We start from the raw sequence: 57,671 nt of genomic DNA, 5'->3' as shown, positions 1-57,671 counted from the left end.
GTATTCAGTTTATATTTATCTACCAAAGTACGTAGTTCGCGGTAATTTTTACCGGTGGGCAATTTTACGCGGATCCACTTTGGTTTTTGAACGGTTGTATCTACCATGTTCGTGTTCATCTTGTTTTACAATCTACAAAAATACGGAATTAGAAATAGTTTTCATCAATCATCGAATTCATTGGTTTTTAACAATGCAGACAGCAGCTTTTTGGCCCTCATAATCCGCACTTTGGTATTGGCCACCGTGAGATTCTGCTCGGCGGCAATTTCCTTGATGCTTTTTTCCTCAAAAAATCTGAGGCGAATGATGTCCTGATAGTGGTGATCAAGGCTTTCAATCATTGTCTGAATCTGATCCTGATCTTCCTGTGAAATCAGCAACTCCTCCGGGGAACTGGCATACTGATCCCTGATGGATTCCAGACTTTCAGAAGAATCCATATTTTCGCGTTTGCGGCGGCGCCAGAAATCGATTACCGTATTTTGTGCAATGGTCAGAATCCATGTTTTAAACTGAAAATTGGGATCATACAAATCCAGTTTGGCCAGCACTTTAGAAAAAACAGACACCGTAATTTCATCGGCATCATTTTCGTCCTGTACTTTTTTCATGACAAAAGAGAACACATCTACCCAAAATATATTGATGAGCCGTGTCTGCGCCTTCTGATCCTTATGCCGGGCCTGATATATCAGTTCTAAAAGTTGTTCGTCTTTCATTTCTGAAGGTAAAAGTACGAAATATAACCCTACTGCAGCATAAAAACAAACCGCCAATGAGGGTTTACCAAAAGTACAGTCTGTACAGTCTGTCATTTTCCGTATGCTTACTTTCTAAAATATGGTTAATTTTGAAGCAAATTTCTGATATGAAGCAATGGTTTTTTAGCGCATTAATGATTTCAGCCTTAGGATCTGCACAGGAGTTCAGCCGTGTGGATACCCTGAAAGGCAGTGACACCCGATTCCGGGACTTCTGGGATGTACGCAAATACGAAATTTCTGTGGAGCCGGATGCTACCCGCCGGCAAGTAAGCGGCAGCAATACCATTCATTTCCTCATCGTAAAAGATACCGAAAAACCGGTGTTTCAAATTGATATACAGCAACCTATGAAAACCCGCTTAGTTAAGGCTGACTTTACTGTCCTGAAAACAGAACGCGAGGGGGATTTTTTATGGGTTTATGCAGCAGAACCCATGAAAAAATCTGACCGGAAAACGCTGACAATCGCTTACGAAGGAAATCCGGTAATTGCCAAAAATGCCCCCTGGGACGGTGGCTGGGTTTTCTCGGAAGATTCTGCAGGGATGCCCTTCGTGAGTGTGGCTCAGGAGGGAATCGGCACATCGGTATGGCTGCCGCTGAAAGACAGCTGGAGTGACGAACCCGATGAGGGAATCACCATGAAAATCACCACGCCCGAAAATCTGGTCGGGGTTGGCAACGGGCGCTTGATTCAGACCACCGCATCTGCCGGAAAAAAGCATTATACCTGGGAAGTGAAAAACCCCATTAACGGATATTCGATTGTTCCGAATATGGCCAATTATGTCAACTTTAAAGACACCTATACCGGCGAAAACGGCATTCTGGATCTGGACTACTGGGTACTGCCGGAAAACCTGGACAAAGCCCGAACACAGTTTAAACAAGTGAATGCCATGCTGAAAGCACTGGAATACTGGTTTGGCCCATACCCTTTTTATGAAGACAGCTTCAAAGTGGTGGACGCACCGTACCTGGGCATGGAACACCAGAGCAATATTGCATATGGCAACCGTTATGAAAACGGCTATCTAGGCCGGGATATTTCGGGGAGTGGTGTAGGTTTAAAATGGGATTTCATCATCGTTCATGAAAGTGGCCACGAATGGTTTGCCAATAATATCACCGCTGCGGATAAAGCTGATATGTGGATTCACGAGGCTTTTACCTCTTATTCCGAAACCCTGTTTACGGAACAATATCTGAACAAAGAAGCCGCCGAAAAATATGTGCAAGGAACCCGGCATAATATTGTGAATGACGAACCCATCATCGGGAAATACGGTGTGCGCTACTCCGGTACCGGCGATATGTATTACAAAGGTGCCAATATGCTGCATACCATACGCCACATCATTCACAATGACCAGAAATTCCGTGAAATTCTGCGGGGTCTGAACCGCGATTTCCGTCTGCAGACGGTGAGCACCCGCCAGATTGAGCAGTACTTCTCGGAAAAATCGGGAATAGATTTATCCACCGTCTTTGACCAGTATCTCAGAACTACTGATGTGCCGGTGCTGGAGTATCAACAAAATGGAAAAACCCTGAAATTCCGCTATCGGAATACCGTCAAAGATCTGAAGATGCCCCTGAGAATCAACGGTACACAGGTCATCCACCCCGCTGCTGAATGGCAAAAAGTCCGGCTGAAAAATGCTTTGGATGTACAGTTTGACCCTAATTATTTCGTGGAGTACCGCAAAGTATAAAACCTTAGAATGAGTTCGTAATGCTCCGGTTATTTCCGTTTTAAAATCACCCGGAAGGTAGAGCCGCTACCCGGTTCACTCTGTGCCACGCGGATATCACCACGGTGGTATTCATTGACCACGCGTTTGGCAAGACTCAGTCCCAGACCCCAGCCCCGTTTCTTGGTAGAATATCCGGGTTTGAAAACGCTGGCAATCTGCCGGGAAGACAGACCGCAACCCGTATCTTTAAAGTCGATGAGAATATTTTTCCCTTTTTCGTAGAGGGTAACGTCCAGTTTTCCCTCCCCCTTCATGGCATCTACTGCGTTTTTCACGATATTTTCTAAGACCCAGCTCATCAGGATACGGTTATGCGCAATGAGAATCTCATGCTCCGGGAGCGAAAGGCTGAAAACAATTTTGGTGGAAATGCGTTTTTTAAGATATTCAAAATTCTGCTCTACCGTTTCAGAGAGATTCAAATCATTCAGTTCTGGTACCGAGCCTATTTTGGAGAAACGTTCTGAAATGGTACGGAGGCGGTTTACATCTTTTTCAATTTCTGCAGCTTCCTGAGACTGTGGATTTTCCATTCTCATAATCTCAATCCACCCGATCATGGACGAGAGTGGCGTGCCGATCTGGTGAGCGGTTTCCTTGGCCAGTCCGGCCCACAGAAAACCTTCATCCGTTTTTTTCACCGTGCGCAGAAACCAGTAAGAAAAAATTAAATAAGAAAAGATAAACAGCCCAAGCAGATAAGGGGAATAGCGGAGATTGTTCAGCAACCGGGAATTGTCATAATAGACAAACTGATTATTATCATCCGGGAATTTCAGTTCAATGGGCGGATAGTTCCGACCCATATTCAGGGCCAGCTGGGTGAGCGCTTCTGCGTCCTTTTCAATTTCGGGTTTAATATTCCGGTGAAACATAGGCCGCTGGTCACGGTCCAGAATAATCACCGGTATGGTGGTATTGGAAGTTGTGATCATAAAGAGTAAATCCTGTACTTCCGGATCCGGAGCAGCCACATCCTGTTGAAATTTTATGGCGCTGGTCAGTAAGTCTATCCGCTTGATTTCTTCCTTTCGCAAATAATTAATCAGGATGACAAATGCCAGCACGATTGCGGTGGTCACCACGGTAAATATGGCAAATACAATCCACTGATTAAGGCGTGCAAGGAAAGCTCTTTTCAAAACATTATTTTAGATGATTCAGTACCTGATACAGGGCATCACTTACATTATTTCCCTGATAATTATTGATGATAATGGCATACACATATTTCTTGCCGGATGTGGCACTGTGGTACCCTCCAAAAGATTTGGTGTCCTTCACCGTGCCGCTTTTCATACGCATGCCATTCTGCTCTGGCAGTCCGTTATAGAACGCGCTGAACCAGGGCTGCTTCATGGTCCAGAGCAAGGATTGCACCTCTGCTTTGGCAGAAACATAATTCTGTGGCGAAAGGCCGCTTCCGTCGGCAAAATTAATCATCTTTTCATTGATGCCTTTAGATTTCCAGAAGCTTTTCAGGTACACCAGACCGGCATCAAAAGATCCGGTTCCCGTTTTTTCCATGGCCATTGTCTTCAGCAGCGTTTCACCATAGAGGTTGATGCTTCTGCGCAGAAACCAATATACAATTTTCTCCAGCGTGGGAGATTCGTAGGTGAAAAACACATGGGCGGCCGGTGCCCGCAGCAGTTCACGGCCTTCTATTTTTCGCATGCTGTTGGTGACGATTTTTCCATTGAAGTCAATTCGGTTTTCGGCAAGCCATTTTTTGATTTCATGTCCCAGTTGCAAAGGCGGATTGGGCATAGCGCCGGATACCGTAATTGGCTTTGCAGGTAAAGTGCCATTGATAACCCCTACGGTGGAATGCGGTGCTGTAAAAATAAGACTCTGATCCGAAGAGCCGCCCACTTTTACATCATTCACCCATCTTACGGACTTCATATCCACATTAAAATCCTGAATGATACCATTTTTCAGGTTCATATCGAACTGATTTTCACGCCAGTTCACACTCCATACCCCGGCGCCGTAATAATTCCCCATATCATCCCACGGCCAGCCGCCGGGCACGGTCTGAAAGTCAAAATAAACGTCATCAATGATCAGGTCACCATTGATTTTACTGATGCCTTTTTCCTTGATGGCTTTAATGAGTTTTTGCTTGAAGTTTTCCGGTTTCCAGCCGTCATACCGCCAGCTTCCTAATGTAGGATCACCATTAGAGGAAATAAACAGGTTCCCGGCAAGCACTCCTTTGGCCACTGTACCGGAGTGGCTGGCAGTGGTTTTGTAGGTGTAGTCCCGGCCCAGCGTTTCCAGTGCGGCAGCGGCTGTAAATATTTTTTGAGTAGAAGCGCTGGTGAGGCCTTTGTTCCCCTGATATTCATACACCAGATTACCGGAATCATCGGCCACATAAAACGAAAGACTGGCTGCGGTGGCAGGGTCAGAGTCCATCAGTTTTTTTACGGCTCCTTCTAATTTTGAGGATATATTCTGAGCGAAAAACAGCTGTGAGCACAAGGTTCCCAAAACCATCAATTTCTTCATACAATGCAATTTTTAATTTCAAATATAACGAAAAAAGACTGTGATTCATTTTTGCAGGTCACAGAAATAAAAATCCCTTTCGGCAATTTGCAAAAAGGGATGTGTTTCATTATTGAGGTATCAGTTAATGCTGATTACCTCCTGAATTTCCGGTGCGTGCTGTTTTATGGTATTTTCCACACCCAGTTTCATGGTAGAGAAACTCATGGGGCAGCCATTGCAGTTGCCCTGTAGTTTCACGATCACTTTTTTATCTTCCACATCTACCAGTTCTATATCGCCGCCATCTTTATTCAGAAAGGGACGAATACTCTCCAGCGCCTCCAGGACGCGGGTTACGGTAGATTCATGTTCTGTACTGTTTGTCATCATTTTAATAGAGCGTTATCATAATTTTTCATCATTACAGCCGGTTCATTATTTGCCGGAGCAGCCGGCCATGGTCGTGATTTTCACGGCTTCGGTAGGCGGCAGGTTTTTATTGCGTTCTACCAGACTTTCCACCATTCTCTGAGTGGTCAGTTTATAAATTTCTTCAATTTTGGATCCTTCCTGCAATGCTGCCGGGCGACCTACATCTCCGGCCTCGCGAATACTCTGAATGAGTGGAATCTCTCCTAAAACAGGTATCCCCAAATCTTCTGCCAGATACTGTGCGCCCTGGTTTCCGAAGATATAATATTTGTTATCCGGAAGTTCTTCCGGTGTAAAATACGCCATATTTTCAATAAGTCCCAATACCGGAATATTGATGCTGTCCATCTGGAACATGGCAATTCCTTTTCTCACATCGGCCAGAGCCACATGTTGCGGTGTACTTACAATTACAGCTCCTGTAACCGGTACTTCCTGTATGATGGACAAATGGATATCTCCTGTTCCGGGCGGAAGATCTACCAAAAGAAAATCCAGCTCACCCCAATGGGCATCACGAATCATCTGATTCAGTGCTTTAGAAGCCATAGGTCCCCGCCATACCACTGCCTGATTGGCACCGGAGAAATACCCGATTGACAGCATTTTGACGCCATAATTTTCAACAGGCTTCATCAAATTTCTGCCCTCTACCTCCACGGAAACCGGTTTCTGACCTTCGGTATCCAGCATGGTAGGCACAGACGGACCGTAAATATCTGCATCCAGCAATCCTACTTTGAAGCCCATTTTTGCCATGGTAACCGCCAGATTGGCTGCCACCGTAGATTTACCTACCCCTCCTTTACCGGAAGCTACGGCAATGATGTTTTTGATTCCGGGGATTTGCTTGCCCTTGATCTGGTTTTGCTGAACCTGGGTCGGTTCCGGAGAGATAATCTTGAGTTTCAGCACTACCTCTTCACCAAATTCTGAACTGAAAGCCTGCTTCATCGCTACTTCCAGTTTCTTCTTTTCGTGCATTGCCGGCGAGTGAGCGGTCATATCAATATACACCTCGCTGCCCATCACCTGCAGGTTATTTACCAGGTCTTCTACTTCTATTTCTTTCAGGAAATCCTGTACTTTTGCTTTCGTCAACATAATTTACTGTATTGAAAGGCAAATTTACGGAAATTCGGCCAATTCAGAGCCAATCTAAATAAGAGATTTATCAGATGACGATTATTGACAAAAGTTTCATCATTCCATTACGAATCATGTGTCAGATCTTTACCTTAATCTTCCACAAAGTTCAATGCTTTTTCCTGATCAAACTCGCCCTCCCACTTGGCGATAATCACGGATGCCAGGCAGTTACCAATTACGTTTACCGATGTTCGGCCCATATCCATCAGTTCGTCAATACCCAGAATGGCTGCAATGATGAATACCGGCAGTCCGAACTGGTCTGCCGTGGCAATGAGGATAATGAGGGATGCCCGGGGTATTGCCGCCACCCCTTTGCTGGTAATCATCAGCGTTAAGCAAATCAGCAACTGCTGACCGAACGAAAGGTCAATTCCTGCGGCCTGGGCCACGAAAATAGAGGCCAGAGAAAGGTACAATGTGGTTCCGTCCAGATTAAAGGAATATCCCGTAGGCACTACAAAAGACACTACTTTTCTGGGAACTCCGAAACGCTCCATATTTTGCATTACTACAGGCAAGGCGGCATCTGAACTGGTAGTGGCAAATGCGATGGAAACCGGTTCTTTGACGGCCTGCACAAACTTGCGTACAGGCACTTTCATGTACAGCGCAATAGGCAAGAGCACCAGTAATATAAAAGCAATCAGCGCACAGTACAGCGTGAGCAGCAGCATAAACAGATATTTCAGAATATCAATGCCCATGTGACCCACCGTATACGCCATGGCAGCGCCCACCCCAACCGGTGCAAAATACATAATGATATGGGTATATTTGAACATGGTTTCTGCCAGACTGTCCATGAAATCTACCATTGGTTTTTTCTTCCGCTCCGGCAGCTGGGCCAGGCCAATACCGAAAATCACCGCAAATACCACAATCTGAAGCACCTGGTTGTCATAGATGGATTTAATGATATTCTCTGGGAAAACATCTCTGAAAAAAGCGGTGGTTTTAAACAGCCATTGGGTTCCTTCCGGAATATTCTGCAGAGCCTGAACATCTGCGTCTTTTACGGCAGAAGTGGCAGGCAGATCATGATGGGGTATTTTACTGGCATCTATTCCCATACCGGCTTTGGTGATATTAATCGCTGCCAGACCAATAAACAATGCAATGGTGGTAGCTGTATAAAAATAGAGCAAAGACTTCCACGCCATTCTGCCTACTTGTTTCAAATCAGAATGACCGGCAATTCCATAGACCAGCGTAGCAAATAAAATAGGCCCTACAATGGTTTTCACCAGTCGGATAAATCCCTGGCTGAGGGGCTGCAGAGAGAGTGCCACACCGGGAAAATCACGTCCGATAATGACGCCCATCACAATACTGATCAGAATCCATGTGGTGAGGTTTTTTCTGCGCAGTGCAAATGTAATCATCCCCAATATAAACAACAGATGTCCGAAAACCAGATAATCTGCCGGCAGGGGATTAAAAAAATTGACGCCATGCAGCAGCACCACAATGGTCAGGGTAATGAATGGAAAGATACGAAGTAGTGTTGGACTCATACAAATTTATTTCAATCAGGTACAAATATAAAATAATCTCTGAATTAATGGCATTCAGATTGGTATCACCGGCCTTTAAATGTTCAAAAATTCTGTTTTTTCAGCGATTGGAGGTAATGGCGGTATATTTTTTGAATGAAAAAACTGTTTTCAGATAAAGTGTACATTTGAATCCGGAAATAAAGAAATTTTTAACGATTATTTACCGGATATTATCGATTTTATTTCTAAATTTGAGAACATAATTTTAACATTAAACAATTTACTATGAAAAAAACATTAGCAATGGGTGCACTGGCACTTGCGATTTCTCTTGGATCTGTTTCGTGCAAGAAAAAAATTTCTGATGCAGAACTGACCACACAAGCCACTACTGTAGTGACTACAAATCCTAATGCATCTGTTGAAGTAAAAGACGGAACTGCACACCTGAGCGGAACATTTGCAGATGAAGCTTCCAGAGACGCCATGATTGCACAGCTGAAAGGAATTAACGGGGTAAAAGATGTAATGGACATGACCACTATAGAAGCACCGGCACCGGTAGAAGTTAATTCTGTGGTAGATCCGGAAGTTCAGCAAAAAGTAGCCGATGCAGTAAAAGACTTCCCGTCTGTAAATGTAGAGGTGGTAAATGGTGAGCTTACCCTTACCGGAGACGTATCCCCGGCACAGGCCAGAAAAATTAAAGAATCTGTAGATGCTTTACAGGTAGGAAAAGTAAACTTCAACTATAACGTAAAATAACTAAACAGAATACAATGAGTGTACTACAGGAAAAATACGCCGGAGTAATTGCTGCAGCACAGTCTGCAGGAGTGAGCGGTTTACAGGTAAAAGAACAGGACGGAATACTGTATGTATCCGGAAATGCAGGTTCTACTGCTGCCAAAGACGCAGTTTGGAATGCACTGGGAGCCATAGATGCCTCCTACTCTGCTTCAGACATTAATATTGATGTACAGGTAGCAGGTGTAGCTACAGGAACAGCACTTACAGTAAATACAGAAGAATCTAATCTGAACATCAGACAGGAGCCTTCTACAGACGCTGCCATCATCGGGAAAGCCGGAAAAGGGGAAACCGTAACGCTGGTAGAGCAGTCTTCTGATGACTGGTGGAGAATCCGCACCGCATCCGGTGAAGAAGGATATGCCTATGCAAGATATCTGAAAGTGTAATTACTGAACTTTCATACTAAAGATTTCCCCGGATCTGGCGATCCGGGGAATTTTATTGGACAATGGTACGAAAGGTAAGATTAATCCGCGGCTCTGAAACCCTTTTGGAAGGCGGCAGGCGATGCAGCCAGTACTTCTGGGTTTCACCGGTCATCACCAGCAGACTGCCATGCTCCAGAAATAAATCTTTTCTTTCTTTGGTTTGCTTATGCTTAAAGGAAAATTTTCGCTCAGCACCGAAACTCAGGGAGGCAATGGCACCGTTTTCCTTTAAATCTTTCTCACCGTCACTGTGATAGGCCATGCCCTCGTCTCCATTGTGGTACAGGTTCAGCAGACAGGAATTAAACGTCTCACCGGTTTTTTGTTCACAAATGCTCTTCAGTTGGAGCAATCCGGGAGTCCACAACAGCGCTTTTTTGGTTACACCGGAATAGCCATATTCAAATTCCGCATCTCCATACCAGGCCACTTTGCGTTTGGTAATGATTTTTTTGCCAAAGATCACCGCCTCGTCATTCTTCCAGGCAATATCCCGAAGGAGTTCCGCCAAAATTCCGTCAGCCTCCTCCGCAGAGAAAATCTTTCCATAATAATAAACTTCGCCCTCGTACGGAAGCAAGTTCACGCCAGCATCAGCATCTGAATCTGAATCAAAAAGGTTACGCATCATGAGAAGGTAAAATTAAAAAAACTTCTCCGGAATTGCTTATGGGGAGGTACATTTTTCTTATCCCTTCACATGATAATACGCCAACATCTTATAGTAGAGTTTCGCTGCCAGAAATGCGGTGGGTTTGGAATATGGGGATTCCATCAGTTCCACAATATCAAAAGCAACGACATTGCACTTCTCAAACACTTTTTTCAGTAGTTCCAACGTAGGATACCACTGCAATCCTCCCGGCTCGGGCGTTCCGGTAGAAGGGGCAATAGCCGGATCAAAAGCATCCAGGTCAATGGTAATGTACACGTTGCCGGAAACTTTGCTCAGCACATCATCTATCCAACGCTCATTTTGGGCAATGTCATGCGCCCAGAAACACTGCGCTTCATTTACGTGTTCCATTTCTTCTATATCACAGGAACGAATGCCTACCTGTACCAGATTATGTTTTTTGCTGGCCTCATAGACCGCACAGGCATGATTGGAAGCAGACCCGTGAAATTCCGGTCTCAGATCTGTATGCGCATCCAGCTGGAGTACGGTAAGATTCTCGTACCTCTCGCCCACGGCGCGTATAGATCCTATGGAAACCGAATGCTCGCCACCAAAAAGTGTAAACAGCTTATCTTCGTAGTTCAGTAATTCTTTGGTTTTCTGATAAACCGCTTCAGTCATGGCTTCGGGCGAGGAGTTCTCTGAAACTTCACCAGCCATCCACACGCCTTGCAGATAAGGTTCTGTACGGGTTTCTATATCAAAAAGTTCCATATTTTCTGATGCATCCAGAAAAAGCTCCGGACCTTTGTCTGCACCTTTTCCCCAGGTGGAAGTACCGTCATAAGGCACGGTAACCAGCATGACTTTTGAATTTTCGAGCGTTGCATTTTCTTCCGGGATTCCTGCGTATGTATTCATCTTATTTTTATTTTTTAAAGCCTCAAAGATAACCATTTTCCGTCGATTTTCTTTTGCCGGATGGGTCAGTGAATTTCAGATTAAGATTGTTTAAATTTGCATCAAAAATAATTTCACATGCCATTAAAAGCAGTTCTTTTTGACATGGACGGGGTCATTGTAGATACCGAACCCCTGCACCGGAAAGCCTATTTCAAAATGTTTGAGGATTTCGGAATACAGGTGACCGAAGATTTATACAGCACCTTCACCGGTGCATCTACCAAACGGGTCTGTGAAACCCTGATCGGGCATTTCGGGCTGGATGCCACACACGAAGATCTGGCCGGCATCAAAAGACGCTATTTCAAGCATTTTTTTGATACTGATGAAGATTTCAGTCTGCTGCCCGGGGTACGGGAACTCATTGAGAATTACCATGAGAACGGCACCAAACTCGTTTTGGCCTCTTCTGCACACATGAATACCATCAACTGGGTTTTTGAAAAGTTTGATCTGGATCCATACTTCATGGCTAAAATTTCAGGAGCCGACCTGCGGGAATCCAAGCCGCACCCGGAGATTTTTGTAAAAGCCGCCGAACTGGCCGGAGAACAACATGAACACTGCATGGTCATAGAAGATTCCACCAACGGAATTGCCGCCGCCCACGCCGCCGGTATTTTCTGCGTGGCTTACCAGAGTGCCCACTCCGGCAAACAGCAATATGATCTGGCTAATCTTCTGGTGAATGATTTTGGCGATATTGAATTTGACAAAATCTCCAGATATTTTTAACCTTTAATAAGAATTACTACAAAAAAAGAGCAACTTTTCCGGTTGCTCTTTGTGGTTAATATCCTAAAATCTTCAGAACTTCTTCAGGCTTTTGCTCTTCCCGGAACAGGGTGTAGACAAATTCACCGTTTTCATCTTTGTCTATGAGAATATGTTTAGGCTGCGGCATGAGGCAATGATGCACCCCGCCATACCCACCAATGGTTTCCTGATAGGCACCGGTATGGAAAAAGCCGATATACAAAGGCTTGGTATCACTGAATACCGGCAGATAAATCGCGTTGGTATGCTGCTCGGAGTTATAATAATCATCTGAGTCACAGGTAAGTCCGCCCAGGAAAACCCGTTCGTAGGTATCGTCCCACCGGTTCAGCGGCAGCATGATAAAGTGGCGGGAAATGGCCCAGGTATCGGGCAGCGTGGTCATGAATGAAGAATCAATCATATTCCATTTTTCCCGGTCGTTCTGGCGTTTCTGCGAAATAATTTTATACAGATGTCCGCCGCTCTCGCCTACGGTAAAACTTCCGAATTCGGTATAGATATTGGGTTCTTCCACGCCTTCTTCCTCACAGAATTTTTTAATCTGCGTCACAATTTCATTGACCATATACTGATAGTCATAATCGAAATTCAGAGAAGTTTTGATGGGAAATCCGCCCCCAATGTTGAGGGAATCCACTTCCGGTGCAATTTTCTTCAGCCTGGCATATACCCGGAGGCACTTATACAGTTCATTCCAGTAATAAGCGGTATCCTTGATGCCGGTGTTGATGAAAAAATGCAGCATTTTCAGTCTTGCATTGGGATGTTCGGCAATTTTCTGGCTGTAATAAGGAATAATATCCTTGTACCCGATTCCCAGCCGGGAGGTATAAAATTCAAATTTGGGCTCTTCCTCAGACGCGATTCTGATTCCGATATTAAAGGTGGCATCTATGCTTTCCGTGAGTTTATCCAGTTCACGGTAATTATCCAGAATGGGGATGATATTTTCAAAACCAGCATTAATGAGATCTGAAATTTTGGTCAGATAATCATCGGTTTTAAATCCATTGCAGATTACCTCCACATCTTTACCATATTTTCCTTTATCGTAAAGGGATTTCACGATGTCCATATCATATGCCGAGGAAGTTTCCAGAGAAATATCATTCTTCAGGGCTTCTTCTACCACAAAGGCAAACTGACTGCTTTTGGTGCAGTAGCAGTAGCGGTACCCTTTTTTATAATCCGCACGTTCTATCGCTTCTTTAAACCAGGCCTTGGCACGCTGGATATTGGTGGATATTTTGGGCAGATAATTAAATTTCAGCGGTGTCCCAAACTTCTCCACCACCTCCATAAGCGGAATGTCGTGAAAAAGCAAATTGTTTTCGGCTACGTTAAATTCTTCCGTAGGGAAATACAAAGTCTGGTCTATCAGTTCAGAATATTTAATTTTCATGTATGCGGCTGTATTACAATTTTAAAATGCAAATGTCCTAAAAAAAGTTGATTCTTTATAATGAATTTTATGGTGGATTATTTCCCCACAAACACAATGAGGTTACCTGCAGAAAACGTAATGCTTACACAGTTCTCTGAGGCTTCATTCCGTGTACCTATACGAGTGGTCACCTCTAATGTTTCCTGGTTCAAAGGCCATTTCAGCCCGGTGGTTTTGATGTTTTCCGCCACCGGAAAAGGGTAAAGGGAAATGATTTTACCGTTCACATCATTCAGAACAACATGCTTTTCCGCAAAAAAATACCTGCCGTAGGCATCGTAAAAAGTGATGTTCAGCAAATGGCTGAACAGTTGTGCCACATGCAGATTCCCAAGGAAATGATCCATTTCACCACCGCTGCCTCCCAGTACATCTACGTGGTGTACGCCCCGCTCTGCCAGAATCTCCAAAGCCTTCTGAAAGTCGGTTTTATCCTGATCCGGCGTTTCTATAATTTCAAATGAAAAACCTTCCTGCCCTTTCACATTCCGGATCAAATCCGTACCAGCATCAAAATCTCCGGAAACAAAAGTGAGCTGATCCAAAGGAAAATTCAAATCATTCAGGTAATGAAAAGCCCCGTCTGTACAGCAGATCACATCATACAGCTGCAAATCCGGGAACGATTCCGGCGGTGTTCCGTTTATAAAAAGTAAAGCTTTTTTTGTCATGATTCAATGGCAGGTCAACAATGGGTTTTACTGACCTCTTTCGGAGGGATTCCAGAACTCTTCCTGCTCTCCGGATATTTTTGAGATGTAACGGGCCAGCATAAACAGATAATCTGAGAGCCGGTTCAGGTATTTAATGAGTTCCGCACGGATTTCTTCGGTTTCATTCAGCAAAACCAATCCCCTTTCTGCCCTTCTACAAACGGTTCTGCACACATGAAGTGCTGTAGCAGATTTTCCGCCTCCGGGAAGTATAAAGTATTGCAAGGGCTCCAGATCTGTTTCGTATTCGTCCATCCACTGTTCCAGTTCCTCAATTTCCCGGTCAGAAATCATCAGGCTGAGTCGGGATTTTCCATTGGCCAAAATGAGTTTATCTGCCGGCGTGGCACTTTCTGAGCCTACAGTGAAGAGGTCAAACTGTATCTTCTTCAGCTGCGCCAGTACTTTTTCATCGTTGATTTCACTTTTGGCCAGTCCTATAAAGGAATTCAGCTCATCAATATTTCCGTAAGAATCTACCCGGGCAGAAGCCTTGGACACGCGGGTTCCGCCGTACAGTGCAGTATCTCCCTTATCCCCGGTTTTGGTATATATTTTCATTGTTAATGCTTTAAAAATGGTTAATGTATTAGTTTTTGGCTACTTCTACAAACTGATAAACCATACCCGAAGCCGGATTGTAAATCACAGTACTCGAATTCGGGTAGCGTTTTACTTTGTAAAACTCGGTGGTTTTATCATTTCTTATCTGATCCAGAAAACGGGTATCAATCGTGCCGTCAGGGAGGAATTTCTCAAAAAAAGACAATTTATCCATAATCCCGGCGCCGTCTATTTTGGTGTATTCTGCCGAAGATTTGGATTCATCTGTAGCAGGCTGGGCAGCAAGGGATTTCAGAAGTCCGTCGCGGTCTTCTGTTTTCAGTTTGAAAACAAAATACGCACCTCCGCCGGGCATTTCTACCTTTCTTCCTGTTTCTTCTTTGGTAAAACCTTCAGTACCCGGAAAAACGCTTGCATAGGGTACGCTTTCAGAATTTACCACTTTATTCAACTGTTCATTTACCGTTTCCTGCAGCAATTCCGCAGCTTTCTGCTCTGCTTTGCCGGCTGCTGCATTCACAGTTTGGTTTACCTGTTCTTCCAGCTTGTTACAGGAGACTAAAATTCCCGGTATGGCAAAAGCAAGAATGTATTTTTTCATAATTTTTTAATTTTGGTGGTAGGAGTTTACCAGTTTATCAAGGTTTAAACTACGGGCGGAGGCGTCAAAGATTTCACGATACACCCCGTTTTTCTGCATCAGTTCATCATGGGTTCCCTGTTCCGTTACTTCGCCTTTTTTCATGACGTAGATGGCATCACTGTCCAGAATCTGAGATAATGAATGGGAAATAATGATGACGGTTCTTCCTCTTTTGATGGCATCCAGGGAGTTTTTGATCTGCTCGGTGGCAATCGCATCCAGGCTGGCGGTAGGCTCATCCAGAAAAATAATCGGCGGATCTTTCAGGAACAATCTCGCAATGGCAATGCGCTGCTGCTGACCACCGGACAGTTGGGTGGCATCATGCTGATACTGCTCTGGCAAATCCATAATCTGATCATGCAGGTACGCCTTTTTGGCTGCAGTTTCAATCTCCTCGAAGGTTGCATTCATATTACCGTACCGTATATTATCCTCTATACTTCCCTGGAAAATATGATTCCGCTGCAGCACCAGCCCGATGTCACTGCGCAAATAGCTGTTTTCATAATCATTGAGGTCAGTCCCGTCCAGTAGGATGTTTCCGGAGTCCGGCAGGTAAAATTTACACAGAAGATTAATGACTGTAGATTTTCCTGCGCCGCTGAGGCCGACCAAGGCGGTGGTTTTTCCGTTCTCAATCATCATCGAAACATTATGCAAAGCACGGGTACCATTGGGATAAGAAAAGTTCACATTCCGAAGTTCAAAATTGCCCCGGATATTGGTTCCAGCCACCACCCCGCTGGGTTCTATTTCATCATCTGCATTCAGAATATCAAAGTAGCCTTCGGCATAGATAAAGGCATCATTCATATCATCGTAAATTCTGTGTAACTGCCGTATGGGCGCAGAAACATTATTAAAAAGCATGATGTGCAGCATGATAGCGCCGATGGTCATTTGCTGATCCAGTACCAGAAAAACAGTGAGCAAAATAATGAGTACCACCCCAAACTGTTCTATAAAGGTCTTCAGTCCGTCATAAATAAAGTTGGTACGGCGGGTGTACAGTTGGCTTTCCATGAGTTGCATCTGAAGATCATATTGCTTTTTACCTTCAAATTTTTCCCGCACAAAACTTTTGATGACCATAATGGACTGAATGAGATTCAGCAGTCCGGAGGTTTTCTGTTCCCGCTGATTTCTCAAAGTGCGGCGCACTCCTGCCAATTTTTTAGCCTGAAGTGAGCTTACATAAAAATAGATGGGCACTACCACGGTAGAGACCAGTCCCACATACACATTCTGCATGTACATGATGACCAATGCAATGATGGCATTGGAGAACAAGGGCAGAATATCAATGAAAAAGTTCTGCACCAGTTTCGTAAGACTTTCAATTCCACGGTCTATGCGGGTCTGCAATTTTCCCATGCCGTGATCCTCGTCCATAAAATAGGCAATCCGGTAATCCAGAATTTTATCTATGGCTTTCTGAGCGAGAACGCTGCTCACATTAATTCTGATTTTTTCTCCATAAAATTTCTGACCGAACTGGATGAAAATATTGGCCAGTTCCTTACCCAGCAAAATCGCGGAGATGACCACCAGAATATGGATTCCCTCGGTCATTGGGTTTTCCTGGTCTGTCAGTTTGGTCACTTCATCTACCGTATATTGCAGGACCAGCGGATTCACCTGTGCAGCGAGTGCACCCAGAAATGTGAGAAACAGCGTGCCGTAAATCATAAAACGATAGGGTTTTATGAAAGGGTACAGTTGTTTGAATATCCCGATTAAATTGCTGGTTCTTTTGAAGGGTTTTGCCATAATTGTTTAGAATTCCTGATTGTCGCCCCATAGGAAACAAGCCTCTAAAATATGAAAAAAAACGAAAGCGCAGTTTTAGTTCCCATAGGTATAGCTCGTGAGATAATGCAGTTCGGGGTGGCTTTTTGCCTGTGAATCTGCCTCTGCCTGCTCCAGAGAATAGCTGGAATTCAGTTCTTTTTTCTGAAAGAGAAAGGCATTGTTGGCATTTTTATCTACCACTTCATTGAAGATGAATTCAATTTCAGAATTGGCCAGTGATGCAAAACTGATGTCTTCAAAACCATACATGAGCCGGTAATTGTTTGCGGTATCAAAATGCGCATCCACAAAATTCTGGAAATGGTTTTTACTGTCGAAATTTCCGGCCCAGATGTTATACACATAGGTTTTTTTGCGGTCTTTATTCAGAATATCCTGGTACACGAAATTTTCGCCCAGATAAGCCTCGCGCACCTGCGGATCATTGGCCAGATCATGTGGCAGCCCTTCTTTCAGGATTTTCCCTTCAAACATAATATAGGTTTTATGGGTAATGGCCAAAGTCTGCTGTACGTTGTGGTCTGTGATCAGTATCCCGATATTCTTGTCCACCAGACTGCGCACAATTTTCTGAATATCTTCCACCGCAATGGGGTCTACCCCGGCAAACGGCTCATCCAGCAATATAAAATTAGGACTGGTGGCCAGACAACGTGCAATCTCAGTCCGGCGTCTCTCGCCCCCGGAAAGCAGGTCACCGCGGTTTTTACGAACATGCTGCAGCGAAAATTCTTCGATAAGTTCATCACACTTGATTTGCTGTTCCCTTTTGGAGAGATTGGTGAGTTGTAAAACGCCCAGAATATTGTCTTCTACAGAAAGTTTACGGAATACCGATGCCTCCTGAGCCAGATAACCGATACCCTTTTGTGCACGGCGGTACATGGCATCTGAGGTGATGTCCTTATTATCCAGAAAAATCTTGCCGGAAGTTGGTTTCACCAGCCCTACAATCATGTAGAAAGAGGTGGTTTTGCCGGCACCATTAGGTCCCAGCAGCCCTACAATTTCTCCCTGTGAAACCTCCACAGAAACGCCTTTTACTACCTTTTTCGGACCGTATTCCTTTATTAAATGCTCTCCGCGTAAAATCATGAAGCAAATATAACAAAATAGATGAAAGCGCTGTGCTGCGGGCGGGATTTATATCGTATTTTCATGATGCGGTTTTTGGAGATTCAGCACGGTATTTTTACGCTCAAATTTGTATCTTTAACACTTAAAATTAAAATTATGGAAACATACGGCTACAATAATCCACCGGAAGGACCTGCAAATAACCCCAATTATCAATCTGAGAAGAAGCTCGTGGCGGGAATTCTGGCTATTCTACTGGGTGCCCTGGGCATTCATAAATTTTACATGGGATATAACAAGGAAGGAATTATCCTTCTGCTTTCCACACTGATTATCTTGCCTCTGCTCACCATTATCACCTGTGGTGTGGGCAGCTTTCTGTATCCGGTCGTGGTAGTAATCCCGCTAATAGAAGGCATTATTTACCTCACCATGCCAGATGAGCAGTTTGACAATACCTATATCCGAAATCAGAAACCCTGGTTTTAACAACGGCTTGTAAGGCATTGACAAATAAAAAAAATCTTCACCAGGGCGAAGATTTTTTTTAACGGATGAATAGTAAGAAATTACTGATTCAGCAAAACAGCAGCCTCTTTTGCCGCGTAGGTGAAAATCATATCGGCACCGGCTCTTTTGATGCAGGTCAGGCTTTCTATAATCGCCTGATCGTTGTCCAGCCAGCCGTTTTGTGCGGCAGCCTTCAGCATGGCATATTCTCCGGAAACATTGTACACCGCAATGGGTAAATCTATGGCCTGGCGCACCTGGGACACAATATCCAGATAAGGCATACCGGGTTTGATCATGATGATATCTGCGCCTTCGGCCACATCCTTCAGCACTTCATCCATGGCTTCCCGGGAATTATGAAAGTCCATCTGGTAGGTCTTTTTATCTTTGGGAATATCCACAGTTTCTTTTGGCGCCGAATCCAGAGCAGATCTGAACGGGCCGTAGAATGAACTGGCATATTTGGCTGCATAACTCAAAATGCCCACATCGGTAAAGCCACTTTCTTCCAGTCCGGTACGTATGGCCGCTACCCTGCCATCCATCATATCACTGGGTGCCACAATATCTGCCCCGGCTTCTGCATGGGAGACTGACATTTTGACCAGGGAATCATTGGTCGCATCATTATCTACTTTTCCATTGGTGATAATTCCGTCGTGCCCATAGATGGAATACGGATCCAGTGCTACATCCGGCATTACCACCATTTCCGGCACGGCATCCTTGATGGCTCTGATGGTGTTCTGCATGAGTCCGTTCGGATTCCACGCTTCTTTTCCGGTGTTATCTTTCAGATCATCTGAAACTTTCATATAAAGATTCACCGCTTTCACTCCCAGGGAGAACAGCTCCCGGCATTCCTGTACCGTGAGATCCAGTGTGCGGCGGTAGATTCCGGGCATAGAAGCTATAGGTTCCTGGCGGTTCTGACCCTCCATTACAAATATCGGCATTACAAAATCACTGGTCGTGAGCACCGTTTCCTGCACCAAACTTCTGAGGGCAGCACTGGTTCTTAATCGTCTGTTTCTGGAATAAATAATCATTTTTGCAAATCTTTAAAATTGGTATTATTTTTGCGTCAACAAAATTAACAATAGAAAATGTAAAAAACTATTGTAAGTTCATTTAAATTTCCTATCTTCGTATAGAGATGTATTGTATAACAACAAATTTTATATGAAAAAAATTTTATTCCTGATACTGTTTTCAGGCTTTGGCTTTGCAGCAGGCGAGCTCTCGGCACAATCGAGAGACAACGCTGTAGCCACTTCCCGGAACGATGATGCAGCTTTGGTTGCCTATCCCAATCCTACCAAGGATGTGATATTGCTGAAAGCCAAAGATTCTTCTGTGCGTATTAAATCTGTATCTTTTTTCTCCATACTGGGTATGCAGGTGGCCAGTTACTCTGTAAACAGTAACGCCGCAGAGATTAATCTGGAAAAACTGAGACCGGGTAAATATCTGATGAGATATACACTGAGTGACAATACTCAGAAAATTAAGCAAATCATTAAGCAGTAATCTAATTATTTAGAATATAACGAGGTTATCTGCCTCGTTTCTATAAAAATATCCGTTTGTACACGGATATTTTTTGTTATATTTGATTAAAATCCCGATTGCATGAAACCTTTAAAGAAAATCCATACGATATTGTATGTCGCTGATCAGGAAGTAAGCCGGGTTTTTTATGAAAAAATCCTGATGCAACAGCCGGAACTGCATGTTGCCGGCATGACCGAATTCCACCTGACGGATCATTTTATCCTTGGCTTGATGCCCGAAAAGGGAATCCGGAAAATACTGGAAGACCATACCCCCGATCCTGCGTCCGGAAACGGGATTCCACGATGTGAGCTGTACTTTCACACCGCAGATCCGGATGAAGATTTCCGGCGGGCTGTGGAAGCAGGTGCCCGCGCCATCAGTCCCGTACAGGACAGAACCTGGGGACACACTGCCGGTTATGTGGCAGACCCCGATGGTCATATTATCGCTTTTGCCAATCCAATAAAAATCTGAAATGATGAACACATGTCTGGAATGTGGTGACCGGATTCATGGAAGATCAGATAAAAAATTCTGTTCAGACAGCTGCCGGAACACTTTTAACAATAAACAGAACAAGGATTCGAGTAATCTGATGCGCACCATCAACAATAAACTCAGGAAAAACCACAGGATTCTTGCTGAACATCGCTTTGTAGATGGTAAGGCCAAGACCACCCGCACGAAACTGATGGCGGCAGAATTTACTTTTGACTACTTTACGCAACTCCGGGTTTATAAAAACGGAGCCGAGTACCGGTTTGTCTATGATATCGGGTATAAATTTCTGGATGACGACTGGATTTTGCTGGTTCGAAAAGAATGATTATTTTCGCACTTCGAAACGGGATATAGCGCAGCCTGGTAGCGTACTTGCATGGGGTGCAAGGGGTCGCTGGTTCGAATCCAGTTATCCCGACTTCGCGGGTCAGAACAGAATCGTCTGTTTTGACCCTTTTTTATTTTCATTCATTCACTTATAACCTGTATGTCAGGGAGGTGTAATCAGAATCTCATTAACTAAACCTTAGTTCCGCCATACGCAGGCCACAAAGACCTCTGTTAAGGCTTTACTTTCCTTTTGGAAACTACTATCTTTTGGTAAGTTAATTTTAACTAACTTTGCAAAGAACATTCTGCCCGAAAATTCATTATTCCAAACAGAGGCAGAATCATCAACTAAAAAAAAATGAAAAAACATACTAAATATTCTCTGCTGGAACTGGCTACCGTATCTGAAAACATCAGTGTAAAAGAAACATTGAACAGCACGGTAGCACTGGCCAAAGTGGCTGAGGAGGCCGGTTACGAAAGGTTTTGGTTTGCCGAACACCACAACTCTCCTACCGTAGCCAGTTCTGCAACGGCTGTTTTAATAGGTTATGTAGCAGAAAATACCGAACGAATCAGAGTAGGTTCCGGGGGCGTGATGCTTCCTAACCATTCTCCACTGATTGTGGCAGAGCAATTTGGCACACTGGCGCAACTGTACCCCAACCGCATTGACCTGGGTCTGGGCAGAGCTGCCGGAACCGATACCGCAACCGCACAGGCCATCCGATCGGACTCGTTTCAGGCAGCACATTCTTTTCCCGAAGAAATCCAGAAAATCCAGCAATATTTTTCGGATGCAAACAAAACCTCAAAAGTGCGGGTTGCTCTGGCAGAAGGACAGGACGTACCCATTTATATACTGGGTTCCAGCACCTTCAGTGCGCATCTGGCTGCTGAGAAAGGCTTACCTTATGCTTTTGCGAGCCATTTTGCCTCTACTCAATTGTATAACGCATTGCGCATCTACGAACAGGAATTTCAACCTTCAGAATTTTTAAAAGCGCCTTATACCATTGCCGGTATCAACGTGATTATAGCAGAGACCACTGCAGAAGCCGAAAATTTGTTCACTTCACTCATCGGAATGTTTTACGGCATGCTGACCGGCAATATGCAGGCAGTACAACCCCCAACAGAAATGACCGATGAATGGCGTCAGATTTTCCACCATCCGAGTGTCAATCAGATGCTGAAATTTTCTTTTGTGGGCGATAAGGAAACTGTAAAGAAGCAGATTGTGAGCTTTCTGGGGGAAACGAATGTAGATGAACTCATTACTGTATCTACCATGTATTCGGCAGAAGACCGCATTAAATCTGCGAAATTATTTGCTGAAGTGATGAGAGAGATCAATGCAGGTTCAGCCTTAACATAAACATTATTATGGCGCAGAAAAAAATGCACAGTGACTGCCTTGCCACCCTAAAACCGGTGCGTGACACGCTAGATGTCATCAACGGGAAATGGAAATTGCCCATTATTATTTCCATAGGTGCCGGAAATGACCGGTTTACCGATATCCAGGAAAGTATTCCTGGAATTACCCCCAAGGTTCTGGCGAAGGAACTGAAAGATCTGGAACAGCATCAATTAATTTCACGAACAGTGACCGATGACTATCCCGTGAAAATTTCGTACACGCTGGACGCGTATGCCGATACGCTGATGCCCATTATTTACGCGTTGAAAGAATGGGGTCTGCATCATCAAAAGAAAATTTCGCAAAGCAGATAAACCTGCAGCTTCAGTACAAAAACTGGCTAGAAGACAATCAATCCCAAAAACTCCAAATACATTGGGTCTTTGATGATTTCTTTGGCATCGGATGGTTGCTTTTCGTTGCGGGCAACCGCCAAAACACTTTCTTTATCATTACTCAACAAAAGTCGTTCGTACAAACTGCTGTAAATCTGCTGTTCCAACTGTCTTACTGTCCAATTATTCTTGATTTTTCCAGCAATATAAAACTCTCTTTTATCTTGATTATCAACACTTAAAAGTAGCTTATATTGGCTCCAACTCAATTGTGCCCACAGTGTAGACACAATTGGAAACGTGCGGTAAAACTAGCGATACCAATTTAGCTGTCGAGTAGAAAAACCACTTCCGAATTCAGGTTGCAGTTTTTCTGAAAGATATTTAATGAGAAACGTTCCATAATCTGCACGGTCTTTTCCTTCTTGTTCTTCTTCAAAGATACGTTTGCCAATATGCCAATACATCAGTGTTCGCTGATGGTCAACGGCACGTATAGCCTTGTCTTTTGATTGGGCTATAATGGATTTTATATCTGCTATAATGGATTGGTTTATGAGCATACTAAAAAATCATCTACCTGAACAAAGGTACAAATTATCATACACCGCTACTTCTGGTTACATCTAATAAATGTCTGTGACGGTAATGTTCTTATCGCTAAACATCGTGCTCAAATCCTCCAACGGAATGTCCTCGCTCAAAAATAAGTTGGGAAAAGTAAGACGAGCCAAATGAAAAAGGATTTTCTTTAAGATACCTCGCTTCCTCTGCTTTTTACCTCACTACCAAAAAATCATAATACGGCTACCCAACCTTTAATGACAACCGTATTATATGCATTTATTCCTTGATGTACTGTACAAAACCCTATTTCAATAAAATTTTATCTTCCAGTATATCAATAAGTTGATCCTTATAGAGACCGCCGATAGCTTTCTTAAAATTCTTTTTACTCATCTGCAGTTCTTCCTTAATCTCTTCCGGGGTAGATTTATCAGAAAGATACAGAATGCCGAAATTTTCACTCAGTTTATCCAACACCATTTGCCGGAAATCATCAATATGCTCGAATCCGTCCTGCTGGAGTGTCACGTCTATTTTACCATCTTCCCTGATGGATTTTATAAAACCAGTCTCCTCTGAAAGAGGATACAGTTTTTTAAAAACATCTGACGCATAAATGAGTCCGATGTACTGCTGATTCACAATTACATTCCAGCCCAGTTCGCTCTCCCCCATCAAAATCAGGTGTACCCGGTCTCCCTTCCGGAGCGGCAGGTTATCGTACTGCGGATTTCTTTTAAATTTCGTGGTTCCGGTAATCAAACCGGTTTTTTCGTCTACATAAATATACACCAGATACCTTTTTCCTTCTATGATTTTCAGTTTTTGCTGAGTATAAGGGATAAAGAGATCCTTGATGATTCCCCAGTCCATGAAAGCGCCACTGGGCAGGCTTTGCACACAATTCATGACGGCAAACTCCCCTACTTCTGCCAGAGGTTTTTCGGTGGTAGCTTTCAGGCGGTCATCATCCTGATACACAAAAACCTCCATTTCATCACCCGTTTCAGCAGCCTCCGGTGCAAATATTTTCGGAAGAAAAGCGCGTGTTCCTCCGGCATCTTCCAAGAATACACCCGTGTAATTTTTGTCTGCAATTTTTAATATCTGAGTTTTTCCGATTTGCATGAAATGTAAAATTTTATCGGTAAAGATACGCATTTCCGGAACTTAACCCTTATAATTCACAGTTGTGGTACGAACTTTGAAATCAGAATAGCCGGCAACAGCTATTGCACACTGGTTCTGAAGCCTCCTTCTGCAAATGACGCTGAGCATCCCAAAGAGTGGTTTATTCAGTGTATTTTTGTGATTCCATCTTATGGTTTTTAAGACTAAATACAGACAGATTATTCACTACTCACTCATTGTGAGCACATTACTGATACAGGTAATGATTCTGCTGTTTTTTTACAATGAATACTTTAACGGAAAAAAACTGGCACGGATAGAGGAACAGCAACAGGTGACTGCCATCCTGAATAACCTTACCAAAGATTCCCGCATCAAACTGCTGAATGCACAGGAACAACTTCAGAAATACATCCGAAGCAATGATCAGGACAATCTGGAATCCTATTTTCTGTCTCTGAGACAACTGAACCGGAATATAGACAGCATAAAATCCTACGCAAACCAGCATCCCGGACTGAAAAGCAGCATGAATACCCGCCGCGACGAAATTGCCCGGCTCACCGGCCTGCAAACCCTGATAGATTCTACCTACCGCCAATCCAGAAAGCCTGCGCAGAAAGAAGAACCGGTACAGATTAAAAGTTTCGACATTAAAAGCGAGCCCCGCAATCTGGAAATTGAAGTCTATCACAGCTCTGACACATTGGTCAAAAAAGGGCTGATTCCCAGGCTGAAAGACGCCATTCAAGGGAATGTGGAAGTCAAAAGAGACACCACTTTTATCACGGCCAAATACGAAAACTCGGTAGATACTTCCCAGATAAAAACCGATCTGGACAGTACGATTTCGGCAGTGAACCAGCATTACCAGAAGGAAATTCAGAAATACCAGACGCACCTGAGCAGTTCCCGAACCAAAAGTCAGAATCTATATCACATCTATGACAACCTCATCGTATTCAGTAATAATCTAATGGAAATCTATGACGGAACCATTACCGATTTTACACAAAAGCTGCAGGAACAATATGCCGAGCAGAACTCTAAAAACAATAAAATTCGCCGGAACACCGTATTGGGACTGCTGATTCTGATGTTCTTTGTCCTGATGGTGATTATGTACTATACCAAAATGGCCTTTTTGTATGAAAAAAAATTGAAACTGGCCAATGAAAAAATTAACAGCAACCTGTATTTCAAAAGCCGGATTCTGGGCATGCTGAGTCATGAAATACGATCACCATTGCAAATCATCAATATTTTCATTAACCGGATTAATAAAAAAACCGACGATGAAACCGTGAAAGATTATCTGAAATCTATGAAATTCACCAATGATTCCCTACTGATACAGGCACAGCAGATTCTGGATTACACCAAGAACCAGAATACCAGTATGGAACTGTATGCTGTGGATTTTAATCTGAAAGATGAGATTGATTCCATTTTGCGGATGTTTCAGCCCTATGTGGAGTCCAGAAACAATGCGTTTGTAGTGGACAACAGGATTCCGGAGGGTCTTAATGTTCATGCAGATGCCGCCAAAATACACCAGATTTTTGTTAATATTTTGGGCAACGCGAGTAAATTTACGGAAAACGGAACCGTTAGCGTACACACCGAAACGCAAATACGAAGTGAAAAAAATGTACGCCTCACCGTCGCAGTCTCAGACACCGGCATCGGGATTTCCAAATCGGATATTCAGAAAATATTTCAGCCTTACTACCAAGGCATGATTTCAGATGAAATCAGTAATTTTGGCATTGGTCTGGGATTGAATCTTTGCAAAGAAATCATTCAATTATTTAAAGGAACCATTTCCGTAAAAAGTGAACTGGGCACCGGAACCACTGTTTATTTTGATTTGAATTTAACGCTGTTGTCATGAAGGAAAACCAACCATCCATCAGATTTCTTTTGGGAGATGATCATCACATCGTGCGCCAGGGTCTGGAACTTGTTATTCAAGACTTACACGAAAATGCGCAGATTATCCATGCCTCAAGCCTGCAGCAAATCCGGGAGTATGCAGGCAATCAGCCGTTTGATCATGCTGTGCTGGACGCTCAGTTTCCGGATGGAAATTCCCTGCACCTCATCCCGGAGCTTAAACACTTACAGCCCGAACTGAAAATAATGGTCTTTACCAGTTTTGAAGAAGAAGATCATGCCCTGAAATTTCTGGACGCCGGCGCAGATGGTTTCCTGAGCAAACTAAGTACCGAAACAGAGATACGCAACGCATTAGAAAAAATGGTTCAGGAGGGATTTTATCATTCTGAAATCATCCGGAAATTAAAGAAAATTTCTGCACGGAATCCAAAATTAATCAATCCCCTGCATCAGCTTTCTGAGCGCGAACTTCAGATTGCGGAACTCTACGCCCTTGGTCATGGCAACCTGGAGATATCCAATGCGCTTTCGCTGAAACCCAATACCATCAGTACCTTTAAAAAAAGAATTTTTGAAAAGCTGAACGTTCAGAACATGCTGGAACTGGCAGAAATTGTAAAAACGCATGCGCCCCATAGGCTCTGAGTGTAGAAAATGTTCTACAAAATCTTAGATAAAGCTCTACAAAATAATTGAACTGCTGGCTTCATTTTCCCATTACTGTACCGGTAATATTTAAATGTGGAATATGAAGAAAAGTATAGCAGTACAAACGGAATTTTCTCAGATTGAACAGCTGTCCTGGCTTTCGAAACTTAAAAATTTAAGAAAAAGAGATTTTGGAATTCTGATCGGCGTACAGATTTTAATGTTCAGTGCTATATATGCGCTGAATAATTTCCGGCCGTACTTTGAGGAATTACATTTTCGCAGAATGGAGACGATGGCCGGACAAATTCTGGTTTTCTTCCTGCTGGCGGTTCTGGCATTTCAGATTGCCTTTCTGATTTATATTGCCTGGCTTTTTGTGAAATACAAACCCACCGGTTCTGTAGCCGATGATGATCTGCCGGTATGCACCATTATAGTCCCGGCATATAATGAAGGAAGACTGGTGTATGATACGCTGAAAAGCATTGCAGCATGCAATTATCCGCCGGAGAAACTGGAAATTATGGCGATAGATGATGGCAGCAAAGACGATACCTGGTACTGGATAAACAGAGCCAATGAGGATCTGGGCCATATACTGACCGTCTACCAACAACCTGAAAACCGCGGGAAACGGCATGCTTTGCACAGAGGATTTACCACAGGACGGGGTGAAATTTTCATCACCATAGACAGTGATTCTGTGGTAGAACAAGATACCCTCAGAAATCTGGCAAGCCCATTTGTGAAAGATCAGAATACAGGTGGCGTAGCCGGAAATGTTAAAGTGCTGAACAAAAATCAGGGGATTATACCCAAAATGCTCAATGTAAGTTTCGTGTTCAGTTTTGAATTTATACGTTCAGCACAGAGTTCCTTGGGTTTCGTGCTCTGCACACCGGGCGCACTCTCTGCCTACCGCAAGGAGGCGGTAATGAATTGCTTGGAAGACTGGATTGAGCAGAAATTCATGGGCAATTACGCCACCATAGGCGAAGACCGGGCCATGACAAACCTGATCCTGAAGCAGGGTTACGATGTTAAATTTCAGAAAAATGCCAATGTACTCACCAACACCCCCACCGGATTTAGAAATCTGCACAAAATGTTTACCAGATGGGGCCGCAGTAATGTGCGGGAAACACTGATGATGAATAGTTTCATTTTCAAAGACTTCAGAAAGAAGAATAAGGCGGGAGCCAGATTTATTTATATGAATCAGTGGGTTAAACTGCTTCTGGTCTATCCCATGACAATTCTGATGCTGTATTTTCTGTTTACCCACCCGCTGCTGTATCTGAGCTCTGCCCTTACGGCTACGTTTATATTCTCCAGCATACAGATGTTCTTTTTCTCCAGCCGGTATAATTTTGTCGATGCCCTTTGGGCCTATCCGTACAGTGTATTCTATATGTTTGCATTGTTCTGGATTTCACCCTTTGCCATTGCAACCGTTAAGAACGGGCGCTGGCTTACCCGATAGCACCCAACATCACTATATATTCCGGAACCGTTCTGTCTTTTGGCAGGGCGGTTCTTTTTGGTCTGTAAAGTAAAAAATCCTGCCCGGGAGGCAGAATTTGGTATTCATCTATATTCAAAGATTATTGCACCGGCTTTGGCGGACGCATTTTGTACTGATAACTGTGCAGGGTTTTCAGGAAATTTTCCAGATCGGTAAGCTCCGATTCGGAAAGATCCAGTTTTTCCAGCATTGCAGATTTGGTTGGCGCCAGAGGATTATCGCGGTCTCTTTTTTCATTGGGCATACCGGCATTATACATATTGATTACGCCGCGGATGTGCGGAAATAGTCCGTTGTGCATATACGGTGCGGTCTGAGAAACCTCTCGCAGAGTAGGAGTCTTGAATTTACCTACATCCTCAGGTTTTTTGCTGATGTTATAGAGTCCCAGATCTTCATATTCCCTGCCGAAATATGTAAGTCCCAGGTTATGGAATTTCTGATCAGAGAAATACGGAGAATTGTGACAATTGATGCAATTGGCCTTGGTACGGAACAGGTGCAGACCGTTGATTTCTGAATCCGATAAAGCATCTTTTTTGCCGGAAATAAATTTATCAAAACGTGACTGCGGGCTCACCAGGGTTCTTTCGAAGGTGGCAATTGCTTTGGTAATGTTCTCTTCAGTAATTTTTTCATCGCCAAATGCATTTTTAAAATGTTCCCGGTAACCTTTGATTCTGGCAATCCTTTTTACCGCAAGACGGGAGTGAAAATTCATTTCCACCGGATCTTCAATAGGTCTCCTCACCTGCTCTTCCAGTGTAGCCGTTATTGCTGACCGCAATGTCGTTGATGACCAGCTGGGTTCCGAAGGCTTTGTTCCCGAAATCCTCGGCATCGGGCACAGAATAAAAAGGGGTTTCGCCGGTGGCTGTACGCAGAACAATGTTTTTCATCTCTGTATGCGCCATCGGTTTGATGAACTGCCCCGGCAGTTGCTGCAGCACATCTCCCAGAGAAAACGACTGAATCTTCTGAAGGGCTTCTTCCTTGATTTCTATTTCTGAAAAATTCTTCTTTCTGGCCGAAAGTTCCACCTCTTTAATCCGGATGGAGGCCATCTGCATTTCTACAGAAATTCCCGAAGCAGGAGGCGTGGTATAGGTTTTACGTTCTTCCAGCAATCCGGCACGCGAAAATAAAACGGTCTCATTTGCATGATACCGGATTGAGAAGTTACCGGACTGGTCTGTCACGGTCCAGATACCGGTGTTTTCAATACCTACCTTCACTCCTGAGATGGGTTTACGCTGGTCGGCATCTACCACAACACCACTCAGCGTCTGGGCATTTAGCGATATTGCCACCCATTGAAAAACAAAAAGGAGAATCTTTTTATTCAATTTAACAATTTTTGGCAAAGTTATTTATAATTCTTCTAAATAAGAATAAGAAAAACCAGAAACAGCAAATTAAAGCAGAGCAACACCTTAGTCCGCAACACAAATCATCACCAGTTTCAATAAATTATTAATTGATTTTCAACAAGTTAATCTACAACACCGTACGTGAAAAACATCATCAACAGAATGAATAATTTTTATTCACAAAAAAGATGAGTAGTGCGACAAGATGTAAAATCAGCACTTTTTACTCTTAAAATTAGAAAAAAAATCAAATGAATTGCAGGCAAGATTCAGGCGCCCTTACTGTTTTCCCTGTAGTCTTCCAACACACTGAGTTGTTCCCGGTTGCCCCTCTGTACCTGAGTTTCAGAATCGGCCGACATGCTGTTTTTCAGTTTCAGCACTGCGGGGATTACAGAACCCAGGGTGACGCCGGGAATCTCCAGCGAAGAACGGATGTCATCTGAGATGAGATAATTGGCTACACTTTTGTGAATATAGCCCATGCTTTTCTTCATCAAATCCAGTTTCAGGAGGCTCACGGGGGTATTCTCATGAATGAGCGCATCAGCCAGAGACGCTGAATCCGAATCTGGCGGTGCCTGATAGGCGGTCCAAAATTTGAAAAAAGACAGTGCCTGCCGGCGGTTTTCGGGAATCAGCTCTGCCGGAACGCCCAGAAGCCATGTGACATATTTCCAGAGGTGGAAAACGCCCGCCTCCTCTTCCGCACTTACCGGGAAATTCAGCTTTTCCAATCCGTAAACAAAGTATAAAGTAAATGCGATATTGGTGGCAATCATGTCGGCAGTATTCAGCGGGGTACCGTACTGTTCTGCATCCCAGTCCGGATATTTTTTCACAATCATTAACCGTGATGCCGAATGGATGAAACGGGTTCGCAAAGCAACATCCATTCTCATTTGCGCAGCATTTTCAGTACTGCGCGAAACTTCTACCCAGAATCCCAGCGTATGGTAGAGCCGGTGTACCGCACCTTTCTCCAGTGCGCCGGTTGCCACCAGTGGTTTGGTAAGATTGGCAAAATAATATCCGCCCAGCAGCGCAAAATTTCTCAGCACCAAAAGTCCCATTACGCCACTCCGCTGACAAAGCCTGCTCCCGGATTGTATAAGTTCCCGATTTACCCAGTGAGGCAAGATATTACAGGAACTGCGCAGTACGGCAAAATCTTCCGGAATTTTTGCATTGGGATTCCCGTGAAGATTTTTCATGATGTCACCAAAAGAACCCTCGGCCAGCCATTTCTGTACAAGGCGGTCTGCTTCGCGGTCGTAATCAAAGAAAAGTTCAGAATCGTATGCTGACTGCAGCGTTTCGGGAGCAATGCCGGCCCAGTTCAGAAAATCTTTGCCATTGCCGGTGGTCCAGAATGCGTGGTTGTCTTTCAGGGATATGTTCATGTTTAAAAATCAACTGGCGAGAAGGCTTCAAATTCCCCGCCATTTTTGGGGGTGGCTCTTTGGGCGGTCTTTAGGTTTTGGAAAAAACCGATTCCAGAAAGTAATCACCTTTTTGCTTGTTTTGACATAGAATATCGTAACGGCTGCCCTAATTATTCGTTTTTGTAAGTGTCAAATTTTTCAAATGAAACTACACCAAAATCTTGTACCGTTTTTAAGTTATCATTGTCTTTTACTAATGCTTCTGCATCGGGGTCGTCACTGTCGTTAAGCTTGTAACTTATGAAATGGTCTTCGTAAAGAAACCAATTTTTCTTGTCTTGTCAAATTTGAAAGTGATTGTCTTTTCCCAATGTTGTCCACCTGCAATGCCGTGTTCAATTAAAACATTTCCGTTTTGTATTGTTGTCCCTACAAACGGGTCGCCAAACATTCCACCACAATCAATGCACTCAACAATATTGTCATTTCTAATTGCAAGTTTGTATGAGCCGTCTGATTGCCCTAAAAGCAAAAGTAATGGTCGTTTGTCTGTACCGAAAGGATTAGTGTTTTTTTCATTTATTTTGTATTTAAATTAAAATTTTGTTTTAGACAATATATCTGTCTTATCCTCCTATAGATTGACTTTTTTAGTTAGTCAATCAAATGTAACCAAAATATTTTGTTCATCAGCATAAATACGACCGCTTCAAAGCACGGTCAGATCAGACACTGCTGAAAGATAATACGCCGTAATTTTTGCCATCAACGGAAGGTACGGACAGGTCACTCCTACGGAGCTGGGATGATTTTTCTGAGTTTTTTCTATTCACAGTCCGCTCCTCCGGAGCTGAATCGAAAATGCATCGGCACTACTGCAGGCAGCAGAAAACCCGAACAGTCCGCTCCTCCGGAGCGGTCCGGTTCCGAAAAGTGTCCCGAATCATCCGTAAAACCGTCTGTCTGGCAAAAAAAATTCCCTGCCTCAACATAGCCCGGATGGCAGCGGCATCCTTTTTGGGCGCATGAGCGGAGCCGAATGCACCCAAAAAGATACAGCGTACAGCCGGTAGGTCAAGTGTAAGGCAACGGTGCCGTGTGTGCTCCTAAAAAATCCCCTACATTTCACCGTTCTATTTCCCGAGATGATGCTTTTACCCGAAGAACAGCACAAAAAAGGACAAGCCCGGGCCTGTCCTTTATCAAAATCAGTTGAAACTGAAATTTTACATGTGAATTGCAATTTTTGCAGTGGCATCCAGTGCCGCCTCTTTTATGGCTTCTGCAAATGTAGGGTGCGCATGGCTCATGCGGGCAATGTCTTCTGCACTGGCACGGAATTCCATAGCCGTAACCGCCGCCGCAATCATGTCTGCCGCTCTGGCACCAATCATGTGTACGCCCAGAACCTCATCCGTTTTTTCGTCTGCCAGAATCTTGATAAATCCGTCTACATCTCCGGACGCACGGCTTCTGCCCAGTGCCCGCATCGGGAAGTTACCGGCTTTATACGCCACGCCTTCTTCTTTCAGCTGTTCTTCTGTTTTACCTACAGCAGCTACTTCCGGCCAGGTATAGACCACACCCGGAATCAGATTGTAGTTGATGTGTGGTTTTTGTCCGGCAAGCTGCTCGGCCACCATCACCCCTTCTTCTGATGCTTTATGCGCCAGCATGGCTCCGGCCACTACATCACCGATGGCGTAAATGTTCGACACATTGGTCTGCAGGTGATCGTTGGTTTTTACGCGGCCTCTTTCGTCGAGCTCCACCCCGGCTTTTTCCAGCGCCAGACCGTCTGTATAAGGTCTTCTGCCTACGGAAACCAGTACATAATCTCCTTCCAGAACCACCTCGGCACCTTTTTTATCTTTTGCGGTCACTTTTACCGTATCGCCATTGCGTTCCACAGACTGCACGCCGGTAGAAAGATTGAACCTCATGCCTTGTTTTCTCAGGACTTTATTCAGTTCTTTGGACAATGCGCCGTCCATGGTCGGGATAATCTTATCCATGAATTCTACCACGGTAACCTCTGCACCCAGACGTTTGTACACCGATCCCAGTTCCAGACCAATGACCCCGCCCCCTATAACAATCATATGCTTCGGGATTTCTTTCAGCTTCAGGGCTTCGGTAGAAGTAATGATTCTTTCCTTGTCCACGGTAATGAACGGCAATGAGCTTGGCTTGGAGCCGGTAGCAATAATGGTATACTTCGATTCCAGAATTTCTGAGGAACCGTCGTTTTTGGTCACTTTAATCTGAGTGGCAGACTCAAAACTTCCCACCCCTTCAAAGACGGTGATCTTGTTTTTATCCATCAGGAACTGAATTCCTTTGGTGGTCTGCTCTACCACTTCATCTTTTCTGGCAATCATCCGGCTGATGTCTGCTACAGGTTCGTTGATGATGATTCCGTGGTTGGCAAATTGATGTGCTGCATTTTCGAAATGCTCAGAGCTGTCCAGCAGTGCTTTAGAGGGAATACAACCCACATTGAGACAGGTACCGCCCATGGTAGGGTACTTTTCTATAATAGCAGTTTTGAAACCTAACTGTGCACAACGGATGGCGGCCACATACCCACCGGGACCCGAACCGATAACGGTAACATCAAATTGACTCATTTTATTTTTGTTTGATTTTTATTGATAGCATTAAAAGTTGCACAAAATTACGAAAAATTTTGCCTTACGAGCCCACGGAGTTCCAGAGATTTTTCAGGAGGACTGAAAAAGATGATTCAGATTTTTTCTGGGCAGCCGGGAACCTGCTCTCCGCTATTACTCCTCCAGCTGCCCCACGGCAAAAACCATAAGGTAACCATTGAAACCATGGGGCAACTGTGCGGGGTAGCCGCTGCGATCAGGGCTGGTTACGCAAAGCCTTCCGAAAGCGTACTCAGTCTCAGGCAGGCGGTTTCTTCAGATGCCGGGGATTCTTTTTGAGCCGCGCGCCGCAGGCGCGCGGCTCATTCCTCACAAAAAAAAGAATGCACGCTTAATTCCCATCAAAAACGAAGGTAAGGCCTCATCTACCGTCAAAATAAGACCGGCAACATCTCATCTCTTTGAAAAAATCAACTGCAGTCCACAAAAAATATCAGCCACTCTAAACCTTCATCATAAAGGCTAACCTTCTCTCATTTCTTACTACCAATACATATGGCAACGTCTCAACTCCAGAAAAAGGTCAGCCACCCATCATTGCTCATAAAGGAGGTCGGCCGCAACCCGCTCCCACAAGTGAAAATTCAGATCACCATCTTCACAAAAGAACTTCAATCACCCGTCATTGCTCATAAAAAAGGTCGGCCGCAGCTGCGCTGCGGCCGACCTCTGTCTCCTTCCGGTCACACTACCCACATTTCGAACTTCCGCAGTTCTTACAGGTGAGGCAGCCTTCCTGATACATCACCTGATCCGAGCCACAGCTGGAACAACTGCCGGAGGCATGGGTACCATCAGCAATATACCGTTTCAGCGCACGGGCTACACCGGCTTTCCAGTTGTTGATGGATTCAGAATCCAACTCCATCCGGTTAATGAGTTCCACCACGTTTTCAATCGGCATCCCGTGTCTCAGTGTTCCGGAAATCAGCTTGGCATAGTTCCAGAATTCAGGCTTAAATTTATGGGAAAGACCTTCGATTGTGGTTTTGTAACCCCGGAGGTTGGTAAACTGAAAATCATAGCGGGAATCACCGTTTTCATCCCGGTTTTTAATGATTAAACCTTCATTCACCCATCTGGGCAGCAGAATACCCTCTTCGTCATCTGCCAGTCCGGTGAAAATCTCGTACGGCTTGCCGTCTATAAGTCCTACAAAGGCAATCCACTTTTCTTTATTATTCTGAAAGCGCACTACATCGGCCTTCAGGGTCTGCGGTCGTTTCGTAGGAAATGCCGACGAAAGCAACTCCTGGCTCTCCTCCTTTTTCTCATCGCTGGCAATCAAAACTCCCGAGCGGGAACCGTCGCGATACACCGTGACGCCCTTGCACCCTACTTCCCACGCTTTGATGTAAAGCTGATTCACGAGTTCTTCGGTGGCATCATTCGGGATATTAATGGTTACAGAGATGGAATGATCTACCCATTTCTGGATGGCTCCCTGCATTTCTACTTTGCTGAGCCAGTCCACATCATTGGATGTCGCTTTGTAATACGGCGACGCTTCTATAATTTTATTGATTTCGTCCTGGGTATATTTCTTGTCAGTATCGATGTCATTGACCTCCATCCATTGTTTGAAACGGTGATGGAATACCAGATACTCTTCCCAGGAATCGCCTACTTCATCCACAAAATCCACGCGGACATCCCGGTCATTGGGATTTACTTTTCTTCTTCTTTTGTACACAGGAAGAAAGACGGGTTCAATTCCGGAGGTGGTCTGAGACATGAGGGAGGTGCTGCCGGTAGGCGCAATGGTAAGGAGCGCGATATTACGACGGCCGTATTTTTGCATCTCTTTATACAGTTTGGGATCTGCTTCCTTGATGCGGCGTACAAATGGATTCTTAGACTCTCTTTTGGCATCGTAAATCGCAAATGCACCCCGTTCCTTTGCCATATCAACAGAAGAACGGTAAGCTGCCAGCGCCAGAGTTTTGTGCACCAGGGTAGAAAATTCATTCCCTTCCTTGCTGCCGTACTGTATATTGAGTGCCGCCAGCATATCGCCCTCTGCAGTGATTCCCACACCGGTTCTGCGGCCTTCTATAGTTTTATGGCGGATTTTGGTCCAGAGGTTTCTTTCGGTCGCTTTTATTTCATCACTTTCGGCATCGGAATCGATTTTCTGAAGAATGGCGTCAATTTTTTCTATTTCCAGGTCAATGATGTCATCCATCATCCGCTGTGCATAACCTACATGCTCACGGAAAAGGTCGAAGTTAAACTTCGCATGAGAAGTGAACGGGTTTTCCACATACGAGAAGAGGTTCACGGCCAGCAGGCGACAGGAGTCATACGGACACAGCGGAATTTCACCGCATGGATTAGTAGAAACGGTTTCATAACCCAGATCTGCGTAGCAGTCCGGCAAGGACTCGCCTACGATGGTATCCCAGAACAATACGCCCGGCTCAGCAGATTTCCAGGCATTATGAATGATTTTCTTCCAAAGGTCGGTAGCCTTTATCTCTTTCTGAAACTTCGGATTTTTACTGTGTATCGGGTATTTCTGCACATAATTTTCATCCTGAACCACGGCTTTCATGAATGCATCATCTATGCGTACGGAAATATTGGCACCCGTAATCTTTCCTTGCTCTAGTTTGGCATTTACAAAGTCTTCGGAGTCGGGATGGTTAACGGAAACTGAGAGCATCAGTGCCCCTCGCCGGCCGTCCTGAGCCACTTCGCGGGTAGAATTGGAATAACGCTCCATAAATGGAACCAGTCCTGTAGAGGTAAGTGCCGAATTTTTTACGGGAGAACCTTTCGGGCGGATGTATGATAAATCATGTCCCACGCCGCCGCGTCTTTTCATGAGCTGCACCTGCTCTTCATCTATTTTCATGATGCTGCCATAGGAATCACTGTCCCTGCCACTTCCGATGACAAAGCAATTGGACAATGACGCAATCTGAAAATTATTCCCGATGCCGGTCATGGGGCTTCCCTGCGGGATGATGTAGGTAAAGTTTTTGATGAGATCAAAAATTTTCTTTTCGGAAAGCGGATGGGCATATTTTGCCTCCACCCGGGCAATTTCAGAGGCAATGCGCCTGTGCATATCTGCCGGAGTCCGCTCATAGATGTTGCCGTCAGAGTCCTTCAGTGCATACTTACTGACCCACACTTTCGCTGCGAGGTCATCTCCGCCAAAGTACTCCAGGGTAGCTTCATAGGCATCCTCATGTGTAAAAACCTTATTCTTTTTTGATGAAATCTCTGCTTCCATAATTATATTTTTCAAGGGATAAAATTACAACAGAAATTCCATAATTCAAAAAGTTTACAGATTATAAAACGTATCTATTTGATTTTCAGATACATATAATTTATATAACTTCAAAAAGTGTGCAAATTTTGAAAAATAAAATTTTATAAAGTAAAAAAAGTGTAAATAAATTTGAGAATCAGTTAAAATATGAAGTAAATAAACCTTCAAACTGATTCAGGATGATGTCCCGGGAAAAACGGGATTTTATGGAATTTCGGATCGCTTCTTTATCCCGGGGCCGGGCAAGTGCACTGATCAATCTTTCTGCAAATTCCCGATGAAGGTGAATTTCTGCAATCTCGCCATTCACGCCCTCCTGAATAATCTCATTAATTCCGCCCGGACAATTATTGGCCAGCGAATAGACGCCGCAGGCACCGGCTTCCAGTAAAACATTGGGAAAACCTTCATACCGGGACGAAAGCACAAATAAATCAGCATATTTCAGAAAGCGGTAAGGATTTTTTTGCTGCCCGTGGAAGATTACATTGACCAGTTTCATATCGTCCTTCATCTGGTGAAGCAAGTTCTTATCAGCACCATCGCCCAGAATATGCAGTTTCAGCGGTTCGTTTCTCAAGAAATGGAATACTTTCAACAGTTCATCAAACCCCTTTCTGGCAGAAAGATTACCGATGGCAACAACATTTTTATGATTTCCCTGGAAACTTTCTGGGCGCTCAGAAATTTTTAGCTGCGCATCAATAAAATCAAAATCTACCGGATTGTTGATTTTGACCAGTTTTTCTTTTTTAATATTGAAATTTTGCTCCAGATCCTGCTGCATGTCATCACTCTGGCAGATGATTTTGTGATAATTATTATAGAATTTATAAAAAAAACGGATTTCCCTGCGTTTCACATGCTGTGATACCACGTTGGTCTCTCGGGCTATAAATCGGGTTGCGGGGAACATTTTAATAAACAACGACAGATAGGCATTTACCTCTCCAAATCCGCAGAAAACAATGTCCGGTTTACGGCGTTTTATTTCCAGTAAAATAGGTTTCAGTGAATAGCGAATCCGCGGCGTCCTGATGTCAATAATTTCCACATCTTCTTTCAGAATATCCAGATAACCGCCCTGTTTGCGCAACAAGAGAATCTTTGGCTCAAAAATCGTGCGCGGAAGATGATTGGCAATGGTGGTGACAATCCGTTCGGCACCGCCGGTTTCCAGATCTGGTAAAATAAAAATAATGGAAATTTTCTTCATAAGTGAACGGTCAAAAACCGTACGAATTTACAATAAATCCCACGAAAGGCTCCAAAAAACGCGGGTGACATCTTTCATCTGAAAGCCGTTTCAGTTGGCCACATCGCTGATGAATTTGATTCTTAGCATTCGTACTTCCTCATCACTCAGTTCATCGCCAAACTCGGCCAGCAGCACTTTCATGGAATCGCTTTCGCTTTCGTTCATAAATTCCATAAATTCATCTACAATATCTTCGTCAAAGTTTTCTTCAATATAATAATCGATATTCAGTTTGGTTCCCTGGTACACAATGCGCTCCATCTCTTTCAGAAGGTCGTCCATAGAGAGGTTTTTTGCCTTGGCAATGTCTTCCAGATCTATTTTCTTATCGGTATTCTGAATGATGAAGACTTTATGTGAGGATTTATTGGCCACCTGTTTCAGAACCATATCCTGCGTACGTTCTATATGGTGCTCATCCACATAATTTTTGATGAACTCGGCAAAATCTTTTCCGAATTTTTTAGCCTTACCATCGCCTACGCCGTACACTTTTCCGATTTCTTCAATGGTCACCGGATACTGCACGGTCATATCTTCCAGGCTGGGATCCATAAATACCGTGTAGGGCGGAATGCCGTGCTTTTTTGCCACAGATTTCCGGAGATCTTTCAGCTGATCAAACAAGACCTTGTCCAGTCCGCCGCCCTGCTGCACCTGTACCTGATCAGAATCTGCCTTGGTTTGCGCCAGGTCATACTGCCGGTCCTCGGCAATCATAAACAGCGTTTTGTCCTTGCCGTCTATCATATCCTCACCTTTCTCCGTCACCTTCAGCACCCCATAGGTTTCGATATCCTTTTGCAGAAAATTCTGCACGGTAGCCTGCCGGATAATGGATTTCCAGAAGTTTTCCTCCTGGTCTTTACCCACCCCGAAATGAGGCGTTGTTTCCAGTTTATAGGATTTGGTCACGGAATTCTCTTTTCCTACGATCACAGAAATTAAATCTTTGGTTTTGAATTTCTCATCCAGATCTTTGGTGACCTTCAGTACAATTTTCAGTTCTTTGGTACAGTCTTTCAGCGTGGGCGGATTCACGGAATTATCGCACATCTGCGCACCGGCACCATTTACCGGATCAAATTGTTCACCGAAATAGTACAAAATATACTGTCGCCTGCTCATGGAAGTTTCGGCATAACCTACCACCTCATTCAGCAGCTGCAGCCCGATTTCCCGTTCAGAAACAGGCTTCTGCGCCAGAAATTTTTCCAGTTTTTCAATATCTTTAGGATCATAGAAAGCCAGACAGATTCCCTCGCCGCCGTCACGTCCTGCCCTGCCGGTTTCCTGGTAGTAGCTTTCCAGTGATTTTGGAATATCATAATGGATGACAAAGCGTACATCGGGCTTATCAATCCCCATCCCAAAAGCAATGGTGGCTACAATGACATCACATTCTTCCATCAGGAATTTATCCTGATTGGCCACCCGGGTTTTCTGATCCAGACCTGCGTGATAGGGCAATGCATTAATCCCGTTAACCTGCAGCAGTTGTGCGAACTCCTCTACTTTGCGGCGGCTCAGACAGTACACAATTCCCGATTTCCCCTCATGTTTGTTGATGAACTTTACAATCTCCTTATCTACATTCACTTTGGGTCTTACCTCGTAAAAGAGGTTGGGACGGTTAAAGCTTTCCTTGAAAACAACTGCACTGGTCATGCCCAGAGTTTTCTGGATATCGTCTTGCACCTTTGGTGTGGCGGTTGCGGTAAGGGCGATCACCGGTACTTTGGCAATTTTGTCAATGATCAGTTTCAGATTACGGTATTCCGGCCGGAAATCATGCCCCCATTCCGAAATACAGTGTGCTTCATCTATGGCGACAAAGGAAATATTGGCTTCCTTCAGAAACTCGAGATATTCTTCTTTAATCAGTGATTCCGGAGCCACATATAATAATTTAGTACGTCCGGATTTTATATCGTCAAAAACCTGTTTGGTCTGTGTTTTATTAAGCGATGAATTTAAAACGTGTGCCACCCCCGACTCAGAAGACAGCCCGTTTACAGCGTCTACCTGATTTTTCATGAGCGCAATAAGCGGTGAAACCACAATTGCTGTACCTTCAGAGATGATTGCCGGCAACTGATAACAGAGGGATTTACCTCCGCCGGTAGGCATCAGCACAAAAACGTCATTTCCCTGCATCAGGGTTTGTATAATTTTTTCCTGCTGCCCTTTAAAAGTTGAAAACCCAAAATATTTCTTTAATTCTTTAGATAAATCGGTGTTTTTTGTATTCATTTTCAATTTTCTTTTTACGGTAGTGCTTATTTTTGCACGGTAAACCGATTTCTTTTTAAGTCAAACATCATTTCGTGAAAATCATCTAAATTTGTTTTCTAAATTTGCACATATTCCAAAGTTAGGAAATAAAACTCATTATTGAAAAAATTGATTCACTATTTTGAACAAAAAAATAACCGGATTCTTATATTGAACAATTTTTAATATCATTCATAACCTGATAAATGAACCAAGACCCCATACTGCGAATGGCCAAAGAGGCCCTGTCTGTTGAAATTTCTGAACTGGAAAGCCTGAGAGACCGCCTGGATGACCAATTTCTGCAAGCAGTACATCTCATCCGCTCTGCCACAGGCAAACTGATTGTGGTGGGCATTGGCAAATCTGCCCACGTTGGAAACAAAATTGTAGCCACATTAAACTCCACCGGGACACCGGCGCAGTTTCTCCATGCATCTGAAGCGCTGCACGGTGATCTTGGCGTCATCCAGAAAACAGATGTGGTGCTGTGTATTTCCAATTCCGGAAATTCACCGGAGATTGTCAACCTGCTGCCTTTCCTGAAGGATTATTCAGCGGCACTGATTGGCATGACCGGTAATCTGAACTCCAGACTGGCAGAATTTTCGGAAGTAGTACTCAATACTTATGTGGCCAAAGAGGCCTGCCCCATCAAACTGGCGCCTACCAGCTCTACCACGGTACAAATGGCGCTGGGCGACGCGCTGGCAGTGTGTCTGATGAATCTGAATGACTTCCGGGAACAGGATTTTGCCAGATTTCACCCCGGCGGCAGCTTAGGGAAAAATCTTACGGCCAAAGTGGAACAATTTCTTTCGCCGCAAAAACCGCAGGTCCCGGAAGATGCCACCATCCGTGAAATCATCATCTCTGTAAGCGCGTCCACCCACGGCATCACCGTAGTGACCCAAGGCAAAGAAATAACCGGCGTGATTACCGATGGTGACCTTAGGAGGATGCTGATGAGCGAACAGGATGTTTCCACCCTCACAGCAAAAGATATTATGAGTAAAAATCCGAAAAGCGTGGACAAAAATGACCTGGCCAAAGAAGCCATGCACATTTTAAAAGAGAAAAACATCGGTCAGCTTATTGTGACAGATCAGGGCAATTACCACGGAATTATAGACCTGCACCGGCTGCTGGACGAAGGAATTAATTAAGAAAAAAATAAAAAATCAATACTGAAGAGCGAAAAAATGAGTGCAGGAAAAGACATGTCTTTTATGGGACACATCGGCGAATTAAGAGGTCATCTTATCCGCTGTATCATTGCCATTATCATTGGCGGCCTAATCGTAGGGTTTAATATAGAATGGATTATGGACCACATTTTCTTTGGTCCGGTGCGCAATGATTTTCCTACGTTTCGGGTGGTCAACCTCATTTCCCAGCAACTGGCCGGCGAAAACGCAATCGTCCTTCCGGATGATTTCCCGATCCGCGTGCAGAAGCTGTATCAGCAATTCAATGTGATGATGTCTGTATCGGTCATTGGTGGCGTAGTAGTGGCATTTCCGTATATTGTGTGGGAACTCTGGCGTTTTGTTTCGCCGGCCCTCCATCCCAGAGAACGTAAAAATTCAGCCATACTCATCAATTCCGTATGGATTCTTTTTCTGCTGGGGATTCTGAGCGGATATTTTCTGATTTTACCATTTGCCATCAATTTTGCGGTACTTTTTAAAATTTCAGACATCATTGAGCCTTTATATGACCTCTCAGATTATACGGCACTGTTCTTTCAGATTGTTCTGGGCATGGGAATTGTATTTCTGTTTCCGGTAATAGTGTATTTTCTGACCACCATTGGCATTCTGACCCCGAAATTCCTGAAAACATACCGCAGACACGCCATCGTACTCATTATGGTAATTGCGGCAGTAATAACGCCTGCAGATGTGATGAGCATGTTTATGGCCGCTATTCCGCTGCTTATTTTATTTGAATTCAGCATTGCTCTGTGTGCCAGAACCTACAAACGCATCCAGAAAGAGCAGCAAAAGAACAACCCTCCTACAGAGGTGCAGGAGGCCTAATGAATTTTGCATACTCCAGATTGGGCGTGATTGGGCGGAACAGAGTCTTTTCTGTTCTGCGAAATTGCATACCTTTGCATCTTTAAAAATGAAGACAAAATGAACCCATTTATTGAAGAACTGAAATGGCGCGGACTTTACGCTGACATGATGCCCGGTACAGAAGAACAACTGAACAAGGAAATGACGACGGCGTACATCGGGTTTGACCCTACTGCAGATTCACTGCATATCGGGAGTCTGATACCGATTAAAATCCTCGCACATTTTCAGCAGCACGGCCACAAACCGATTGCACTGGTGGGCGGCGCTACCGGTATGATTGGTGATCCGTCCGGAAAATCCATTGAAAGAAACCTTTTAGACGAGGCGACGCTGAATCATTATGTGGACTGCCTGAAAAATCAGTTGTCTAAATTTCTGAAATTTGACGGCAGTGAGGCCAATAATGCTGAACTGGTGAATAATTATGACTGGATGAAGGAATTTAGCTTTCTGGATTTCATCCGTGATGTGGGCAAAAACATCACCGTAAACTATATGATGGCCAAAGATTCCGTAAAGAAAAGAATCACGGGTGAAGGTGGCGCAGAAGGGATGAGTTTCACAGAATTCACGTATCAGCTGATACAGGGTTACGATTTCCTGCACTTGTACCGACATAAAAATGTAAGACTGCAAATGGGTGGCTCTGACCAGTGGGGCAATATTACGACGGGTACAGAACTGATTCGCCGGAAAGCTCAGGGCGAAGCGTTTGCACTCACCGTTCCATTGATTACAAAAGCAGACGGCTCTAAATTCGGGAAATCTGAAGGTGGCGAGAATTACTGGCTGGATCCCAAGCGTACATCCCCTTATAAATTCTATCAGTTCTGGGTGAATTCATCTGATGCTGATGCCGAGCGTTTCATTAAGTTCTACACTTTTCTGAGCAAAGAAGAAATAGAGGCGCTGATTGCAGACCACCTTACGGCTCCGCATGAGCGCAAACTGCAAAAAAAACTGGCAGAAGAAGTTACCGTGTGGGTACACAACCGCGAAGAATATGAAAAAGCGGTAAAAGCTTCAGAAATTCTGTTTGGAAGAAGTACCGCAGAAGATTTGGTTCAGCTGGATGAAGCCACATTTCTGGAAGTTTTTGAGGGCGTTCCTCAGAAAGAGATTGACCGCCAGGAAGTCATCGGCAGCAATATCATAGACCTGATCTCTGAGCAATCCGGATTTCTGAAATCCAAAGGGGAAGCCAGAAGAGAACTTCAACAGAACGCCATTTCGGTGAACAAGGAAAAAGTAAATGACACTTTCCAGGTTCATGAAAAAGATTTGATAGACGGCCAATTCTTACTCCTGCAAAAAGGTAAGAAGAATTACTTTATTGTGAAGGCTGTATAACACAGCCGGAGACCAAAAAAGAATCCCGAACCATGCAGGTCCGGGATTAATTTTATCTGAGAATCAGTCTTATTTCTTAAAATCAAATACGGTTTCAGCCAGTAGGTTAAGCCCTTTTGCCGTATCTGTAGCCTTCATTTCGCCATTGATCATAATATTGACAATCAGTTCAGAATCCGAATCCACACCATCACCGATGGCAGACAGATGCACCGCCCCTTTGGAAGTGTGTACTATTTGTGGCTCACTGTTCCACGTAGTTGGGGTACTGGGAATATTGAACTGAGTACTCTGCACGGTACCCACCTGAGTAATGATTGCATCTACATTAACACCCGTACTGTACTTCACCTGAAACTGTACATTGACACTTTCATTGGGATCCTCTTCGCGATCTTTACAAGAAGTAACCGTGCTGAAAAGTGACACAGAAAGAACCAGCGCCATACTGAAGGCAAGAAATTTTCCGGAAAGAATTGATTTGTTCATACCAAATTGAATTATTTTCGTCCAAATATAATGGTTTTTTATATAAATGAGTCCAAGATTTAAAGAAAATTTAACAATAGCCTGCAAACCGGTTCACATCAGCAAAACAAAATAGCGGCTTTATGACCCCCTATTTCTCATATCAAACGTCAAATTGGCAGACCTTACGCACTGGCAGGTTTCTTGACACACAGAGGGAAATAAGAAGACAATGGAACTGAAATATCTGGTACGCGAACCTGAAACGATAACTCCCCAGACCACTATACTCTTCATGCTCCATGGTTATGGCAGCAATGAGGAGGATTTATTTTCCTTTGTCCCCACACTGCCCGAAGACTGGATCATTGTAAGTTTCCGTGCCCCACTGAACAGCCAGTACGAAGGGTTCTCCTGGTATGACATTGATTTTATGAATCCCGAAAAGTTTGTCAACACCGAGCAGGCTGCTGCTTCGCTGAATGCCATTCTGGAACACATGCTGAGCATCAGCAACCATTACGGACTTACCCAAAACCAGACCCATCTCTGCGGTTTTTCACAAGGCGGAATTCTGAGCTATGCCCTTGCGCTGCGCCTTCCGGAGTTTTTTAAGAAAGTGGCGTGCCTCAGCTGCTATCCGGAAGAAAAGCTGCTAGGAGAAATTTCTAAAGACAAGAAAAAACTTTCGCAGTTACAGTTCTTCGTCTCGCATGGTACAGATGATGCCATTATCCCGCTGGAATGGGGTCGCAAAGCGGCAGATCTGCTGTATGACCTGGGCACCTATTTCACCTTCCGCGAGTATATGAGCGGACATGGGGTAAACCAGAAAAATTATATGGATCTGATGGACTTTTTTAAAAAATAACGGGCTACTCTACAAAAACAGCGGTAGAACCCTTCACTTCTTTGATGGTAAATGAACTTTGGGTGCTGGCAATATGCTCCAGCCCCGTAAGTTTGGTCACCATGAATTCCCGGTAATCCTGAATGTCTTTTACACAGATTTTCAGAATATAATCATAGTCACCGCTCACATGGAAACATTCCATCACCTCCGGAAATTTCACAATTTCTTTCTCAAAATATGAAATATACTCTTTGCGGTGCTGCACCAGTTTTACATGGCACAGTACAATGAAGCCACGGTTCACTTTGGCTTTATCCACCAGCGCCACATATTGCTTAATGACCTTTTGCTTTTCCAGCTTCTTTACCCTTTCGAAAACCGCAGTCACAGAAAGATTGAGCGCAGAGGCAAGCGCTTTGGTGGTTCTTTTGGAATTTTCCTGCAGTAACAGCAGGAGTTTTTTGTCCTTTTCGTCCAGTTGCATCTGAAAATATTTTGGCAGATGATTTTATCTGACTTTAAATTTAGATTAATATTCTAAATAAAACATGATTTTCCGATAAAAAAGTTAAAATTCAGATTAAATATTGATAAAATTTCACAAAGTCCCTACATTTAGCTGATTAAAAAGTTATCCATGAAAGATTTTAATGCTGCCAATAATATTCAGGATCTGCAATATTTCGGCGAATTCGGAGGAGTAAACCCTTCTATTTCTGACTCATCCACGTACACGTTTCTATCTGCCAAAACGATGTTTGACACCTTCGAAGGCAATGCAGACGGATGCTATCTGTACTCCCGGCATTCCTCACCGTCCAATTTATACCTGGCCGAAGCCCTGGCGCAGATGGAAGGTTACGAAAGTGCCAATGTGACGGCCTCAGGTATGGGTGCCATCACCTCTGTGCTGCTACAGCTCTGCCAGTCGGGAGATCATATTGTATCCAGCCGCACCATTTATGGCGGAACGTATGCCTTTATGAAAAATTTTCTGCCCAATTTCAACATCGCAACTTCTTTTGTAGACATCACCGATCTGGAAAAAGTAGAAAATGCCATTACAGAAAACACCAAAGTATTGTATTGTGAATCTGTAAGCAATCCGCTGCTGGAGGTAGCGAATCTCCGTGCACTCTCTGAAATTGCCCACAAACATAATCTGAAACTGGTGGTAGACAATACCTTTTCTCCGCTTTCCGTTTCACCAAAACTGATGGGGGCAGACGTGACCATTCACAGCCTTACCAAGTTTATTAACGGCAGCAGTGACACCGTGGGAGGCGTGTACTGCGGAACGCTGGAGTTTATCAATGACACCAAAAATGTCAATTCCGGAGCGTGTATGCTTCTGGGACCTACCATGGACAGCCTGCGTGCCGCCAGCATCCTGAAAAACCTCCGTACCCTGCACATCCGCATGAAAAAACACAGTGAAAACGCACTGTTTCTTGCTCAAAAATGGGAACAAGACGGACTGAAGGTAAAATACCCGGGTCTGGAAAGCCACCCTCAACATGAAGTATTCAAAGAAATGATGCATGAAGAATACGGATTTGGCGGACTGATCGCGCTGGATGTAGAATCTGTGGAAAAAGCCAATGAACTGATGGAACTGATGCAGAATGAAAACCTGGGCTATCTGGCCGTAAGTTTAGGATTTTATAAAACGTTGTTCTCGGCTTCCGGAACCTCAACTTCCTCTGAAATCCCTGAGGATGAGCAAAAAGAAATGGGCCTATCGCCCGGTCTGATCCGTTTTTCTATCGGTCTGGATCATGATATTGAAAGGACTTATGAAAAAATGAAAGCCTGTATGGTAAAAGCAGGTGTTCTGAAAGGGACTTCCGTCACGATATAGCAAAAATCTGACAGAGATTTTGGGTGGCCTGCGAAAGTGGGTCACTTTTTTGTTCAATACCATTCAGTTTCTCCATCACCTGGTAAGGCTGTTTGTTATACTGATTTTGCTGATGACGCCAGCATCACTACCATCATTCTCATAACGACTACAATCATACGAAACCTGCAGGCGACTGGAATTTTCCAGCCGCCTTTGGACACTTCACTAAATTTTACTGATCAAATTTATTGGGATGCGCTTTTTTGATTTCAGCCACTGTTTTCAGCACTTTATCCTGAAGAGATTCCTGGTACTGCTCCATTTTTTCGGCCACCTGCTCATCTGAAATACCCAGAATTTTGGCAGCCAGAATGCCGGCATTCAGCGCTCCGTTCAACGCTACCGTAGCCACGGGAATTCCGCCGGGCATTTGCAAAATAGACAATACAGAATCCCAACCGTCTATCGAGTTGGAAGATAAAATAGGCACGCCAATAACGGGAAGCGTGGTGCAACTGGCCACCATTCCCGGAAGATGGGCAGCGCCACCGGCTCCCGCAATGATTACTTTCAGGCCTCTTTCCCGGGCGGTTTTGGCATAATCCAACATTCTTTCGGGTGTTCTGTGGGCAGAAACCACCGTTAATTCATAAGGGATATCCAGCATTTTGAGGAAACTTGCCGCCTGCTCCATAATGTGCAGATCACTTTGGCTTCCCATGATAATTCCGATCATTGTTACTTTTATTTTAGATTTATTTTTAAGCTTTTACGATTACCATTTCCTTAATACGAATCAGTTTCTCCAGTACATCTTCCCTGGAACTGCCCAGCACATTGATATGACCCATCTTCCTTCCCGGCTTGGTTTCGGTTTTTCCATAAAGGTGAATATAGGTTTGTGGCAATTTCATGACCTCATCCATCCCTTCGTACAGCACTTTTCCACTGAATCCTTCTGCGCCCACCAGATTCAGCATTCCTGAAAATCCATGGTAATCCGTATCAGCCAATGGCAGATTTTTAACGACGCGGTACATTTGCTCAAACTGCGAATTGGCATTTCCTTCCTGCGACTGATGGCCGGAATTATGCAGTCTGGGAGCGGTTTCATTTACCCAGACCTTACCGTTTTTGTCTAAAAATAATTCAATGGCAAACAGCCCCGGAGAATTGACTGCGGCCAGAAATTTTTCCGTGATTTCCCGGATTTGATTTTCAGCATCTTCAGTAAGATGCACCGGACAAATATTAAAATCGAGCAAATTCAGTTTGGGATCTGCCACCATTTCGGTTACGGGAAACGTGCGGGTTTCACCCAGATCATTTTTTGCCACGATAACGGACAGTTCTGTATCAATATCCACCAGATTTTCAATTACCGAAGGGGCTTTCCACAGGTTTTTGAGGTCTTCGGAGCTACGGATTACCTGAACTCCCTTGCCATCATAGCCACCGGTATTCATTTTCTGAACAAAAGGAAGGGCGAACGAAACCTCTTCGGAGCCTGTCTGCAGAATTTCAAAAGCAGGACTCGGTATCTCATGTGCTTTGTAGAATTCTTTCTGAAGAATTTTCTGCTGAATGGTCTTGATTATGGACGCATTGGGAACCACTTTCACCCCTTCCTCCTCCAGTGTTGCCAGAGCTTCTGCATTTACATGTTCTATTTCAATGGTGACCACATCCTTGCCGCGGCCGAAGTTCAGCACCGTTTCATAGTCATTAAAATCACCATGGGTGAAATGAGAAATATGATGGCAGGGCGCATCAGGTGCAGGATCGAGGGTGTAAAAATCATCATCATATTTCAGTGCTTCCTGAATCAGCATCCGGCCCAGTTGGCCACCACCTAAAATTCCTATTTTCATTCTTTGAACATTCATCTTACAAAAATACTTGATTATACTTTCTCTGCCAAGATTTTTGTACATTCGGTTCATCATTATGATATAACCCCCAGACCTTCTGAAGATGGAAACCACGTTTTATGTTGCCTCCGCCCTGCTGATCCTGCTGAGCATTCTGCCATTCATCAAAAACCAGCACTGGGTGTTCCGGGTACCGGAGTTTATGAAAATACAGCTCTTTGCGCTACAGATGCTGACCCTTCTCTGGGGATTATTTTTCGTGGACAAAACATGGATCTTCCTAATTGTGAGTGGTGTGCAGCTGATTCTTACACTCTATCATCTTTATATACTGATTCGCTATACCACTGTCTACAAAAAAGCTGCAGTTCCACCAGCAGGAGCCGATACGGTGTCTGTAATTTCATGCAATGTGTATCAGTTTAATGAAGATTACAGCAACTTTCACCGACTGATCCGCAAATACCGCCCGGATATTTTCATTACTATGGAAAGCCACAGCGGCTGGGAAAAAGCCAACCGTACATTGGAATCTGATTATCCGTACAGCGTGAAAGTGACTCTGGAAAATACCTACGGCATGCATTTATATTCCCGAATCCCCATTGAAAAGAGTGAAGTACATTTTTTTGTTGCCGATGACATTCCAAGCATTGAAGCCTGTTTCCGGGACCATAACAACCGGTTATTCTGCATTATTGCAGTGCATCCGCCGCCACCAAGCCCTACAGAAGAAACCAATTCCAAAGAGCGCGACGGTGATTTGCTGAGCGTAGCTAAAAAGTGTAAGGCAAACAATATCCCCACGGTGGTGACGGGAGATTTCAATACGGTTGCGTGGTCAGATACTTCTATTCTCTTCAGAAAAACAAGCGGTTTGATTGATGCACGGATGGGGCGGGGAATCCTGGCCACCTTCCATGCGCGATACTGGTTTTTCCGGGTTCCTCTGGATTTATTGTTTCACAGTCCCGATATTTACATTGACAAACTGGAGACGCTGGAGTCCATAGGATCTGACCACTTGCCCATGCACTGTCGTTTTTATGTACACCGGTACAGCCATGAGCAGGAAGAAGAAGAAGTAGAGCATGCAGATGCTGCAGAAAAACAGGAAGCAGAAGAACTGATCCGGGAGGGTCAAAAAGAAGAGAGCAACAACCGCGGTGATGCTCCCTGATTTTTGTATTTCCTGATGTTTTCCGGGTCTAAAAATTCATGACATCCTTTACCATTCCCTTGTTCTGTGTATGCTGCATCAGATTGGCATTGATAAAGGATTTTATTTCATCTGAGTGTTCATTTTCCGGGAAAAGAAGATGGACATTGGCACCCGCATCCAGGGTGAAAAATAACGACAGTCCCGTTTCTTTGCGGAAATCCCAGATTTTCTGAATCACCTGCAGGGTTCCGGATTTCATCAGAATAAAAGCAGGATCGCTCATCATCATCATCGCGTGCAGTGTCAGGGCCTCGTGCTCCACGAGTTTCATAAAACCATCCATATCACCAGATTTCAAAATCTGCCGGATGACTGCAAAGTTCTCATGAGCCTCCTGAAACCGGCGTTCTGCATAAGGATTGGTCTTCATAAGTCCATGTCCTGCGGTAGAGCTCACCGATTTTTCACCTTCATGAATCAGCAACACCCAGTCATTAAAGTTTTTAAAATCTTCGTGAATTTCGCTATCCGGATATCGAACGGCATATAAATCTGAACTGCCGGCTACTTCGCGGGTTTCGCCCCACACCACCAGACCGTCATACAAACTGCGACAGGCACTTCCGCTGCCTAGGCGCGCCAGAAAACTGGCCTTCTGCACCGGATCCTGTGTCCTGACATCATCACTGAACGCCTCATCCAATTCCATCAGACATTTGGCGACCGCTCCAAATCCGGAGGCCGAACTGGCAATTCCCGAACTGTGGGGAAACGTATTTTCGGTATGTATGGTATAGTTTCCCTGTAAAATCCACGGCAGAAAAGGCTCGATATTCTTAAAATATTGCTCCATTTTTTCCGCAAATTTCACTTCTTCCTTACCTGCCAGAAATATCTGAATGCCAAACGGTTTTCCGGCGCAGAATTCCATAGTGGTATTGGTCTTACAATGGTTCAGCGTATAGCTGATGCTGGGATTTGCCGGAATCTGACCGGGGTATTTCCCCCAATACTTGATAAGGGCTATATTGCTGGGACAGCTGGCAGAAACGGTATGATCTGCCACTCTGAAAGATTTATTTCCCAAAAATTTCTCTGTCATAAGGTGATTATTTAAAAGCAAAAAATAATTGCTGTTGACATTTTATCTATACATTTTCTCTATCAGATCAGTATATTTCGCGGTGACCACATTCCGCTTTACCTTCAATGTAGGGGTAATTTCGCCGGTGCCTGTTTCAAATGGGGAAGACAGCAGAGTAAACTTCTTCACTTTCTCAAAGCCCGGAAGCGCCTGCTGAACTTCGTCTATTTTCTGTTGATAAAAAGCTTTAACTTTATCAGAATTCACCAATACTTCCCAAGAGGTAAAAGGAATATTCATTTTCGGCAACTGTTCTGTCAGCGATTCAAAATCAGGAATAATTAAAGCAGACACAAAGGGTCTTCCCTCTGCCACCAGCATCACCTGATCTATAAAATTATTGTTGGACAGAAGGTTTTCTATCGATTGTGGTGCAATATACTTTCCGTTGGAGGTCTTCATCAGGTCTTTAATGCGGTCTGTGATGTAGAGATTCCCCCGCTCGTCCATCCGTCCGGCATCGCCGGTTTTTAACCATCCGTCTCCGGTAAAAACCTCAGCCGTCTCTTCAGGTTTTTTATAATACCCTTTCATAATTCCGCTTCCTTTGGCCAGAATTTCACCATTTTCTGCAATTTTCAGCTGGGTATCGCCTAAAGTCCGTCCTACAGAACCATGTTCGTACTGCTGAAACGGAAATGCAGTAAGCGTAGCCGTAGTCTCGGTAAGGCCGTAGCCCACGGTAAGATGAATTCCCATGGCATCAAAAAAACGGGTCACCTCCGGAGAGACAGCCGCTCCGCCACAAGGCATAAACCAGAGTTTGCCGCCCATTTTCTTTTTAATTTTTTCAAAAACCAGCAGTCCGGCCAGTTTATTTCTAAACCGCAGTCCAGCCGGTATTTTTTTTCCTTGTCGCTTCAGTTCTGCAACTTCAGTCCCGGTTTTCACAGCCCGCCCGAAAATCTTCTTTTTGGTATCGGAGCCTTTTGCAATCATCTCATTTACTCCGGCGTAGATTTTCTGATAAAACCGAGGTACGGCACACATCATGGTGGGTTGCACTTCCTTCAGGGTTTGGGCAATGAGCTTTGTATTTTCCAGAAAGGAAACTTTGGCTCCGCCTGTGAGGGCAAGCAGGGTCCAGCTCCGTTCGAAAACATGCGTAAGTGGCAAAAAAGCCAGAGAATGTTCTCTTTCAAAATCTTTAAATTTGAAAAAATCAAAATGTGCCGCAAAACATTTGGTAAAATTACCGTGCGTAAGCATAACGCCTTTCGGGATTCCGGTAGTCCCGGACGTATAAATAATGGTGGCTATATCGTCATCACTTTTTTCTGCGATTTCAAAATCTTCGGCTGAGCGCTTGATGAAATCTTCCAGATATACGGAGTTTTCCTTCTTGATCCAGACTGATTTTTTAACCACAATGATATTTTTCAGATGGTCTGAAGACTGTGATATTTCGTAGGCGGCATCATATTGCTCCTGGTTTCCCGTGAGAATCATTTTCACTTCTGCATCATCCAGAATATATCTGGCCTGATCTGCGGTATTGGTAGCATACACGGGGACTGTGACGCCACCAAGCGCCATCACTGCAAGATCAAAGACAATCCATTCTGCAGAATTATCTGCATAAATCGCCACATGGTCATTTTCTGCAATACCTGCTGTCTTCAGTGCATTGGCTGTTTTAAAAACCATCCGCCGGAAGTCACGCCAGGTAAGTTCCTTCCATTTTTCATCTTTTTTAAAGCCAATGGCTGCTTTGTACGGATATTTATAGGTATTGGTATTGAGAAAATCGGTAACGTTCATGATGTACTATAGGTCCCTTTTTTGATAATTATTCAAATGAAAATCAATACTTTCTGAAACCGGAATAAATTCATACCCCAGCGTTTTTATCTTCTTATTGGACACCGGACTATTTCCGGTAACGGTTGCAATATTGATTTTGTTCAGAAGTCTGAGCCGCGGAAACAGCCATCCCATTAAGATATTCAACACATATCCCGCTTTCAGCATGGTTGCAGAAAGTACCTTTGGGAGAGATTTCCCTAATTTGGAACGCACTTGTTCAGAAAAACTGAGATAACTTCTGTTTTCCGACATCAGGATAAACCGCTCTCCAAACCGGTTGTTATTCATTAAGTCAACCGAAATACGGGCCACATCCCGCACATCTACATATGAAGTTGTTCCGCCCATGGCATAAGGATAGCGCTCCAGCGTACTGAACAATTCGCCGCTGCTGGCCTGCCAGTTTCCGCTGCCAATGATGATTCCCGGGTTTACAATGATGGTATTCAGTCCTTCTGCCGATGCGCGTGAGACTTCCATTTCTGAGAAATGTTTGGACTTGGCATAGTAAGAATGCGGTATTTTAGGATTATAATCTGAAGTTTCATCCAAAAATCCATCTTCATTGAAACCATCCAGCACTGCCACAGAACTTACGAACAGAAATTTCTGCACCGAAGAACCCTCGCAAGCATATAGTAAATTTTTAGTTCCCTCCGTATTGGTTCGGATCAGTTCCTGCCGGTCCTGCGGATAAAAACTCACCTTGCCGGAACAGTGATATACCTCCGAAACACCGTGCAGAGCTGCCTCCAGTGCCTGAAGATCTTCGAAATCAGTTTCCGCCCATTCAATCCGCTGAAAATAGTCTTCAGGTTCATCTGTATAGTACGCAAAAGATTTTCTGACCTCCTGCAGATCGCTGTTTTTCCTGCGGGTTGCACGTACAGTTCTGCCCTGCTTCAGCAGTTCCAAAACAATTACCCTCCCAAGAATTCCCGTTGCACCCGTGACTAAAACCATTGGATTAAACCGCTGTTAAAATTTATAATCCACAAATATACAAAAAGCCGGTCAGACAAAGCTTTCCATGCTCGTGAAATCCGGGATTTCCTATCAGGAATTTTATAAAAAGTCACACCTGCCACCAAAATCTGTCCTGCTGAAAATTTTACATTTTCTTTAACCACCCAAATCAAATCTATTTCAAAGGGATTTCCTTAAATTTGCATCCCCGAATAAAAGGGCATAATTTTTAATGCATCACTGAATGATGATTACCTTCTACAAATACCAGGGTACCGGCAATGATTTTATTATTATAGACAACCGGACTGATGACTTCCCCAAGGATACGGAAACCATTAAAAAACTCTGTGACAGACGTTTCGGCATTGGCGGTGACGGACTGATTCTGCTGGAAAATGACCCTGCAGCAGATTTCCGGATGGTATACTACAACGCTGACGGCAACCAGAGCACCATGTGTGGCAACGGCGGCAGATGCATCGTGGCATTCGCTCATTTCCTGAATATTTTTGAAGAAAAAACCGTCTTTAATGCGATAGATGGTCTCCACGAAGCCGAAATACTGCACGGTATTGTAAAACTCAAAATGATTGATGTGACCAACATACAATCAGACGGAAATGACTTTGTGCTCAATACCGGTTCCCCGCATTACGTTCGTTTCGTACAATATGTTCAGAAATACCCGGTGTATGACGAAGGACGCGCGGTGCGAAATAACAGCACCTATGGAAAAGAAGGCATTAATGTGAACTTTGCTGAAGTAATTTCGCGTGATGAAATCTTTGTGCGTACCTACGAACGGGGCGTGGAAGACGAAACCTACAGCTGCGGAACCGGCGTTACGGCATCTGCACTGGTTTTCATGAAGGATAAAAACGCATCTGAAGTCCGGGTAAACACCCTGGGCGGAACACTCAAAGTCCATGCAGAAAGACATGGTAACAGCTATCAGAACATTTGGCTGGAAGGACCGGCTACTCAAGTATTTAAGGGTTCAATACAATTATAATTCATTCACCATTATAAAAATAACATGAAAAAAGGTTGCAGCATTTTCGCTATCATTGCGCTGATTGTCCTTCTCATTTCGGGAATTTTCGGTTATGGATTTTATAAAAAGTACTACTCGGGCAACGTAGCCAAAGAGGGGTACTTCCATATTCCTACCGGCGCAGGATTCAATCAGATTCTGGACTCTATAGGTCCATACCTGAAAGACCGGGAAGCGTTTGCAGAGGTAGCGAAGGATAAAGGAATGGATCAGTTTTTTCATCCCGGCCGCTACCGCATGAAAAGCGGAACTCACAATACGGATCTGGTCAATATGATTAAAGCCGGAAATCAGACAGAAAACACCTTCCGGATTGGTGATTTCGGAGATGTGTACCAGATGGTAGGCCGGGTGGCCAAAAAAACAGAAGCCGACTCCCTGCAGTTTGTAAACGAACTCAATTCTATAGCCACTAAAAAAGGTTATAAGGACGCCGAAGATCTTAAAAAATACTTTTTCATTGATACCTACCACTTTTTCTGGACGGTGAAACCGGACGAGTTTTTTCAGAAATTTGAGAATCAGTACAACGATTTCTGGACTGCAGAACGGAAAGCGAAAGAGAAAGAAAGCGGTCTCTCCCGCAATCAGATTTACGCACTTGCGTCCATTGTCTATAAAGAATCCGGCGGCAGACCCGATGAGCAGAAAACCATTGCCGGCCTGTATCTGAACCGCTACCGCAAAGGCATGAAACTGCAGAGTGACCCTACGGTTATCTACGCCATTAACAAAGACACGAATTTTACCACGCCTATACGCCGGGTTTTGTATAAACATTTAAGACATCCCTCGCCGTACAACACCTATGCAAATACCGGAATCCCGCCGGGTCCCATTTGTGTGACTGATAAAAGCTCTGTTGATGCCGTACTGAATGCCGAGAAGAATAATTTCATCTTTATGGCAGCAGATCCGGACCGCCCGGGATATCACCGTTTTACCGCCAGTGATGTGGAACATGCGAAAAATGCAAAAGATTACCAGGCATGGCTAAATTCTAAAAATATCACAAATTAAATTTTAACATAATATTAACACGCATAGCGTTTAACAAAAGTGTATTTTGAATGTCTTATAGTTTTGATATGCGCTTAATAATTTTCAAAAAAGTGCAATATTTTTTTTGAATCTTATAAATAACAATGCCGAATAAGTTCCCAACTTTGCAGGTGAAATTTTAACAAAAATGACAAGAACAGAAATTAATCACATTCTGACGAAAAAAGCCCTCGGCCTCACTTTCGTACTTTCTGCCGCCGCCTTTGCTTTTGCGCAGGAAAAAGTGACCATTAACTCCGCAATTAAAGACAGCCAGAACAATCCGGTTCCCTACGCTTCAGTCACTTTCAGTAATAAAACCAACAGTGCACTGAGTGACGCCACCCTTACTGATGAAAACGGACAATACAGTATTGCTCTGGTTCCCGGGAATTACGACATTTCCATAGATGCAGTAGATTTTAAGAAAGCAACCATAAACAGACAGATTACGGCGCCCGGAAGCATTGACAATATCCAGATACAACCTGCCACAACCAATATAACCCCGACCGCAGAGATAGAAGGCGTCACCATCACCGCACAAGCCACACGTGCATACCGGGTAGAAATTGACAAAAAAGTGTATGACCCGTCCATGGACATCGTAGCCAAAGGCGGAAACCTGCAGGATGTACTGAACAATGTACCTTCTGTAGATGTAGATACAGACGGTACAGTCTCTATGCGCGGCAACTCCAATGTCAGATTCCTGATTAACGGCAAACCGTCTTCCATGCTTGGAATTGACGACGGTGCCAATGCATTGCAGAGCATCCCTGCAGATCAGATAGAAAGAATTGAGGTAATTACCAACCCTTCTTCCAAATATGAAGCCAGCGGAACCGCAGGTATCCTAAATATCATCCTTAAAAAATCTAAAAAAGTAGGTTTTAACGGTAGTGTGGAAGGAACATTAGGCTATTTGCCCACCACCAGACTGAATACCAACCTCAGCTGGAGAAAAGGAAACTGGACCTACTACATCAACGGGGGCGGAGGTTACCGTGAAAATAAATCCACGAATGATTCCGAATTTCATTCATTCCTCGATCCTCAAGGTCTGAATGACGGTTTTTCTCAATACTCACTCCAAAAAGGAATAAACGAAGGTGAAAATAAGAACTATAACGTTACCGGAGGCTTCCTGGTAGACCTTACAGAAAAAGCTACCCTGAATGCCTCTGTCATGCTCAGAACTTTTGACAACGAATCCATAGGCGAAACCAAGTATTATGACCGCGTCATTGTAAAAGACAGAAATGCAGCCGGCTATCCGGATGTTCCCTTTACCATTCAGGATCAATATACCAGCCGCATGAATGTAGGGACTAATACCAATAATTCATTTCAGGCAGATCTGGGACTGGACCAGAAAATTGGCGAC

General features: G+C 44.0%; 53 protein-coding genes, 1 tRNA gene and 2 pseudogenes (2 of these 56 running past the window's edge). 23 read left to right on the top strand and 33 right to left on the bottom strand.

Features of this window, described 5'->3' with window-relative positions; translation table 11 throughout:
• Window positions 1-119: the 5' end (the start) of a lipoyl synthase gene (lipA, locus tag LKO26_RS11655; RefSeq protein WP_227588052.1), read on the bottom strand. Its footprint begins 748 nt before the window's first position; 119 of the gene's 867 nt are visible here — the first part of the coding sequence; its start codon is at window positions 117-119; its stop codon lies off the left edge, out of view.
• A gap of 45 nt (window positions 120-164) precedes the next feature.
• Window positions 165-722, bottom strand: coding sequence for an RNA polymerase sigma factor (locus tag LKO26_RS11650; RefSeq protein WP_227588208.1), 558 nt, complete (start codon window positions 720-722; stop codon window positions 165-167).
• Window positions 723-853: 131 nt separating this feature from the next.
• On the opposite strand from LKO26_RS11650, the gene LKO26_RS11645 reads away from it, so the two are divergent.
• The gene (locus LKO26_RS11645; protein ID WP_317206386.1) at window positions 854-2,482 is read left to right on the top strand and encodes a M1 family metallopeptidase; all 1,629 of its coding nucleotides are present in this window, start codon (window positions 854-856) and stop codon (window positions 2,480-2,482) included.
• A gap of 29 nt (window positions 2,483-2,511) precedes the next feature.
• Here the strand turns inward: LKO26_RS11645 and LKO26_RS11640 are convergent, their stop codons facing one another.
• The 5 genes from LKO26_RS11640 to LKO26_RS11620 form a co-directional block, all read right to left on the bottom strand.
• On the bottom strand, window positions 2,512-3,666 hold the full coding sequence (locus tag LKO26_RS11640) for a sensor histidine kinase (protein ID WP_227588051.1): 1,155 nt from the start codon (window positions 3,664-3,666) through the stop codon (window positions 2,512-2,514).
• Between the two features lie 4 nt (window positions 3,667-3,670).
• Window positions 3,671-5,041: a D-alanyl-D-alanine carboxypeptidase/D-alanyl-D-alanine-endopeptidase gene (dacB, locus tag LKO26_RS11635; protein WP_227588050.1), complete on the bottom strand. Its 1,371-nt coding sequence runs from the start codon at window positions 5,039-5,041 to the stop codon at window positions 3,671-3,673.
• Between the two features lie 120 nt (window positions 5,042-5,161).
• A complete protein-coding gene (locus LKO26_RS11630) occupies window positions 5,162-5,413 on the bottom strand; it encodes a NifU family protein (protein WP_227588047.1) in 252 nt (83 codons plus the stop codon).
• A gap of 45 nt (window positions 5,414-5,458) precedes the next feature.
• On the bottom strand, window positions 5,459-6,559 hold the full coding sequence (locus LKO26_RS11625) for an Mrp/NBP35 family ATP-binding protein (protein WP_227588046.1): 1,101 nt from the start codon (window positions 6,557-6,559) through the stop codon (window positions 5,459-5,461).
• Window positions 6,560-6,693: 134 nt separating this feature from the next.
• Window positions 6,694-8,121: a dicarboxylate/amino acid:cation symporter gene (locus LKO26_RS11620; protein WP_227588044.1), complete on the bottom strand. Its 1,428-nt coding sequence runs from the start codon at window positions 8,119-8,121 to the stop codon at window positions 6,694-6,696.
• A gap of 267 nt (window positions 8,122-8,388) precedes the next feature.
• Here LKO26_RS11620 and LKO26_RS11615 point away from each other — a divergent pair, with 267 nt between their 5' ends.
• Together LKO26_RS11615 and LKO26_RS11610 are read left to right on the top strand one after the other, a co-directional pair.
• Window positions 8,389-8,868 (top strand): BON domain-containing protein, encoded by a 480-nt coding sequence (locus tag LKO26_RS11615; protein ID WP_227588043.1) that lies wholly within the window; start codon window positions 8,389-8,391, stop codon window positions 8,866-8,868.
• 14 nt (window positions 8,869-8,882) lie between these two features.
• Window positions 8,883-9,302, top strand: coding sequence for an SH3 domain-containing protein (locus LKO26_RS11610; protein WP_227588040.1), 420 nt, complete (start codon window positions 8,883-8,885; stop codon window positions 9,300-9,302).
• Window positions 9,303-9,354: 52 nt separating this feature from the next.
• Here the strand turns inward: LKO26_RS11610 and LKO26_RS11605 are convergent, their stop codons facing one another.
• Window positions 9,355-9,975 (bottom strand): alpha-ketoglutarate-dependent dioxygenase AlkB family protein, encoded by a 621-nt coding sequence (locus LKO26_RS11605; RefSeq protein ID WP_227588038.1) that lies wholly within the window; start codon window positions 9,973-9,975, stop codon window positions 9,355-9,357.
• A 57-nt stretch (window positions 9,976-10,032) separates the two neighbouring features.
• Window positions 10,033-10,884 carry an agmatinase gene (gene speB, locus LKO26_RS11600; RefSeq protein ID WP_227588036.1) on the bottom strand — a complete coding sequence of 284 codons (852 nt, stop codon included), beginning with the start codon at window positions 10,882-10,884 and terminating at the stop codon, window positions 10,033-10,035.
• Between the two features lie 117 nt (window positions 10,885-11,001).
• On the opposite strand from speB, the gene LKO26_RS11595 reads away from it, so the two are divergent.
• The gene (locus tag LKO26_RS11595; RefSeq protein ID WP_227588035.1) at window positions 11,002-11,661 is read left to right on the top strand and encodes an HAD family hydrolase; all 660 of its coding nucleotides are present in this window, start codon (window positions 11,002-11,004) and stop codon (window positions 11,659-11,661) included.
• Between the two features lie 55 nt (window positions 11,662-11,716).
• Here LKO26_RS11595 and LKO26_RS11590 read toward each other — a convergent pair whose 3' ends face one another.
• From LKO26_RS11590 to lptB, 6 genes and pseudogenes are all read right to left on the bottom strand, one after another.
• The gene (locus LKO26_RS11590) at window positions 11,717-13,108 is read right to left on the bottom strand and encodes an arginine decarboxylase (RefSeq protein WP_227588034.1); all 1,392 of its coding nucleotides are present in this window, start codon (window positions 13,106-13,108) and stop codon (window positions 11,717-11,719) included.
• Window positions 13,109-13,185: 77 nt separating this feature from the next.
• The gene (locus tag LKO26_RS11585) at window positions 13,186-13,821 is read right to left on the bottom strand and encodes a thiamine diphosphokinase (RefSeq protein WP_227588033.1); all 636 of its coding nucleotides are present in this window, start codon (window positions 13,819-13,821) and stop codon (window positions 13,186-13,188) included.
• A 27-nt stretch (window positions 13,822-13,848) separates the two neighbouring features.
• Window positions 13,849-14,424 carry a cob(I)yrinic acid a,c-diamide adenosyltransferase gene (locus tag LKO26_RS11580; RefSeq protein ID WP_227588032.1) on the bottom strand — a complete coding sequence of 192 codons (576 nt, stop codon included), beginning with the start codon at window positions 14,422-14,424 and terminating at the stop codon, window positions 13,849-13,851.
• 28 nt (window positions 14,425-14,452) lie between these two features.
• Window positions 14,453-15,028 (bottom strand): hypothetical protein, encoded by a 576-nt coding sequence (locus LKO26_RS11575; protein WP_227588031.1) that lies wholly within the window; start codon window positions 15,026-15,028, stop codon window positions 14,453-14,455.
• A 6-nt stretch (window positions 15,029-15,034) separates the two neighbouring features.
• The gene (locus tag LKO26_RS11570) at window positions 15,035-16,762 is read right to left on the bottom strand and encodes an ABC transporter ATP-binding protein (RefSeq protein WP_227588206.1); all 1,728 of its coding nucleotides are present in this window, start codon (window positions 16,760-16,762) and stop codon (window positions 15,035-15,037) included.
• Between the two features lie 492 nt (window positions 16,763-17,254).
• Window positions 17,255-17,980: pseudogene (gene lptB, locus LKO26_RS11565) on the bottom strand (LPS export ABC transporter ATP-binding protein); the annotation flags it as partial.
• Window positions 17,981-18,118: 138 nt separating this feature from the next.
• Between lptB and LKO26_RS11560 the strand changes: the two are divergent.
• A complete protein-coding gene (locus LKO26_RS11560) occupies window positions 18,119-18,451 on the top strand; it encodes a TM2 domain-containing protein (protein ID WP_227588028.1) in 333 nt (110 codons plus the stop codon).
• Between the two features lie 80 nt (window positions 18,452-18,531).
• On the opposite strand, the gene hemB is transcribed toward LKO26_RS11560, so the two are convergent.
• Window positions 18,532-19,524 (bottom strand): porphobilinogen synthase, encoded by a 993-nt coding sequence (gene hemB, locus LKO26_RS11555; RefSeq protein WP_227588027.1) that lies wholly within the window; start codon window positions 19,522-19,524, stop codon window positions 18,532-18,534.
• 133 nt (window positions 19,525-19,657) lie between these two features.
• On the opposite strand from hemB, the gene LKO26_RS11550 reads away from it, so the two are divergent.
• From LKO26_RS11550 to LKO26_RS11525, 6 genes are all read left to right on the top strand, one after another.
• Window positions 19,658-20,005: a T9SS type A sorting domain-containing protein gene (locus LKO26_RS11550; RefSeq protein WP_227588025.1), complete on the top strand. Its 348-nt coding sequence runs from the start codon at window positions 19,658-19,660 to the stop codon at window positions 20,003-20,005.
• A 102-nt stretch (window positions 20,006-20,107) separates the two neighbouring features.
• Window positions 20,108-20,506: a VOC family protein gene (locus LKO26_RS11545; RefSeq protein WP_227588023.1), complete on the top strand. Its 399-nt coding sequence runs from the start codon at window positions 20,108-20,110 to the stop codon at window positions 20,504-20,506.
• A 4-nt stretch (window positions 20,507-20,510) separates the two neighbouring features.
• Window positions 20,511-20,858 (top strand): DUF2116 family Zn-ribbon domain-containing protein, encoded by a 348-nt coding sequence (locus LKO26_RS11540; RefSeq protein WP_227588205.1) that lies wholly within the window; start codon window positions 20,511-20,513, stop codon window positions 20,856-20,858.
• A gap of 19 nt (window positions 20,859-20,877) precedes the next feature.
• Window positions 20,878-20,951 (top strand) — tRNA-Pro (locus LKO26_RS11535).
• A 270-nt stretch (window positions 20,952-21,221) separates the two neighbouring features.
• Window positions 21,222-22,241, top strand: a complete 1,020-nt coding sequence (locus LKO26_RS11530) for an LLM class flavin-dependent oxidoreductase (protein WP_227588022.1) — start codon at window positions 21,222-21,224, stop codon at window positions 22,239-22,241.
• Window positions 22,242-22,249: 8 nt separating this feature from the next.
• The gene (locus tag LKO26_RS11525) at window positions 22,250-22,600 is read left to right on the top strand and encodes a winged helix-turn-helix transcriptional regulator (protein WP_227588021.1); all 351 of its coding nucleotides are present in this window, start codon (window positions 22,250-22,252) and stop codon (window positions 22,598-22,600) included.
• A 26-nt stretch (window positions 22,601-22,626) separates the two neighbouring features.
• Here the strand turns inward: LKO26_RS11525 and LKO26_RS11520 are convergent.
• Both LKO26_RS11520 and LKO26_RS11515 read right to left on the bottom strand, forming a co-directional pair.
• Window positions 22,627-23,184: pseudogene (locus LKO26_RS11520) on the bottom strand (DUF1016 N-terminal domain-containing protein).
• 307 nt (window positions 23,185-23,491) lie between these two features.
• The gene (locus LKO26_RS11515) at window positions 23,492-24,316 is read right to left on the bottom strand and encodes a S1 RNA-binding domain-containing protein (protein ID WP_227588019.1); all 825 of its coding nucleotides are present in this window, start codon (window positions 24,314-24,316) and stop codon (window positions 23,492-23,494) included.
• Window positions 24,317-24,509: 193 nt separating this feature from the next.
• Here LKO26_RS11515 and LKO26_RS11510 point away from each other — a divergent pair, with 193 nt between their 5' ends.
• From LKO26_RS11510 to LKO26_RS11500, 3 genes are all read left to right on the top strand, one after another.
• On the top strand, window positions 24,510-26,213 hold the full coding sequence (locus tag LKO26_RS11510; protein WP_227588018.1) for a sensor histidine kinase: 1,704 nt from the start codon (window positions 24,510-24,512) through the stop codon (window positions 26,211-26,213).
• Window positions 26,210-26,863 carry a response regulator transcription factor gene (locus tag LKO26_RS11505; protein WP_227588017.1) on the top strand — a complete coding sequence of 218 codons (654 nt, stop codon included), beginning with the start codon at window positions 26,210-26,212 and terminating at the stop codon, window positions 26,861-26,863. The genes LKO26_RS11510 and LKO26_RS11505 overlap by 4 nt, the downstream gene beginning before the upstream one ends.
• Before the next feature lie 103 nt (window positions 26,864-26,966).
• The gene (locus LKO26_RS11500) at window positions 26,967-28,352 is read left to right on the top strand and encodes a glycosyltransferase family 2 protein (RefSeq protein WP_227588016.1); all 1,386 of its coding nucleotides are present in this window, start codon (window positions 26,967-26,969) and stop codon (window positions 28,350-28,352) included.
• 121 nt (window positions 28,353-28,473) lie between these two features.
• Here the strand turns inward: LKO26_RS11500 and LKO26_RS11495 are convergent, their stop codons facing one another.
• The 8 genes from LKO26_RS11495 to recQ all read right to left on the bottom strand — a co-directional run bounded on the left by LKO26_RS11495 (window position 28,474) and on the right by recQ (window position 40,615).
• Window positions 28,474-29,181, bottom strand: a complete 708-nt coding sequence (locus LKO26_RS11495) for a cytochrome-c peroxidase (protein ID WP_227588015.1) — start codon at window positions 29,179-29,181, stop codon at window positions 28,474-28,476.
• Window positions 29,129-29,740 (bottom strand): carboxypeptidase-like regulatory domain-containing protein, encoded by a 612-nt coding sequence (locus LKO26_RS11490; RefSeq protein WP_227588014.1) that lies wholly within the window; start codon window positions 29,738-29,740, stop codon window positions 29,129-29,131. The genes LKO26_RS11495 and LKO26_RS11490 overlap by 53 nt, the downstream gene beginning before the upstream one ends.
• A gap of 293 nt (window positions 29,741-30,033) precedes the next feature.
• Window positions 30,034-31,167 (bottom strand): oxygenase MpaB family protein, encoded by a 1,134-nt coding sequence (locus tag LKO26_RS11485; RefSeq protein WP_227588013.1) that lies wholly within the window; start codon window positions 31,165-31,167, stop codon window positions 30,034-30,036.
• A 280-nt stretch (window positions 31,168-31,447) separates the two neighbouring features.
• Entirely contained in the window at window positions 31,448-31,681 is a 234-nt protein-coding gene (locus LKO26_RS11480) for a hypothetical protein (RefSeq protein ID WP_227588012.1), read from the bottom strand.
• A gap of 694 nt (window positions 31,682-32,375) precedes the next feature.
• Window positions 32,376-33,779: a dihydrolipoyl dehydrogenase gene (gene lpdA, locus LKO26_RS11475; protein WP_227588010.1), complete on the bottom strand. Its 1,404-nt coding sequence runs from the start codon at window positions 33,777-33,779 to the stop codon at window positions 32,376-32,378.
• A 730-nt stretch (window positions 33,780-34,509) separates the two neighbouring features.
• The gene (locus LKO26_RS11470) at window positions 34,510-37,062 is read right to left on the bottom strand and encodes an adenosylcobalamin-dependent ribonucleoside-diphosphate reductase (RefSeq protein WP_227588009.1); all 2,553 of its coding nucleotides are present in this window, start codon (window positions 37,060-37,062) and stop codon (window positions 34,510-34,512) included.
• A gap of 178 nt (window positions 37,063-37,240) precedes the next feature.
• Window positions 37,241-38,320 carry a glycosyltransferase gene (locus tag LKO26_RS11465; protein WP_227588008.1) on the bottom strand — a complete coding sequence of 360 codons (1,080 nt, stop codon included), beginning with the start codon at window positions 38,318-38,320 and terminating at the stop codon, window positions 37,241-37,243.
• A 90-nt stretch (window positions 38,321-38,410) separates the two neighbouring features.
• A complete protein-coding gene (recQ, locus tag LKO26_RS11460) occupies window positions 38,411-40,615 on the bottom strand; it encodes a DNA helicase RecQ (protein ID WP_227588007.1) in 2,205 nt (734 codons plus the stop codon).
• Window positions 40,616-40,842: 227 nt separating this feature from the next.
• Between recQ and LKO26_RS11455 the strand changes: the two genes are divergently transcribed.
• From LKO26_RS11455 to tyrS, 3 genes are all read left to right on the top strand, one after another.
• Window positions 40,843-41,802 (top strand): SIS domain-containing protein, encoded by a 960-nt coding sequence (locus LKO26_RS11455; RefSeq protein ID WP_227588006.1) that lies wholly within the window; start codon window positions 40,843-40,845, stop codon window positions 41,800-41,802.
• Between the two features lie 36 nt (window positions 41,803-41,838).
• Window positions 41,839-42,678 carry a twin-arginine translocase subunit TatC gene (gene tatC / locus LKO26_RS11450; protein WP_227588005.1) on the top strand — a complete coding sequence of 280 codons (840 nt, stop codon included), beginning with the start codon at window positions 41,839-41,841 and terminating at the stop codon, window positions 42,676-42,678.
• Window positions 42,679-42,777: 99 nt separating this feature from the next.
• Window positions 42,778-44,073 (top strand): tyrosine--tRNA ligase, encoded by a 1,296-nt coding sequence (gene tyrS / locus LKO26_RS11445; protein ID WP_227588004.1) that lies wholly within the window; start codon window positions 42,778-42,780, stop codon window positions 44,071-44,073.
• A gap of 69 nt (window positions 44,074-44,142) precedes the next feature.
• Here tyrS and LKO26_RS11440 read toward each other — a convergent pair whose 3' ends face one another.
• Complete coding sequence (locus LKO26_RS11440; protein ID WP_227588003.1) at window positions 44,143-44,562, bottom strand: hypothetical protein; 420 nt, start codon at window positions 44,560-44,562, stop codon at window positions 44,143-44,145.
• 211 nt (window positions 44,563-44,773) lie between these two features.
• Between LKO26_RS11440 and LKO26_RS11435 the strand changes: the two genes are divergently transcribed.
• On the top strand, window positions 44,774-45,412 hold the full coding sequence (locus tag LKO26_RS11435; RefSeq protein ID WP_227588002.1) for an alpha/beta hydrolase: 639 nt from the start codon (window positions 44,774-44,776) through the stop codon (window positions 45,410-45,412).
• Between the two features lie 4 nt (window positions 45,413-45,416).
• Here the strand turns inward: LKO26_RS11435 and LKO26_RS11430 are convergent, their stop codons facing one another.
• The gene (locus tag LKO26_RS11430; protein ID WP_227588001.1) at window positions 45,417-45,878 is read right to left on the bottom strand and encodes an Lrp/AsnC family transcriptional regulator; all 462 of its coding nucleotides are present in this window, start codon (window positions 45,876-45,878) and stop codon (window positions 45,417-45,419) included.
• Between the two features lie 153 nt (window positions 45,879-46,031).
• On the opposite strand from LKO26_RS11430, the gene LKO26_RS11425 reads away from it, so the two are divergent.
• Window positions 46,032-47,255, top strand: a complete 1,224-nt coding sequence (locus tag LKO26_RS11425) for an aminotransferase class I/II-fold pyridoxal phosphate-dependent enzyme (RefSeq protein ID WP_227588000.1) — start codon at window positions 46,032-46,034, stop codon at window positions 47,253-47,255.
• Window positions 47,256-47,469: 214 nt separating this feature from the next.
• Here the strand turns inward: LKO26_RS11425 and purE are convergent, their stop codons facing one another.
• Both purE and LKO26_RS11415 read right to left on the bottom strand, forming a co-directional pair.
• On the bottom strand, window positions 47,470-47,973 hold the full coding sequence (purE, locus tag LKO26_RS11420) for a 5-(carboxyamino)imidazole ribonucleotide mutase (protein ID WP_227587999.1): 504 nt from the start codon (window positions 47,971-47,973) through the stop codon (window positions 47,470-47,472).
• Window positions 47,974-47,998: 25 nt separating this feature from the next.
• Entirely contained in the window at window positions 47,999-49,108 is a 1,110-nt protein-coding gene (locus tag LKO26_RS11415) for a 5-(carboxyamino)imidazole ribonucleotide synthase (protein ID WP_227587998.1), read from the bottom strand.
• A 103-nt stretch (window positions 49,109-49,211) separates the two neighbouring features.
• Between LKO26_RS11415 and LKO26_RS11410 the strand changes: the two genes are divergently transcribed.
• Window positions 49,212-50,288 carry an endonuclease/exonuclease/phosphatase family protein gene (locus LKO26_RS11410; protein WP_227587997.1) on the top strand — a complete coding sequence of 359 codons (1,077 nt, stop codon included), beginning with the start codon at window positions 49,212-49,214 and terminating at the stop codon, window positions 50,286-50,288.
• A 28-nt stretch (window positions 50,289-50,316) separates the two neighbouring features.
• Here the strand turns inward: LKO26_RS11410 and LKO26_RS11405 are convergent, their stop codons facing one another.
• Genes LKO26_RS11405 through LKO26_RS11395 form a run of 3 tightly spaced genes read right to left on the bottom strand, consistent with a single transcriptional unit; the run spans window position 50,317 to window position 54,183 of the window.
• The gene (locus LKO26_RS11405) at window positions 50,317-51,372 is read right to left on the bottom strand and encodes a diphosphomevalonate/mevalonate 3,5-bisphosphate decarboxylase family protein (RefSeq protein WP_227587996.1); all 1,056 of its coding nucleotides are present in this window, start codon (window positions 51,370-51,372) and stop codon (window positions 50,317-50,319) included.
• 42 nt (window positions 51,373-51,414) lie between these two features.
• A complete protein-coding gene (locus tag LKO26_RS11400) occupies window positions 51,415-53,175 on the bottom strand; it encodes an AMP-dependent synthetase/ligase (RefSeq protein WP_227587995.1) in 1,761 nt (586 codons plus the stop codon).
• A 6-nt stretch (window positions 53,176-53,181) separates the two neighbouring features.
• The gene (locus LKO26_RS11395; protein WP_227587994.1) at window positions 53,182-54,183 is read right to left on the bottom strand and encodes an NAD-dependent epimerase/dehydratase family protein; all 1,002 of its coding nucleotides are present in this window, start codon (window positions 54,181-54,183) and stop codon (window positions 53,182-53,184) included.
• A 250-nt stretch (window positions 54,184-54,433) separates the two neighbouring features.
• On the opposite strand from LKO26_RS11395, the gene dapF reads away from it, so the two are divergent.
• The 3 genes from dapF to LKO26_RS11380 form a co-directional block, all read left to right on the top strand.
• Complete coding sequence (gene dapF / locus LKO26_RS11390; RefSeq protein ID WP_227588204.1) at window positions 54,434-55,201, top strand: diaminopimelate epimerase; 768 nt, start codon at window positions 54,434-54,436, stop codon at window positions 55,199-55,201.
• Between the two features lie 24 nt (window positions 55,202-55,225).
• Window positions 55,226-56,263, top strand: a complete 1,038-nt coding sequence (mltG, locus tag LKO26_RS11385) for an endolytic transglycosylase MltG (RefSeq protein ID WP_227587993.1) — start codon at window positions 55,226-55,228, stop codon at window positions 56,261-56,263.
• Between the two features lie 169 nt (window positions 56,264-56,432).
• Window positions 56,433-57,671: the beginning of a TonB-dependent receptor domain-containing protein gene (locus tag LKO26_RS11380; RefSeq protein ID WP_227587992.1), read on the top strand. It continues 1,320 nt past the right edge of the window; 1,239 of the gene's 2,559 nt are visible here — the first part of the coding sequence; it begins with the start codon at window positions 56,433-56,435; its stop codon lies beyond the right edge, outside the window.

The sequence above is a fragment of the Chryseobacterium sp. MFBS3-17 genome, assembly GCF_020687745.1.
Taxonomy (GTDB): Bacteria; Bacteroidota; Bacteroidia; order Flavobacteriales; family Weeksellaceae; genus Marnyiella.
This window is presented reverse-complemented; position numbering and strand designations above follow the sequence as displayed.

What these genes read in the sequence shown, in the direction of transcription:
- LKO26_RS11650 (WP_227588208.1), bottom strand. Translation starts at nt 722, where the DNA reads ATGAAAGACGAACAACTTTTAGAACTGATATATCAGGCCCGGCATAAG.
- dacB (WP_227588050.1), bottom strand. Translation starts at nt 5,041, where the DNA reads ATGAAGAAATTGATGGTTTTGGGAACCTTGTGCTCACAGCTGTTTTTC.
- LKO26_RS11630 (WP_227588047.1), bottom strand. Translation starts at nt 5,413, where the DNA reads ATGATGACAAACAGTACAGAACATGAATCTACCGTAACCCGCGTCCTG.
- LKO26_RS11625 (WP_227588046.1), bottom strand. Translation starts at nt 6,559, where the DNA reads ATGTTGACGAAAGCAAAAGTACAGGATTTCCTGAAAGAAATAGAAGTA.
- LKO26_RS11620 (WP_227588044.1), bottom strand. Translation starts at nt 8,121, where the DNA reads ATGAGTCCAACACTACTTCGTATCTTTCCATTCATTACCCTGACCATT.
- LKO26_RS11615 (WP_227588043.1), top strand. Translation starts at nt 8,389, where the DNA reads ATGAAAAAAACATTAGCAATGGGTGCACTGGCACTTGCGATTTCTCTT.
- LKO26_RS11610 (WP_227588040.1), top strand. Translation starts at nt 8,883, where the DNA reads ATGAGTGTACTACAGGAAAAATACGCCGGAGTAATTGCTGCAGCACAG.
- LKO26_RS11605 (WP_227588038.1), bottom strand. Translation starts at nt 9,975, where the DNA reads ATGATGCGTAACCTTTTTGATTCAGATTCAGATGCTGATGCTGGCGTG.
- speB (WP_227588036.1), bottom strand. Translation starts at nt 10,884, where the DNA reads ATGAATACATACGCAGGAATCCCGGAAGAAAATGCAACGCTCGAAAAT.
- LKO26_RS11595 (WP_227588035.1), top strand. Translation starts at nt 11,002, where the DNA reads ATGCCATTAAAAGCAGTTCTTTTTGACATGGACGGGGTCATTGTAGAT.
- LKO26_RS11590 (WP_227588034.1), bottom strand. Translation starts at nt 13,108, where the DNA reads ATGAAAATTAAATATTCTGAACTGATAGACCAGACTTTGTATTTCCCT.
- LKO26_RS11585 (WP_227588033.1), bottom strand. Translation starts at nt 13,821, where the DNA reads ATGACAAAAAAAGCTTTACTTTTTATAAACGGAACACCGCCGGAATCG.
- LKO26_RS11580 (WP_227588032.1), bottom strand. Translation starts at nt 14,424, where the DNA reads ATGAAAATATATACCAAAACCGGGGATAAGGGAGATACTGCACTGTAC.
- LKO26_RS11575 (WP_227588031.1), bottom strand. Translation starts at nt 15,028, where the DNA reads ATGAAAAAATACATTCTTGCTTTTGCCATACCGGGAATTTTAGTCTCC.
- LKO26_RS11570 (WP_227588206.1), bottom strand. Translation starts at nt 16,762, where the DNA reads ATGATTTACGGCACGCTGTTTCTCACATTTCTGGGTGCACTCGCTGCA.
- LKO26_RS11560 (WP_227588028.1), top strand. Translation starts at nt 18,119, where the DNA reads ATGGAAACATACGGCTACAATAATCCACCGGAAGGACCTGCAAATAAC.
- hemB (WP_227588027.1), bottom strand. Translation starts at nt 19,524, where the DNA reads ATGATTATTTATTCCAGAAACAGACGATTAAGAACCAGTGCTGCCCTC.
- LKO26_RS11550 (WP_227588025.1), top strand. Translation starts at nt 19,658, where the DNA reads ATGAAAAAAATTTTATTCCTGATACTGTTTTCAGGCTTTGGCTTTGCA.
- LKO26_RS11545 (WP_227588023.1), top strand. Translation starts at nt 20,108, where the DNA reads ATGAAACCTTTAAAGAAAATCCATACGATATTGTATGTCGCTGATCAG.
- LKO26_RS11540 (WP_227588205.1), top strand. Translation starts at nt 20,511, where the DNA reads ATGAACACATGTCTGGAATGTGGTGACCGGATTCATGGAAGATCAGAT.
- LKO26_RS11530 (WP_227588022.1), top strand. Translation starts at nt 21,222, where the DNA reads ATGAAAAAACATACTAAATATTCTCTGCTGGAACTGGCTACCGTATCT.
- LKO26_RS11525 (WP_227588021.1), top strand. Translation starts at nt 22,250, where the DNA reads ATGGCGCAGAAAAAAATGCACAGTGACTGCCTTGCCACCCTAAAACCG.
- LKO26_RS11515 (WP_227588019.1), bottom strand. Translation starts at nt 24,316, where the DNA reads ATGCAAATCGGAAAAACTCAGATATTAAAAATTGCAGACAAAAATTAC.
- LKO26_RS11510 (WP_227588018.1), top strand. Translation starts at nt 24,510, where the DNA reads ATGGTTTTTAAGACTAAATACAGACAGATTATTCACTACTCACTCATT.
- LKO26_RS11505 (WP_227588017.1), top strand. Translation starts at nt 26,210, where the DNA reads ATGAAGGAAAACCAACCATCCATCAGATTTCTTTTGGGAGATGATCAT.
- LKO26_RS11500 (WP_227588016.1), top strand. Translation starts at nt 26,967, where the DNA reads ATGAAGAAAAGTATAGCAGTACAAACGGAATTTTCTCAGATTGAACAG.
- LKO26_RS11485 (WP_227588013.1), bottom strand. Translation starts at nt 31,167, where the DNA reads ATGAACATATCCCTGAAAGACAACCACGCATTCTGGACCACCGGCAAT.
- lpdA (WP_227588010.1), bottom strand. Translation starts at nt 33,779, where the DNA reads ATGAGTCAATTTGATGTTACCGTTATCGGTTCGGGTCCCGGTGGGTAT.
- LKO26_RS11470 (WP_227588009.1), bottom strand. Translation starts at nt 37,062, where the DNA reads ATGGAAGCAGAGATTTCATCAAAAAAGAATAAGGTTTTTACACATGAG.
- LKO26_RS11465 (WP_227588008.1), bottom strand. Translation starts at nt 38,320, where the DNA reads ATGAAGAAAATTTCCATTATTTTTATTTTACCAGATCTGGAAACCGGC.
- recQ (WP_227588007.1), bottom strand. Translation starts at nt 40,615, where the DNA reads ATGAATACAAAAAACACCGATTTATCTAAAGAATTAAAGAAATATTTT.
- LKO26_RS11455 (WP_227588006.1), top strand. Translation starts at nt 40,843, where the DNA reads ATGAACCAAGACCCCATACTGCGAATGGCCAAAGAGGCCCTGTCTGTT.
- tatC (WP_227588005.1), top strand. Translation starts at nt 41,839, where the DNA reads ATGAGTGCAGGAAAAGACATGTCTTTTATGGGACACATCGGCGAATTA.
- tyrS (WP_227588004.1), top strand. Translation starts at nt 42,778, where the DNA reads ATGAACCCATTTATTGAAGAACTGAAATGGCGCGGACTTTACGCTGAC.
- LKO26_RS11440 (WP_227588003.1), bottom strand. Translation starts at nt 44,562, where the DNA reads ATGAACAAATCAATTCTTTCCGGAAAATTTCTTGCCTTCAGTATGGCG.
- LKO26_RS11435 (WP_227588002.1), top strand. Translation starts at nt 44,774, where the DNA reads ATGGAACTGAAATATCTGGTACGCGAACCTGAAACGATAACTCCCCAG.
- LKO26_RS11430 (WP_227588001.1), bottom strand. Translation starts at nt 45,878, where the DNA reads ATGCAACTGGACGAAAAGGACAAAAAACTCCTGCTGTTACTGCAGGAA.
- LKO26_RS11425 (WP_227588000.1), top strand. Translation starts at nt 46,032, where the DNA reads ATGAAAGATTTTAATGCTGCCAATAATATTCAGGATCTGCAATATTTC.
- purE (WP_227587999.1), bottom strand. Translation starts at nt 47,973, where the DNA reads ATGATCGGAATTATCATGGGAAGCCAAAGTGATCTGCACATTATGGAG.
- LKO26_RS11415 (WP_227587998.1), bottom strand. Translation starts at nt 49,108, where the DNA reads ATGAAAATAGGAATTTTAGGTGGTGGCCAACTGGGCCGGATGCTGATT.
- LKO26_RS11410 (WP_227587997.1), top strand. Translation starts at nt 49,212, where the DNA reads ATGGAAACCACGTTTTATGTTGCCTCCGCCCTGCTGATCCTGCTGAGC.
- LKO26_RS11405 (WP_227587996.1), bottom strand. Translation starts at nt 51,372, where the DNA reads ATGACAGAGAAATTTTTGGGAAATAAATCTTTCAGAGTGGCAGATCAT.
- LKO26_RS11400 (WP_227587995.1), bottom strand. Translation starts at nt 53,175, where the DNA reads ATGAACGTTACCGATTTTCTCAATACCAATACCTATAAATATCCGTAC.
- LKO26_RS11395 (WP_227587994.1), bottom strand. Translation starts at nt 54,183, where the DNA reads ATGGTTTTAGTCACGGGTGCAACGGGAATTCTTGGGAGGGTAATTGTT.
- dapF (WP_227588204.1), top strand. Translation starts at nt 54,434, where the DNA reads ATGATTACCTTCTACAAATACCAGGGTACCGGCAATGATTTTATTATT.
- mltG (WP_227587993.1), top strand. Translation starts at nt 55,226, where the DNA reads ATGAAAAAAGGTTGCAGCATTTTCGCTATCATTGCGCTGATTGTCCTT.